The following is a 57,671-nucleotide window of genomic DNA, read 5'->3' on the forward strand; positions in this document are numbered from 1 at the left end:
TCTGAGCCAGGATCAAACTCTCCGTAAAAAATTTATTTCAAGGACCTGTCTGCTGTTTAGTTTTCAAAGATCGATTTGTTTTTAAATTCAAACAAACGGAAGACAGAATTATATCTTTTCTTTTCTTCTGTCAACTACTTTTTTCAGTTTGTTAAACTTTTCTTAAAGAACTTGCCCCTCAAAAACTTTTGTTTTACTTCCCTGAGGAACGAGACAGCTTATAGTTCTTTTTACTTTACATTGTCAAACTCTTTTTTAATAAAAATTTAAAAAAAGTCTATCTGAAAACTCAACCCCTTGATTTACAAGATAATCAGTGGCTTCTTTTATTTTAAAACCTACGTCAGCATTACTGTGTGAATCATCTCCAGGTACTATTTTAATGCCCAGATCAATTGCCTCTTCCAAAATAAATCTGCAGGGGTAAGGCTCTTTCATCTTCTTTTTTAATGCCCTTTGATTATAATCAATTATAATATCATAATCTTTAACAAGCTTAAGGTTTCTAGATATTTTTTTTCTTACACTATCCCTTTTCATATTTTTTTCATAATCTTCATCAAAAATCCTTACAAGATCAAAATGTCCTGCTATTTGGGGCCTGATATTTAAAAGCATTTCATATTGGAGATCAAAATACTGATTGTAAAAATCTATAATTGTACCGCAAGAATCAATGGTCTTTGAATAAGCTTCCGGCGATAAATCAAAACAAATATCATTTAAATGGTGAACAGAACCTATAATATAATCAGGCTTAAATCTTTTGACAAGGGCTGGAATATATCTTTTATAGCCTGAGTAGGATTCTGCTTCAAACCCCTTAAATATTTTCAACTTATTTTTGTATTTGATTTTTAATTGCTCTATCTTTAAAATATAAGCCTCAAATCTTGAAAACATAATTTCAGGACAAAGACCAGCCTCTTTTTCATCATCAAACATTAAATCTTTTGTGTAGGGAGGAATGTGCTCGGAAACTCCTACATGTGTAAACCCAAGCTCAACATATTTTTCAATCATTGCCTCAAGATTCCCTGAGGCATGATTGCAAAAATCTTTACTATGTCCTCCATGAAGGGACAAAAGCATAATTTATTCCTCTATATCTGCTATGTCTAGAGGTTCAAGATCGGTTTCGGTTTTTGGAAACTCATTGAAAGGAAAAGGCTTTTTATTTGATACAAGAAGAATATAATCAAGAACTTCCTTTAGGTATAAGGCAAAATTTCTAGAAAAATTTCTAAGTGGTTTTATATAATTTTTTGTAATTAAAAGAAAAATATACTGAAAAACAGTAATTACCCAGGCAATATTTGTTGCAATTCCCAAAACAGCAAGAAAAAGAATTGTATAAAGAAGCCTGATCACAATGTTTTTTCTGTTAACAAAAAACTCCTTAACCTTTGCTTTTAAATCTGAACTTCCGTTAATCTGATCTGTCATTTAATTGCTCCTTAAATTTTAATAATTTTATTTTTTATTTTCTTAGTTTGCCCATAAAAAAACCAAGTAAAGCCTACAAAGTAAAAGTTTTATTTAAGTTTTTCAAGTAAGAGTTTGTGTTTAATAGTTAAAACCAAAACTCAGGATACTTTCTTGTTTTTGGAATATTATTGACTAAAAGACCAATTAAAAGCAATATAAAAGCTCCAAGACCAACAGGAATAGCAGCATAAAGATATCCAAGGTTTTTAATGCTGTCTCCTCCAATCACTGCAATAAGAGCAGTTGCACCTCCAGGCGGATGAAGAGTCTTTGTAGTATGCATCAAGGCTATGGAAACTGAAACAGCCATGGCTGCAGCAAACCAGGGAGTACCCGCAAAAAACTGTTGAAAAAACACTCCTGTAACTGCTGATAAAACATGTCCTCCAAACACATTCCTTGGTTGGGCAAGAGGACTTCTTATTGCACCATAAACCAAAACAGCTGTAGCCCCAAAAGATCCTATAACTAGAGTCAAATCCATGGATTCAAGAAAATAGGAACTTAAAAGACCAATAGATGCTATTCCAAGAAAAGATCCAAACCAGGACCAAAAAACTTCTGTTTTGCTAACCTTGGGAGGACTTTGCCCCTGCCCTGACATTTTTTTAAAATAATTCATAACTATCCCTGAATACAAATTGCATTAACAAGATCTGAGCGTGTAACAATACCCACTGGAAAGCCTTTTTGATCACACACTGGAAGACGATTAATGGATTTTTCCATAAAAATTATTGAAACTTCAGAAACAGAAACCTCCTCTAAAATAGTTACAGCAGGAGAAGTTAAAATATCTTTTAAAAAAACTGTTTTAAGACCTGAAACCATACAACCTGAACTATTAAGACATCTTGAAATTACACTCATAAAAGAAGGATCTGTTTCAAGGCCCATTTTTTTTAAAAAATCCTTTTCAGAGACAACTCCAACAACTTTTCCTTCTTTATCTATAACAGGAGCCCCGCTTATTTTATGATCAGCGAGATATTTTGCAGTTTCAGCAGCACTCAAATCATGGTTTACACAAAAAACAGGTTTTGACATTATGTTTTTTACAGGCATGGAGTCAAGCATTCGCTTTATTGCGTGCTCATAGGCAAGTTCATAAATCTCCCTGAAAGTTGAAGTTGTAATATCAATAAAACCATCCATTGATTTCATAGCATCAATTATATCTTCTTCGGAAAATTCAAAATAATTGCATTTTAAGTTTTTATCCATAAAAATCCTCGAGTTTAAGTTTTGCTCTTGATTTGAGGCAAGCTAAACTATCTTTCAATCACAGCTGTAAAAACTCCTGCTGTGCAAAGAGCTACTCCCCCTGCCATATTAAATCTTTTTTGTGCTTTCAAACTTCCAAGAAAACCACCTAAGGTTCCTGAAAAAACACTATAAAGGACAACATTGAAAATTGAAACAAGAGAAAATGTGGAACAAAGAATAAGAATCTGAATAAAATAACTTTTTTCTTCAGATATAAATTGAGGGAAAAACGCAAGAAAAAAAACTATTCCTTTGGGATTAAGCGAAGTTACAAGAAAAGCTCTTTTTATTATTTTTTTATTCTCTTTTTTTACTTTTTTTAAATCGGGTAAAGTCTCAGGAGTTGGTTTTTCTAAAAAAAACTTAAGCCCTAGAAAAATAAGGTATAAGGCTCCCAGCCACTTCAAAATTATAAATACAACAGAAGATGTGTAAATAATTGCACCTAAACCCATAATAGAACAAGCCATTATAGCAAGATCACCTGGGATTATTCCTGCTAAAAGAGGAAATACAACTTTCTTACCGTTGACAGCTGACTGGGTTATTACATAAAGGATGGTGGGACCGGGGGTTGCTATAAGAACAAATACAGTTAAAAAATAAGCTAACCAGACCTGAAAGCTCAAAACTCACCTCTTGAAAATAAAAGCCTGACAACTCTCTATTGACAGGCTTTTGTATTTCTTAGCTTCTTCTGCTTTTAGACATTGAAACAGAAACCTTTTTTCCGTCAAAACTTACATTTTTCATTGAAGAAATAACAGCATCAGCACAACCTGACTCAACTTCGAAAAATGAAAATTCTCTTAAAACATCAATTTTTTTAATCCGGTTGGATTTAATTCCTGCATTATCACAAACAAGTCTTATTATGGCACCCTTATTAAGATTGTCTAGCTTGCCTGCTCCAATAAAAAGCTTAGAAGTTTTACCGTTTTTGTATTTAACTTTACCAGAATATGAATCTGTCTGACTTGAATGTTTTCTTTTCCTGGGAGAATCAAGAGCGTTTACGTCTTCAGCATTTCTGTAGTAATCAAGAAATCTATTAAACTCCATGGAAATAAATCTTTCAATTATTTCATTTTTGGTGAGTTTTTTAAGTTTTTCATAAGCAGGTTCAATAAATCTTGAAATTTCATCTTTATCAACATCTACATTCTTAAACCTATCAACAAGGGCAAAAAGCTGCTTTTCACAAATAAGATTTCCTGAAGGAACTTTTTCCTGTTTAAAACTTACCTTTGTTCTATTTTCAACAGCTGCAAGCTTTCTTTTTTCAGCAGGTGTTATAATTGCAATTGAAATCCCTGATTTTCCAGCTCTTGCAGTTCTTCCGCTTCTATGGGTGTATGCTTCAACATCATCTGGAAGATTGTAATTTATTACATGGGTGATATCATCAATATCAATTCCTCTGGCTGCAACATCAGTGGCAACAAGAAAGTCAAGACTTTTGGATCTAAAACTTTTCATCACAGCATCCCTTTGCATCTGGGATAAATCTCCGTGAAGAGCTTCTGCATTATAGCCTTCCCTGATAAGTTTTTCTGCAACCTCACCAGTTTCATTTCTTGTTCTGCAAAAAATAAGACCATAAATATCAGGATAAAAATCTATTATTCTTTTTAGAGCCTCGTACCTATTTTTTTCTCTTACACAATAAGATAGATGCTCAATATTTTGTGCAAGTGAATTCTTTTTACCGGCAACTATTTCAACAGGTGAGTCCATATAGTTTTTGGAAATTCTAGATACTTCTGCTGGCATAGTTGCTGAAAAAAGCCAGGTTCTTTTTTCCTTTGGGGTTTGTTTTAAAATAATATCAAGGTCTTCTTTAAATCCCATGCTCATCATTTCATCAGCTTCATCAAGAACAACATATCTTACATTTGAAAGGTCAATTGCTCTTCTTCTTATAAGATCATGAAGCCTTCCTGGAGTTGCAACAACAATATGTGCACCTCTTTTAAGGGATGACATCTGGCCTACAATTCCTGCTCCGCCGTAAACAGATACAGTTTTTGCACCTTTGATGAATTGGGTAAAATTGGTATAATCCTTAGAAATCTGAATACAGAGTTCTCTTGTGGGACAAATTACAAGACCCTGAATTTTTCTTGTTTCAAAGTTTGTAAGTTCAATCATTGGAAGGCCGAATGCTGCTGTTTTTCCGGTTCCTGTCTGTGCAAGACCTACAAGATCCTTGTTGCCGTTAAGTAATTCAGGAATTGTTTTTTCCTGAATCGGAGTAGGATTTTCAAAACCAATAGCTTCCACAGCACGCAAAACATCATCACTCAAACCTAAATTTTCAAAGCTCATCAATAAATTTCTCTTTTTCTTAAATTGTTTCAGTTAATGCCAAAATCGGCAAACTGTTATAATTATACTTATTTTCAATAAATTGCAAGTTTAAAAAATTGAAACCTTGGGTTTATTTTCAATTTTTTCAATTAGATCTGGTCTACAGTTTACAAAATAAGGATTAAACCCAATAAAAGAAAAGTTCCCATAATAATCAAATAAAATTATGTGTTTTAGGAATAATAATGATAAACAGAAATTAAGCTGAATCATCACACGACTTAAAAAAGAAAGGCTTTAAACCCATTTTGTATCTAAATTTGCAAACTGAGACTAACAGGGTTTTTTTAGATTGTCAAACTCAACTACAGCATTAAGTTAAACTTAACAGTTTACAAAATTAAAACACAATTGTAATAATTCTTGACAAAAATAAGAACTTTAACCATCCAGGTAAATTAAAAAATTAAAACAAACTCCAGGAGTTCCAATGAAAATAACAGTGCTAAGCGGAAGCCCAAAAGGAAAGCAAAGTGTAAGTCTTCAGTCTTTGCTTTATCTTTTTAAAAAAAACAAAAATCACGAATACAATATTTTTCATATATCCAAATCAATAAAAAAAATTGAATCGAACTTAGAAGAATTTGAAAAAATAACAAATGATATAGTTTCCTCAGATATGGTGATTTTTGTAACTCCCGTATATACATTCATCATTCCTTCTCAACTTAAAAGGTTTATTGAACTTATATTTGAAAGAAAAAAAGAAGATATTTTTAAAGGCAAATTTGCCGGTGCAATAACAACCTCAATCAACTTTTTTGACAATTGTGCCCACAACTATTTAAGAAGCATTTGCGATGATTTTGAAATGAAGTTCTGCGGAAGTTTTAGCGCAGACTCTTATGACCTTTTAGACGACCTGGGAAGAGAAAAACTTTTTAAATTTGGAAAAGTCCTTTTTAACAATGCAAAAAATAATATGCCCCTTCAAAGACTATTTACCAAATCAGAGTCTACACCCAAACCCTATAGCCCTAAAAAATCCTTTGAAAAAGTAGAAATTAAAGACAAAAATCTCTTAATAATTAAAGACAAGTCCTATGAGGGAACAAATCTTCATCAAATGATAAATTCTTTTAAAGAATGTTTAAGTTCTGAGTTTGAAGAAATAACCCTTTCAGACCTTAATATAAAAGGTGGGTGCACAGGATGTGTTCAATGCGGATTTGATCATCAATGTATTTATGAAGGAGTTGATGATTTTATTGACTTTTTCAACGACAAAGTCTCCAAGGCTGATATAATAATTATGGCTGGAGAAATAAAAGACAGATGGCTTTCTGCAAAATGGAAAGAGTTTTTTGATAGAAGTTTCTTTCAAAATCATGTCCCTACAATGATGGGAAAACAGGTGGGAATGATAATTTCAGGCAATCTTTCCCAACACTTTAATTTAACAGAAGTAATGGAAGGATTTATCCAATGGCAAAGGGCAAACCTTTGCGATATTGTTACAGATGAGTTTGTGGAGTCCATAGACGAAAACATTCAAAATCTTGCAAAAAGAATTAAACTTGAAGCAGAACTTGACTATATTGCTCCCCAGGGATTCCCAGGAAAAGGCGGACACAAAATTTTTAGAGATGATATTTGGGGAAGACATAGATTTGTATTTCAAACAGATCACAAATGGTATGAAGAAAACGACTTTTATGATTTTCCTCAATACGATGAAAAAGCAATTGAAATGAACGAAAATATGTTAAAACTCACAAGTGATCCTAAAATGCGTGAAGCAATAAGAAAAATGCTTAGAACCGAAATGGTAAAGCCACACGTAAAAATTGTTGAAGAAAGCTAAGGTTTTAGGCAGATTAATCACAAGCCAAGCAAACTTAAAACTTGCCAAAGGAGAGTTTATGAAGGAAATAAATGAAAAAGCAAGGGAGTTGATGAAAGGATACTGCAGAGTATGCCCTGTTTGTGATGGAAAAGCATGCAGAAGTGAGGTTCCTGGAATGGGGGGAATTGGAACAGGGTCTTCTTTTGAAGAAAACTATAATGCCTTGAAAAAAATAAAACTTAACATGAAACTTATCCACAAGGTCACAAGTCCAGACACTTCTATAAATCTTTTTGGAAAACATCTTGATATGCCGGTTCTTGCTGCTCCAATTGGAGGCGTTGCCTATAATATGGGTGGAAAAATTTCAGAATCTCAATATGCTGACTCAATTGTTCTTGGATGTAAGTCAAAAAACATAATGGGAACAACAGGAGACGGTGTTCCAGACGAAATTCATCTGGCAGGACTTGATGCTTTAAAAAAAGCAGGTGGACACTCTATTCCCTTTATCAAACCCTGGGAAGACAAAGAGCTTTTTGAAAAACTTGAAAAAGTACATAAATCCGGGGCAGACTATGTTGGAATGGATATTGACGCAGCAGGACTTATCACCCTTGGACTTATGGGAAGACCTGTGTCACCTAAAACTCCTGAAAAACTAAAAGAAATTATCCAATCAACTCCAATAAAATTTATTGTTAAAGGAGTAATGACTGTAGAAGATGCTGTTTTAGCAGTAGAAGCTGGAGCCTACGGGATTGTTGTTTCAAACCACGGAGGAAGAGTCCTTGATTTCAGTCCTGGAACAGCAGAGGTTCTTCCAGCTATTGCATCCAGCTTAAAAGGCAAGGCTGTTATTCTTGTTGACGGAGGAGTAAGAACAGGAACAGATGTTTTAAAAATGCTCGCTCTTGGAGCTGACGCTGTAATGCTTGGAAGACCGTTTACAATTGCAGCAATGGGTGGTCTTCAGACCGGAGTTGAAAAGCTTATAGACAAAATAAAATCTGATCTTATTCAGGCAATGATTCTCACAGGAACAGCTTCTGTATCAAATGTTTCAAACTCAGTAATTTACCATGGTTTTTCTTAAGCCGGATTTTAAATCATCCCGGTTACCTTGATTAAAATCCGGGATAAATTTATAAAATTTAAAAAAAGATCAATTGTAAATCCGGCTCACCTGAATTTTATTAAATCCGTCTTGATAAAACTCCTTCCTTAAGATGGGGGAGGATCTCAAATTAATAAGATTTGTTCAAAAAGAGTAAACAAGTTATTCTTAACTATAAACAGATGATGCAAGCCTTAAAATAAGAACTAAGAAAGGATCAATAATGAAAATTAAAGGAAAAGTTGTTCTGATAACAGGAGCCAATGGCGGAATTGGTACCGCTTTGGTCAATGAACTACTTACAAGAGGAGCAGAAAAAATTTATGCTGCTGTCCGGAGCAACCCTTCAGACTGCAAATTTGAAAAAGATGTTGATGGTAAAGTTGTTCCCATCAAGCTTGATATAACCAATGCTGAAGATGTTAAATCAGCAGCAGACCAGTGCAAAGATGTTGATATCCTTATAAACAACGCAGGAATTAATCGCCTGATGTGGCTTACCGGGCCTTCTGGAATGGAAGCTGCCAGAAATGAAATGGAAGTCAACTTCTTCGGCACTCTTGCTGTAAGTCAGGCATTTGCACCAATTCTTGCTTCAAGAGGCGGCGGAGCAATGGTAATAGTTTCTTCAATCATTGGAATAATTAGTATGCCTGCCAACAGCACTTATTGCTGTTCAAAAGCTGCAGCTCACTCAATGACCCAGGGATTGCGAGGTGAACTTTCAGCCCAGGGAACTTTAGTTGCAGGTGTTTATCCCGGTCCTGTGGAAACTCCAATGACGGACGGGCAGGAAATGCCTAAAGCAAAACCTGAGCAAGTTGCTGATGCTATTCTTACAGGACTTGAAAATGGCCAGGAAGATATTTTCCCTGATCCAATGTCCCAGGATGTCTATGCTCAGTTTACAAAGGATCCCAAGCAGGCTGAAAAAGAGCTTGGTGCAATAGTTCCTCCCCAGGAGGTTTAATAGTATTCTATTGAGTTGAAAAAAACTTTTAACTTGAATGGATAGCATAAAAAATAAGACCGGTTTTATAAACCGTAAATATTTCTAAAAAAAGAGCGGATTTTCCTATCAGGTGTCCGCTCTTTTTTCTAATTCAATTAATTCCTTATTTCTTTTTCATACTTATAAGATGACAAGACTTCTTTTGTTTTTATAAAAGCTATCATATCAAAAATTAAAAACAAATATTGCTTATCTTACAGCAGTTATTAAGGCTGAACGAACATATTTTTCCATCCCACTCCCAGGAAACCAATCGCTAATAAACTGAGCACTGTCTTCCTTGATATCAATTAAAATTTCTGAAAATCCTGAATTTTTTAGCATTTTCTCAATATCGCCTACTAAAGCTGCTCCGGCTACACATCCGCAATGGGCATCAACATTTTCACTTACTTCATTGGGAAGTTGAGCTATAGCTACAACATCGGACAAAGCAAGTCGCCCTTTTGGTCTTAATACCCTGTAAGCCTCTTGAAACACCTGATCTTTTGCAGGAGAAAGATTGATAACACAATTAGATATAATCAGATCAACTGAACTATCGGCTACAGGTAAGTGTTCAATTTCTCCCAAACGGAACTCAACATTTGCATATTTACCCTTATGGGCATTTTCTCTTGCTTTTGAAATCATTTCAGGTGTCATATCCACTCCGATAACCTTTCCCTCACTGCCAACCTGTTTTGCAGCTAAAAAACAATCAAAACCACCCCCAGCTCCAAGATCAAGAACCACTTCTCCTTGCTTAATCTGTGCTATAGCCTGAGGGTTACCGCAGCCAAGCCCCATATTTGCCCCTGGGGGTACTGATGACAAATCATCGCCTGTATAACCAAATCGAGTTGAGAATTCCGGGTTTCCTAAAGGACTACTTGAACTGTAGCAACTGCTTCCACAGCATGAGTCACCTTCATTTGCAATTCCTGAATAAAGGTTTCTCACCTGATTACGAAGATTGTCTTTATCTGAATCAATCCTAACAACCTTGTCGCTTTGATTTATCAATGACTCTGGAAGTGTTTTTACAAAGGCTTTGATTTCATCTCGAACTTTTCGGTAACAATCCAACTGCTCTTCTTTTAAAGTTCCTTTGTCAGCAAGCTCTTTAGCCATCTCAGGAGGATCATTAAAACCATAATGAACAACTTTACAATTACCCGAAAAAACTGGACAGGTTTCCTTGGCATTACTGCAGACAATTATCACCACATCCAGCTGTACATCCTTGAACTCATCAATATGTTTAGCTCTATAATCAGAAATATCCACACCTGCCTCAGACATAACCTTTACAGCATCAGGATTAAGTCCATGAGATTCAACCCCAGCAGAAAAAGCATGAATCTCGTCACTTTTGAGATGACGGGTCCACCCTTCAGCCATCTGGCTTCGGCACGAATTTCCAGTGCATAGAAATAATAAATTCACTTTTTTACCCACAATCATCTCCTTAACTTCTTAGCTTTTTATTAAATTAGAAAAGTTTTCATTTTAATTTACTTATTACAACACTTTTCACCCCGTTATTTTCTGCAAATTACTTCCGGATCCAAAGAGATGATTTCACCAAGAACTCTCATATCTAAAGCCACGCTTGAATCATGACTTAGTTGTGATTCTATCCAGGTAAACAGTGCAGCTAAATCAGTTTTTTCCCGGGAAAGCCTATAATAGACCCAACGCCCTTTTTTACGACTGTCAACCATACCTGAGGCAATAAGAACCCCCATGTGTCGGGAAACCGTAGCACCTGTAACCTGAATCAATTCTATGATATGACAGGCACACAATTCTTCATATTTCATAAGAGCTGACAAAATCCTGAGTCTATTTCGGTCAGACAATGCTTTAAAAATTGAAGTTAACTTCTTCATCCATACCTCAAATCAATAGTTACATAGTTAGCCAACAGACTAAGTCTATATGTTTAAAAATCACACCAGTCAACTTTTTTCTTAAAATTTGATTTAACTAAAAAAGTTACCTGTCAATTATTTTGTAAAAAAAACCAGGTAAAAAAAGTGAGTAAATGAAAAACACAAAAAATCATTTAGAAGACAAATAATGAAGGTCAGGGAAAATAAAACAACAGCTATAAAGTTCCTGATTAAAAAAACTATCCTTTTTCTATAGTTTTCAAAGTTTTTAAATTAATATCTCTTAATTTTAATTTTACTAAGTTCATTCTTTGCTAGAATAAGACTAAAAGCTTTTATAAAAGGATGGGCCATATCAAAATCCTGGGTTTCTAATTTTTCAAGCTCAGATTCCAAGTCAAAATCAGGTTTAAAGTTTTCAAAGACAATTCTTTTATCATTCATTGTGTTTTTAGCTGAAGATAAAATTTGTTCTTTAGAAACTGAAATATCATTTTCATTTGCCTGAACATTGCCGTTTAAAACAATCCGGCTTTTTGAAACTCTTAATTTTTCCATTATTTTTGTAATTTGATTATCTTCAATATATACAAATTCCGGGGGAACAAGAACTTTCCGTGCTGGTCTTCCTGACTGACTGAATTTCTTTTTCATTAAAACAAAATCATTTGAAGCCTGATATTTGCTTATTATTTTTTCAAAATCAGAATAATCAGAGTTTTTAAAAACTTCACAAATAAAAGGCTCATAGGTTCTTTTTGCCGTTTTTCTATGCATTAAGGCTGCAAAAAAATAAAAATCATTATCTTTTTTATAAATTCCAATATAATACATTTTTTACCTTAAATTTATTGAGTTAAAGAAAAAGATTTTTTCCTGAATTTTTAATTATATCTTTTTTGTTTGCTTCATCAAATAATTTTTTCAAAGCTTTTTCCCCTTCAGGCCCTGTATTAACTGAAAATTCATTCACATAAAGAAAAATATGCTCTTTTATAACATTATCTTCCATTTCCTGGGCATATTTTCTTATATATTTCTTTGACTCATCAGGGTTTTCAAATCCATATAAAATACTTTTAGAAAGTTTTTTTTCAATGTCTTTTATAGTTTTTTCGCCAAGACTTCTTTTTGCGGCAATTCCTCCAAGGGGAATGGGAAGTCCGGTTGTATCTTCCCACCATTTTCCAAGGTCAACTAAAGAAACAAGATTGTAGTTTTGATATGTAAATCTTCCTTCATGGATAACAACTCCAAGATCTGCTTTTTTATCTCTGACAAAAGGCATAATTTCATAAAAAGGCATGGAAACAAGATTTAGCTCATCTTCAGAATAAAGCCTTAGAAGCAAGGCTGCAGTTGTATTAATTCCAGGTATTGCAATTTTTTTATTTTTTAAATCATTAAAATCTTCAAGATTTCTTCCAACAATTAAAGGCCCGCACCCTCTTCCAAGTGCTGAACCTGATCTTAAAAGAACATAGTCATCAAGAAGGTTTCCAAGGGCTGAAAAAGAAATTTTTGTAATATCGTATTTTTTTGCAAATGCACTTTCATTCAAATCTTCAATGTCTGAAAGATAAAGTTTAAAATCATAGTCAGAAGGTAAAATTTTATTTACAAGTGCATGAAACATGAATGTATCATTTGGGCAGGTTGAAAAAGCCAGTTTTAATTTTTTTTCCATTTTTAGCCTTTTACAAATTCGAGGATAACTTTATTTTTTATAAATTTATGCTTAAATAAAAGCGAATAAAAAAGTTTAAGACCTTTTATTTTTTGCTCTGACAGGTCATATTCTATTGTTTTAAAATAGTTTGCCATAAATTCTTTTGAGGTATTTTTTTTATTGGCTGAAATTGCACTCATTTCATCTGAAAAATCAAGATTCCTTTTTTTATTTTCATGCAAAATATCTTTTATCTGATTAATTTTAATTTTGTTTTTCAGATAGGACTTTTTAGAAACTGCCCAAACTCCAAAAACAAAGGGAAGATTTGTAAATTCAAACCAGCTTTGCCCTAAATCATAAACATTTTTAAACTTCTTTTCCCAGTCAATTAAAAGGGCATTGTCCCCTATTACTAAAACTGCGTCATATTCTTTTTTATCAAGTTTATGAATATCTCCTGAATAAAATTTTGGATAAATATTTTTTTCATAAAACAAAATTTTCAGCAAGGATGCTCCGCTTGCAGACTCATTGGTTAAAAGAATTTTTTTATTGTCAAGCTCTTCAAACTTTAAATCTGCTGCTAAAAGAACACTGATAACTTTTTTTGTGCACCCAATGGAAATATCAGGAATAAGCTGCCATTTTTCATGATTAACTGCATAAGCAAAGGCAGAAACAGGACTTAAATCCAAATTTTCTTCTTCTAGAGCTAAGTTTAATTTTGCAGGAGGACCTTCTTTTATTATACAAAAATTTTGGGGCAGATATTTTTCCAGATTATAATAAACAGGAGCTACATTTATATAACTGAATTTTCCAAGCTTTATTAAATTACTCATAATACAATTCTTTTTTTAGTGTCTGAAAAAACAATAGATTCATAGATATCTTTACTTACATCCTTTATATAAATTGCCTTAATTTTATTCTCTTTTTTAAAAACCGAAGATATTTTTTTAAATCCAGGAACTTGTGCAGGATTAATACATCCCATTTTTAAAATCTCTTTTGGAGAAATGGTTTTAAATTTATTGTAAATAAATTTCATTTCATCAAAAACATCAAGGCTTTCACAGCTTGCAAGACTGTCTGTTCCAATAACAATATTAATTTTCATCTCAATCATTTTTTCTAAATCAGGAAGTTTATTATGAAGATTAACATTGCTTCTAGGACAGATACAAATGGTTGAATTTCTTTTTTTTACAATGGAAAAATCATTTTCATTGGTATCAAGAAGATGAACAAGAAGAGTTTTGTCATCAAGAACTCCAAGTTTATCAAGATATTGGACTGAAGAATCTGAAGGAATGGGCCAGTCTGAAAAATCTATATTTCTTGATTTCAAAAAATCACCCCAATTATTTGATTTATAGGAGATAAAATCAAACTCATCATCTGATTCTGCACAATGAATTGAAAATGGAGCACTTTGATTTAAAGTAAGCTTTTTTATTTTTTTTATAAGTTCAGGAGATGTTGTGTGGGGTGCATGGGCTGCAAATGAAACTTTGTCTTCTTTTTTATCATTTAAAAATTTTTCATTTGATCCAAGTTCTTCGTAAAAAAAATATCCTTCAAGTTTAGAATCTTGGAAAATATTTTTGGTGATTCCAAGTGAAGAAATATCACACACTCCGCCTATACCAGAATTTACAAGAGAATTTATTTCTAAATAGGCAGATTTAATTAATTTTTTTTGAGAAACTTTTTCTCTTTTTTCAATTAAATCAATCACCCAGGATTTAAATCCTTTTGAAAAATCCAGTTGATTTTTAAGGCATGATAATTCAAGATGGGTATGCATATTAAAAGGCTGGGGAATTAAAATCCCAGGCCCGTAATCTTTAATATATTTTTTGGAAATATTTTTTAAGGACTTTTCAATTCCTTTTACAATATTATTTTCAGTGTAAAGAGCAGCATTTTCAATAATATTCCCAAGTTCATCTAAAATATATGCTGCCCTGTGATAAATCATTTTTAATCAAGCTTTTTAATTCTATTATAGAAACAATCTCTTTGCCATGGTTCAAATCCTGCTGTCTGAACAAGCCTAATCATTTCATCCATTGGCAGTCTGAAGTCAATATCTGCAGCCTTTACAACATTTTCTTCAATCATTGTGCTTCCAAGATCATTTGCCCCAAAAAACAAAGCTGTCTGAGCAATTTTTGAGCCCTGGGTAACCCAGGAAGCCTGAATATTATCAAAATTATCAAGAAAAATTCTGGCTAAAGCCAAAACCCTTAAATATTCTGCTGAAGTTACAGTAGTTGATTTAATTTTTGTATTTGCAGGCTGAAAAGTCCATGGAATAAAAGCTGTAAACCCCTTGGTCTTATCCTGAAGCTGCCTTAATCTTTCCATATGTTCAATTATATCTTCTTTTTTTTCAATATGACCAAACATCATAGTTGCTGTGGTTTTAAGTCCAAGGCTGTGGGCATCTTCCATTACATCAAGCCATTTATCTGCATTGCATTTGTTTGGAGAAATTTTTTGTCTTATTTCATTTACTAAAATTTCAGCCCCGCCACCTGGAATTGAACCAAGACCTGAATCAATAAAAACTTTTAAAACATCTTTTACACTCATATTTTCAAGCTCAGCAATATGTGAAATTTCAGGAGGTGAAAAACCATGAATATGAATATCAAAGGATTTCATATATTTTAAAAGTTTTACATAATCATTAAGTTTTTTATCAGGATGAAGTCCGCCCTGCAAAAGAATCTGGGTTCCTCCAACTTCTTTTGTTTCATTTATTTTTTGTTCAAGTTCTTTTTCTGTTATCCAGTATCCGCCTTCTTCACCCGGATTTTTGTAAAAAGCACAAAACTTGCATCCTGAAATACAGATATTTGTATAATTAATATTTCTGTCTATTACAAAAGTAACCTGATTTTTATCTGTTTTTTTGTTTCTTATAAGATTGGCAAAGGTTCCAAGTGTTAAAAGATCTGCATTATCATAAAGAAAAAGAGCTTCCTCACCTAAAATTCTTTGACCTTCAAGAGCTTTGTTTAAAATATCTTTTGTCATTTATCCCGCCTTTACTTCATTGTAAAAAGCATCTCTTTCAACAGCAGTCATTCCTGCTTTTTCAATGAGCCTTATCATTGTTTCTTTGGCATGACCCACAGCAGATTTTGCACCGGCACTATGGGTTATTTTTTCCTTTAAAATTGTTCCATCAAGATCATCTGCTCCAAAATGAAGGGCAGTTTGAGCAAGCTTTTCTCCAAGCATTACCCAATAAGCCTTAATATGGGGAACATTGTCCAGCATAAGCCTTGAAACAATAATGTTTTTAAGGTCTTCAAAAGCTGTTGTTTCTTTTATATGGGATAACCTTGTGTTTTCAGAATGAAAAGCCAAGGGAATAAATGCTGTAAAACCGTTTGTTCTATCCTGAAGGTCTCTTAAATATACAAGATGCTGAACTTTTTCTTCAACAGTTTCAATATGGCCGTAGAGCATGGTACAATTTGTTGTAATTCCGGAGTTGTGAACTTTTTCTATTATTTCAAGCCATCTGTCCTTATTTATTTTTCTTGGAAAAAGCTTTTTGTGAACCCTGTAACTTAAAATTTCAGCACCGCCTCCAGGCATCATTTCAAGTCCGTTTTCCCTTAGCTCATTAATTACATCTTCAACTGATTTACCTGAAATATTTGAAAGATGATCTATTTCAACAGCTGTAAAAGCTTTGATTGTAACATTTGGCCTTACTTTTTTTATGGTTTTTAAAAGATCTATATAATATCCATAAGGAAGTGCTTCATTAAGACCTCCAACCATATGAATTTCATTTACAGGTTCATCAAATTTTTCAGTCAGTTCTTTTTCAACATCTTCCATTGTATATTGGTATGAACCGTTATCGCAGTAGTCTTTTGCATAAGCACAAAAAAGACAGCGGTTTCTGCAAATATTTGTATAATTAAGATGCTGATTGTAAATAAAAAAAGACTTCTTTCCGTGTAAAGATTGTCTTTTACAATTTGCAATTTGACCTGCACCCATAAGATCTTTTGTTTCATAAAGATAAAGTCCGTCATCAAAATCAAGACGAACTTTGTTTTTTACTTTTTCATAAATTTTGTTTAATTTATCATCTATAAAAATTGGTTCCATTTTAACCCTGCCCTTATTATATATAGCAAAAAAAGTATTATGACCAATTGGTCATTTGGTGTCAATAATATTTAATTATTTAAATTAATCTTTACAGTTCAAATATATTCAGTACCCAAGAATCTTGAAAATAAACAAAATTGCAAGTAACATAAAAAAACAATTAATCTGACAATTAATTTTTAAGATTTCAGGATAAAAAAGGACAATCAATGAAAAAGCAAATTGGACTTGGTACATCTTCATTTAAAATTTTACGGGAAGAAAATTATATAAAGGTAAAATCAAGACCAAATCTTCTTGAAAGTTTTGATATTGAAAATCTTCAGATAGCTCCTCTTCTTTTTCAAACTGGTTATCTTACAATAAAAAAGTATGACCATGAACTTTTACTTCTTTCATATCCAAACCAGGAAGTTAAAAAAAGTTTCAATGAAATTTTAATGCAAAGTATTGTAAATGAACATAGAGAAATTTTATTTGAAGAATAAAAACATAGGAATAAATCTTTTTAATCCCCTATCATAATTCGAATAATTTCTTTATCAGTTTCAGACATCCCTTCACGTCCAAGACGTCCAATATTATTAATTGTATTTTTTACACCTTTACTTACAATACCATCACCACCATAAAATTGCTGTTTATTTTGATACAGGTAAAAACCTAAAAGACTTGCTTCAACTGCTACTGCAATTTTTCCTGCACAAGAAGGTTTTGCACCATCACAAACAATACCGGAAACTGTTGCCAGACTGTTTACAATTGTGTGGGCAATCTCTTCAAAATGACCACCATAAAGCCAGGTGATACCAGAAGCAGCACCACTTGCGGCATTAACAACACCACAATATGCAGACAAACGTCCAATACCTGTTTTTTGATGAATTGTAATCAAATTTGAAATAAGAAGTGCACGCAGTAATTTTTCATGGCTGACACCCATTTCTCTTGCGTAAACTATTACAGGCACAGATGCTGTTATTCCTTGATTACCACTTCCCGAAACAATTATAACTGGCAAAGAACAGCCGCTCATTCTGGCATCAGAAGCTGAAGCAGCTAAGGCTTTTGCCCTGATTTTTACATCATCACCCCAGGTATCTAAAATAGTAGAACCCACATTGGCCCCCCATTTTCCCTTAATACCCTCTTCTGCTATGGCCATGTTATATTCTATCTGGCTTTCCAATAAATCTTTGACCTCTTTAAGATCAACAGTTTCTGCAAAATCGATAATATCTCTGACATTTAAAATAGAACGATCAGTAAGATTTAACTTCGCCAGACTTTAATTTCAGGTAAAACACCAAGAATCGCTCTTACCTTTGCAGCGGCATAAGCTATTGCAATAGGCTCGGTACAACCCATTGCCGGAAGAAGCTCCTCTTTTAATATCTCAATATAGCCTTTGAAACGTTTGTCTGTTGTTTCCATTTTGTTTCCGTATTCTGGTATAAATGAGAACTGCCATGGTAAATTTCTTAAGAGTCATTTTCTTTTTTAACTAAAATAGCATTAAGCCATTTTTCATCTTTACGTTCCGGCCTTGCATCATTGGTAATCCAAATTTTTTCAGGAAAAAGTCCGGTATTTTCAATAAATAAATTAAGTTTTTTTTCTGTTAAATTGGTAAAATGTCTTCCGCCCCTTTGAGTTTCATTCTCACCGTATTTAAATGAACAATAAAAATATCCCTTGTTTTTCAGATAAGCTGAAAGGTTTTTGAATGCAAGCTTGAGTTTATCCGATGAAACATGAAGAAGAGATGCACATGCCCATATTCCGTCAAATTTTATTTTAGTTTCAAATTCTTCAAATTTGCAAGCATGAACTTTAATCCCTATTCTTTTTTCAGCAATTTCAGATATTTTAAAACTGCCATCAATTGCAGTTACATCAAAACCTTTTTCAAGAAAAAATTTAATGTCTCTTCCTGAACACAGCCTGCATCAAGGATATGACTTCCTTTGGGTAAATAAGGCAAAAAAACATCATAAATTAAACTCATATCAACATTTAAAGTTGAATCTGAAAACTTTTTAGCATTTTCATTATAAAATTTTACTGACATTGATTTTGTTTTATTTATCTTCCTATAAATGAAGAAAAGAAATTTTGTTCCCAGCCAATCATTAATTAACTAACTCTAATAAATATAACCCTTAATTAATTGTTGTGCCCAGATAAAAGCATTAAAAAAATTTAAAAAATATCTTTTTTATTCGCAAAATGATCCTTAGCCCAATCTTTTACTACATTAAACGTTTCTAATTTTTCATTTTCATCAATTTTATTTCTTTTCCCTGAATGGAACCCTAAAGTAAAGGCATAAAGATACACCTCATAAAAAGGACCAAAAGTTGTATACAACTGTTTAGATTTACCATAATTAGACATTTTATCTTTTAATGCTTCCTTTATATGAAGCTAAAATTCTAAACTTCTTTTTTTTCAACTTCATCCCAAATAAAATTAACAAGTATTAATTTTCTCCTTCATGAATCAGCACAATTTCAGCTTCTCTTTCCCGCTGATTTTCAACTAAGGCTCTATTCAGATAAACTTTTGGATTTAAATATCGATCTGTAATCAACTCTTCTCCAAAAGAATGTATTTTTCATCCTAAGTATAGAGATCTTTTACTAAAACTAGTGATTGTTTAAAGCTAGTTGAAATTTGATAAAAAAAGTTATGTACTAAGACTTCACCCATTTCAGAAATTGGAGCATCAGCTATTATTGGGTAAGAACTTTGTTTGTCCATTTTTAAAATTCCCATAACAATAGCAAATTGTCATTCTTTAAAAAGCTGCACCCTGCCCTGATAACAATCCGCCTTTATTATTAAGCAACTCAGACAAAAAAATGATAATTATCATTAACATACACGGAAACAACACCTGGATTTATTTCATTACCTCTTGTCAATGATTGGTAAATATTGTTTATATTTTCTCAAATTGTTCAGAAAATTCTTCTACATTCACTTTCATATTTTTATATTCTTCAGCTTTTTTTTCTTTTAACTCTTTAATTGTTTCAGCTTTAGGAATATTTGGATGAACATTTAAACAAATCATCAATAAAAGACCTGATTACTGAAACCTTTTGTTTTTTATTTTTAATACTCAAATTATTATCGTAAAATTTTCTTATATGATTGTATTTCTGTGAGTTTTTTAACATCTCTTCCACAAACTAAACATTTATTTTTATCTAACATGAGTTTGAGTGAACTGATATCAGGGGTTCCTTGTGGCAAAATGTTTTTTACATAACTATCATCAATTATTTTTTCTTCATGAACACATTGCTGATAATCATCTCTAAGCTCATTAAAAATATTTATTTTTTCATCAAAACCTTCTAAAATCCATTTATTTGTAAAGAAATGTTATTATAGAACTTTTCAAAGTTTTTTACTTTATTAGTTACCTCTTCTAGCTTTTGCTCAACTTTAATCCTTTTTATCAAATTTTCATTTTGTTTATTGTATTCAAACAATTTAGATTCAAGAAGATTTAATTTGTTATTTTTTTCTTCTTCGTCTTCTTTATAATTTTTAACTTCTTTAGTCGATTTTTCAATTACCAATTTAAGATCATTAATCGAATTTGAAAGAATCTCAGCTTTTTCTTTGTTTTTTGCATTCTTTTTCAAATTCATATTTTTTTTATTTTATATTCTGTTGGCCCGTAATTAGGCTTATCTAAATCAGTCATAAAACAAAGCTCTAAACTTGTTTCTATGACATCCCCTAACTTTGCTTTATCTGAAATTAATCTAGAAATATCTTTATTATGTTCTAATAATTGCTAAATCCTTAAATCAGAATCAAAAATTTTATTAGAAACTGTCCAAAGAAAGGTATTATATAATTTGAATTTACCACCATTATTATCAATAACTACAATATTAATTCCTTCTTTAAAATCAAAGGCTTTCTCAACGAATTAATGATAAAAACTTTTAATTTTCACATATTTTATAAAAGACATTACTTAATTCCAATCCTTTCAAAAAAAACAAATTTTAGTTTTTCAGGTAATTCTTTAAATCGCTGGACTAACCATTCTAATTCAAGAGCATTGCATCTTTGTTCAGCTTTATTTGAAATTTGATCCACAACTTTTAATTCATCTTTCGACAAAAGAGGTGATGGCACAGAAAGTTCTTTTAAGACACGATTCGATTCTTCAACACTCATTTTTGAGATTTCTTCTTCTTTATCAAGATAATCAACTAGCCATTCTTTTGCTTTAATTTTCCTTTTTTCAGAAATAACATTTGATATAATATCAATAGTTTTTTCAAAATCCCATGGTGGAAGTTCATTATCACCATATTCTATTTCAATGTTATTTTTAATTTCACTGATTAAATCAGTATATTTATCCCATTTCAGATCAAAATTATTAAGCTGATTATAAGATTTTTTTAAAAGACCCAAAGCTTTGTTCATTAAGTAAAAATCCTCTAAATCACTATCAACGCCCTCATATATTGTGATGCATTCATTAACTAAATTTACAAGGTTATCAATATCATCAATGTTATTTATCTGAGAATCCCAGAGATTATTTGCTTTTTCAGCAAGCTCAGTTTCTCTTTGATTAATTTTTTTAATAAAACCTGACAAATCAGACCTTATATTATCCAACTTCTCAAGCTTAACTTTTTTACTTATAGACTGGAGGTTTTTATTAAATTCTTTAGCAGCACCACTGATGGTTTTTAAGTCATTTATTTTTGCAATATTTGAAATTTTTGAATTTTCAATCATAAAAGAATTTACTGAATCAATCAACCTCCTAGCTTCAGCATTGTCTCTTGAGTGTTTTAACTGCACTTCAACATGTTCTCTTAATTTTAAAGCTAAGTCATCTAATTCTAATAATTTCAGCCTTCCATATAATTTTCTGCCTAAATGGTTGTTAAATCTTGATACATCTTCAGGCTCATCTGATAAAAGTATTTGACTCGAAATCCATCTATTAAAATTTTCAATAATTATCTGTCTGCCTTTTCCAACATCTATTTCAACATTTTTTATTTCAGTATCAAGCCACATGCCATCTGAAATCATGGAATTAAGTTGTTCCTTAAGCATTCCAACTTGCCAGCAAGCATTGTCAATTTGATTTATCTTTATTGATTTTTCTATTTCAACCCATGCATAATTTATTTCATTATTAATTTTTTCAATAATTTCTTTTGATTTTTTAGCATCTTCTTTTAAACTTTTATATTGATAGACTAAAATAGATGGAGTACTTATGTTTTTTTCTAATAAAAAAGCTCTATTGTAAAAATCAATTTTTTCCTGATGTTTTTCAGCTTCTCCCCATTCCTCTAAAAGTTCTTCCCACTCAGAAGAAGTTTCACCAATCTTGATTATTTCTGTTTTACCAAGCTTATTCATGTCAAGACATTTGTTTGAAAACAAATCGTTTTCATTTTGAATCCACTGATAAATATCTACCTGGCTCCCGTTTTCTTTTATAATTCTAATTTTATCGGTTCTATTACATAAAAAAACACCTAAAAGAACTCCGGCAGAAACAATATTTGCTCCATAAGGCGGTCTGCAAATTGAAATTAATTCATCAGATACAATAAAAGGCTCTTCATCAGACTCAAGTTTGTTTTTCCAATTTTGAACTATAGTTCCGGCAGTTTTATTTTTAGGAATTATTATTTTACCATTGCTTTTACTAAAACAGTCCCAATAATTTTTTAAAAAAGGTAAAATTCTATTTTTATCTGTAGTACTTTTAGCTGAGCAATAATCAAAAGTTACTTTTCCTGCTAATAATTCCATAGTCAATTCATGACATGTTTTTGCAGCTCCCCCTCTTAAAGTAGCAAAGCCGTCAAACTTAAAAGACAGAGCTTTTGGATAAATATTTGTAAAAATTTCAGTGCATAAAGGACCAATTCTTCGAGAATTAAGTTCTTCTTTAAATCCGGTAACATATTCTCTTGATTTGATAGCTGCTTCAATTAAGTCTTTTAATTTATTTTTATTTTTTTCTTCATGCGCTCCAATTAAATGACCAAACTTTACTTTCTCATCAGGTGTAATAGAATTTGATAATACGGAAAGTTCAGCCATTATTTTACCAATTTCATCATTGTTGTCATTTAATAAAACAATTAATACTGGTAAATTTTTTTGTCCCATTTCTTTTGCATTACTTCTAATTAAACGAGTTTTTTCAATCTTTATTTTTTCAAGATCTTCATCAGAGCTAACATAATAATAAATTATGGAGCCTCTTTTATCTTCGACACCTAAAGAATTAATCCAATTATCAGCTTCTAATTTTAGCTTAATATCAATATTTGAAGTATTTGCAGTAAGAGCTTTAAAACCCCATTCTTTAGTTGTAATATTATTTGATTCTGCAAAATCACATGTAATTTCCTGAATTAAATCAGGACACCATTTTGTAATATTAGTGATGAAAAGTTCAGACTTGTCTCTTTGGTCAAAACTGCTTGAAACCCTTTGCCTTAAAAAAGAAATAAATTGTGTTTTAGGAACTGCGTCCCCTAAGATATCATAAACCTTAAAATTATTGTCCCATTCAATAATATTATACTCTTCATGCAGATCTAAAAGCACTTGTTTGACAATTTTGATGTCTAATCCAGATAGATATGAAAAAGCTTCAATGTTTTTTTCTTTATCAGAAACAGATAAGCCAACTTTAGATGCTAAAACAATGGATTGAAGAATTTTTGTATGTTCTATTTTTAGTTTATTTGCATGTTTATTAATTACAGTTGAATATGAATGAGCTATTGTACCCTGCTGTGAGCTTTGTTCGGAATTTATAAATTCATCAAGTAAATTTTGAGACCATAAATCAACTGGATTTAATTCAACAGAAATTCCTTTTGAATCTAATTCAATTTCACTGAATTTTTCAATTGTCTGAGAAAGAAGTGAAATTGCAGACCTTTCCTGCAAATGCTTACCAGCAGCAGACAGATAATATAAAACCCAGATAGAAAAAGGAGAAAAAGGCCAGCATCCTTTTCTTATAACACCATGAAATTTTTCATCATTAGACCATAAACTCTGTTTAGCTGACAAAGGAAACCAGTCATTGAGAAGATACATCAGCTGTTTTGATTTATTAATACTTTCATCATTATCAAACCAGATATCAATATCTTTAGTTTTCTTTTCAATCAAATTTGCAATAAGGGTTTCAAGATTTGTACTTAAATATGATTTTGCAGAATTTTGATATCTTGTAATAACCCTTGTAATATCATTTTTAAACTCAGGTGCTATTCTCTGAATATATGCGGTTAATTCAAATTGAATAAAACCAACAAAGGTTGTTTTTTCAGCATTGCTTTGTATTCCTTCAAATAATTGCTGCAAAACGCCGCTTCCAGCAATTTGCCTTGATAAAGTAGCAAATTCTGCATATCTTCCAAATTCATCAAAAAGGATAAGTATACTGGAAAAAGGTTTATCTGAATCCTCACCACAATAATTTTGAGCAGTAACATCAAAGATATCTTTTAATGATTCACCACCATGAATTGAAATTTTAAGGCCGCTATTATCAAATAATTCTGCTAAAATTTCATAAATTTTTTCATTTTGATTTTGAAGAGCTTCAATAACAGCATCATAATTTGAAAGCTGAGTTCTTTCCAATATCTCGTCTAAATGTTCTTTATCAAGGGACATCAACTCAACTCTTTTAACTGCTTCTTTAAAACGGGGTCTTAAAGTTTCCAAAGGGGTTGGATCTGCATTTGATTTTTTGACTTGATTCATTACCTGCCTGCTTATTTCAGCAGTTAAATCATAATTTTCCATACCATTTAGAGATAAAACAAGAGCAGGTTTCATCATATTTTTTAAGTAATTTTCTATTTCCTTACCTAAAAATTCATCTGCCTGAATCAGAGATGCTAAAATAGATTTATATGAGTCACTTCCAAAATTTACAAATAATTCAGCCAGGGTAATTGCAAGATGAGATTTTCCTGTTCCATATCCTGCAATTGCAAGATTAAAGGGAGTATCAGAAAGGCCAGAACAATTTTTAACAATAGAGTGAGTAAAAGAAACTGTATCCTGAAGACTGTGACCGTCAGAAAAGCCTACGCTGTCTTTTAAAACACCATGATAATCAGGACCATGAAAAACAAAAGATACAGCCGCTTTGTTTGCAAGTTCAGGATTTTTTATTAACCAATCAAGACTTACTGCACCTTCAAAAATTTTTTCATTTTTAAATCTTACAACATCAGATAATTTAAAAGACATAAACTAACTCCTTTATATTAAATCAAATCATCATAAGTTTTTTTCCATAAATTTTGGCTTGATTCTATCGGTTGAATAACCCAGGGTTCCATATGACGATCAACATTTAAAATTTTTTTCTGCTCAAAAAAAAACAAAATTTTATGAAAGTCGCTGATATCCCAGCCTGGTATGGTTTTACATCCAATAGCTCGTTCTAGTTCTGTTAAAGTAATTTGATTGTTATCAGGATAAAAAATTTCAATTAAATTCAAAATCCATGCACCATATCCCCAAATATTTTCATCTGTTACTGGTGCAGATTTTCTCTCGTAGTTTTCGCCTCTTGCAACTAATGCTGAACAAGCTGAAAAAGATGCAGGATCATTATACATTCTCACTAAAGGTCCAATAATTGATGTGTTTTGAACCTCATAAATATTTTCAAGGTAATTAAGAAGAATTTTTCTATTAAAAGACATTCCAAGGGTAAAAAAACCTTTAAAAAAAACCTGATACCATACATCAGCCCCAATATTTGGACTGCATAAATTAAAATGGCAAATCCATTGAGTAATATTTTCTTTTAAAAAAGGGTCTTCAAATAAAACAACTCTTCCAAAATCTGTTAAAACAGGTTGTTTTACAGAATTATTTTTTGATTCATCCGAAAGTTCAATCAAACCCATTCCTCTGCAATAATCAAGAGTAGGTACTACCTTACCACTGGATTTACCTGTTGGTATCCCTGTATCTTGCCCTATTTCAACAAAACTCCCTTTTTTACCTATTGAAGCATATTTAAGCATTGCGTTTATATGCGTTCTTTCAGGCACAAAAGTTTTATGAAAATTTCTTGAAAGCCTTGTGTTTATATTTTTTGAACTAACCATTAAAATCCTCTTTGCTTCATAGAAGTAACAGATATTTTGAATACTTTTGATACTAGCTGGTTATCATCATTTAAAGATGGCCCAAGTGAATAACACTCTCCTTTTTTCAGTTGCGATAATTTGCTAGTCCAAAATTTTGCAGGCTCACTTGTGGCATTTTCCAAAAGTTTAGAATATTCACTAATCTCTGTATCAGCAGGTTTAAAAAACAATTTATGTCCAGCCTGAAAAAGCCTGCTTCTTTCTTCAGCAGAAAGATTGCTTAAAGTTTGAGTTGCCAAGATAAGAGAAATTCCAAATTTTCTTCCTTCAGTTAAATATTTTGCAAGGGGGAATTCTTCACGATGGTTTAAATTTTGAACTTCATCCAGCACAATAACTTTTGGATTATTTTTATTTCCTGTACCACGTACAAATGCATAAAAATCCCATAGCAAAAATTCTGTAACAAGCTTCCACGAATGAAGATCCATCCCGGCAAGCTGAAAAATATTACATAGCTGGTTTTTCTTTTCAAACAAATGATCCCAGCTGATTCCAGAAAATTCAGACGAAAAAGGATTGTCAAGAATAAATGGTTTTATTTTACTTATTAAACTTAATACAGAATTTTTTTGCTTAATTTTATCTTCTAAATAATCCTTTAAAATTTCTAAAAGATTGTCTAAATTAAAACTATTTCCATATGTTAAAATCCCATCACTTATTGCATCAAGTAAAACACTGTACTGCTGATCTCCAAAATTATAAACAGAATCAAAAATTGAAGTTATTCTTTTAGATGCTGTACCTATTTTTTCAGGCATAGCCTCACCATCAAGAATGGGAGCATGAATTTTAAAAGGACTAATTGGCAAAGGTTCCTTCATTATATAATGCTGTTTTGGTTCTAAAAATTTTTTTGTTTCTTTTTCTAAATGCTCTGGCAAAAACCCATTTGTATAATCTATAACCAATGAATTTTGATTGTTTTTCCCAAATTCATTTAAAAAACATTGGATAGCATATGTTTTACCCATACCCGAACTGCCAAAAATAAGCATATGCCTATTACTTAAATCTTCATTACCATACTCCCAATACACATCCCTGCTGCCATTTACCGAAGTACCAAGAAATATTCGCTCTGGTATTTTGGGTTCAAAAACATTAGAATTATTTTTTCCTTCAAACTCTCTATAATTTACTAATGAATCTATGTTTTTATTAGTTTCTCTTCGAACTCTTTCCAACTTTCCGGAACTTTCAATATCAGGAATGTTTTCTTCTTCAATATTGAGTTCATGCTTTTCATCATTCCCATAAGATTCAAATTCCTCTGATTCTGATTCCTGTCTGATAAATTTTGTAAAATCAAAATTAAACTCAAAGCTCATATTATTATCAAAACATAATTTTCTTAATGCATAACTTCCTGCATTAATTTCACTAATTTTTATTGTTTTTCCTTCAAAATAATAATTCCAGCTTTCCTTTTCGCAAATAACATCAGTTTTATTTCCTGATGAACAAGTAAGAATTGAACCCCCCCATGATATTTCGAACTCACCTTCAGCTAATTTTTCAAAAGCTTCTAAAACATTTTTTCTTTTCTTTTTTTTAACCTGAGTTTTACTTGCAATAAGTCTGTGAAGCTGAAGCCACCAATATCTTGCATCTGGTCTTTGTAATAAATAATTATTTTCATTATTTTTTACAAAAGGCATAAAAGCAGGAATTAGAGTATCAAGGCCGTTTATAATTTGTTCAAAGGCTTTATCTAAGTAACCATCTGTATTTTCAGCAAATTTACATTCAATAATCATTGCAGAAATTGAAAACAAACCAGATTCATTAATATCTGCATTTAACAGCAAAATATCAGGCCTTATATTTGACTCTGCTGCTTCAAACCAATGCCTGTAAGCATCTAAAGAAATAAATTTGCTGCATAAAATGTTTTCTGAAAAATTATAAATTTTACATGCATATGCATAGGCCAGTAAATTTCTGATTTCCTGGCTTAAACCTGTTGATTTTATTAAGGATAAACCAGAAAAATTTTCAGATTGCTTTATTGCAAACTCAGCTGCTTTTTCATAATCATCATGTTCCCAGCCAGACATTATATTTGAAATTGAAGCTCTTAATTTTTTTTTTAAGTCAGTTAATTTAAACTGCTCTGTAGATATTGTGTAATTTGCTTCTCCATGTGAGCCAACGCCTGAACCAAAACCAATTATTTTTCGAGAATTTTTTTCAAGATCATCTTGAAGAAGTCTTTCATCAATATTTGAATCTATACATACAACCCATTCTGCTTTTTTGTGTAAAGCATTTACAACTTCATTCCACGGTGAAAAATCTCCGCTTCCAATAGCAATATATGAAGTTTTTTTCATATTTTTCATACTTGCCATAATTCCAAGATGTTTTGTTGAAATTGTGAATTGTCTGTTGCTGATTACTCTTTCTCTTGTATCAGAGTTTCTTTTTTCAGTTGAAGAGCAAAATATTTTTTCAAGGATAGGATATTTCAAAGGTCTTGATGTTACATCAAAACTATCAACTTCTTCAAATCTGTTCTCATTTGATGTGCCTATAAAATTTGATAGAATTATGATATCACAATCAAAATTTTCATTTATAATTTTTTTGAATTGTTCATAATTATTATCTGATTTCACAATTCTGTGCGATAATTTTAAATTACAATTTCTATAATGTGCCAGACTTTCTTCTACTTCAGATACTTCCCACCTCTCTCTCCACTCTTCAATCCAGTTTGAAAGAGCTCTATCATCTGCAGTTTCAGAAAAAATTGTGATATTTAAATTATAATTCAAAGAAATATTGTTACTTTTTTCTTTCATAAACTTATCAATTGCAGCAATTAAAGGCTGAATATCTAAATTTTGAAATACAGAAATATTTAAACCATCGTTTGCATGGGGATAAAGCTCTAAAAAATCAGTAATAATTCTATATATAAGCTTTGATTCTCTTGTTTCTTTAAATAATACATAATCTTTAATATCCTCATCAAAATTATCATATTTAAGAATTATTCTTGTAGATAATGAGGACTCTGTTCCATCTATTGAACCTAATATATGAATCAGATCTTCACCTCTTACTGAAGAATCAAAAACATCCTGACTTTTAATTAAACCGCATAAAGGCATTTTTATTGTTGATAAATCAAGATAGTAATCCCATGCCTTAATTTGGAAACTGTTTCTTTTAGGTGAATTTAAATTTTTATTGGATTCATAATTAAAACATTCAAATAAATAAATTATTTTTGCCTGAAACATTTCTAAAACTGACGGATGCAAAATAGTTGCAACAGCAGAATTTTCAAATTTATCCCAAACCCATGATTCTATCTGATTTTCCTGTTTTTCTTTAACTATAAAAAATAACCTGTGTAATATTGTGCCAAAATCATTATCTATATTGTTTTTTTCATCAAGAAAACAGTCAAACAAATCAATAAATGTCTGCCGTAAACTTGACCAGGATGATTTATTGGAAACAGCATAATATAAACCATTTTCGCAAACATTTTGTACAAACTCACAAAATTCAAAACCAAGTTTTCTAACAAAATTGGAAAAATTGCTATCCTCATTTTTAAGTTCATCTGAAATAGGTTTTAATAAATCAATTGTAATTTTTTCACTGTTTCTTATTGCCTGCATTAAAACACGATTTGCTTCTAAACTGTCTTTTGAAAGCATTAACTCATCATAAAAAGGCACAAAAAACACAGGTAAAACAGCACTGTTTTTTGCTTGTTTTAAATCATCAAAAACTTTATCAAATAATTCCTTTGATATTTTATATGGAGAAATATCCGGGATCCTGATTAAATATTTTTTTTCAACAAATATTTCTTCATCAAAGGAATTGATTTTAACTGAAAAAACCAAATTAGGCTCTTTGTTAGCCTTATATTGGCAATGAATATTATCATTGAAAATGTTTGAATCAATTTTAACCTTATTATCTTCCAAGCTATCGTTTTTTATAAAAATTCGTTCAGGTTCATTAAACCAAACATCTAATCCGCCTAAAAAAACCTTTAAAAAACTTTTGGCTTCTGTTTCACTGTCTAAAGCACTGCCACCTTCAAAATCATGCTCAAAAATTTCAGAATTAATTTTTATTTCTTTTATCTGATCCTTTGCAATCAAACTGTTTTTTTCAGCATCTTTTTTAAATTTAGATAAAGTTATCCAGATACCAGACAAAATACTTTCAAGAGGATCCATGTCCAGTTTTTTTATTGTTTCTTTTTTAGTTGCAGTGTCTGATTTTTTTGTAGCTGGTTTAAACTTTAAAATTTTGTCTTTAATTGTAATAAAATCGCAGGCAATCAAATCTTTTTTTACAGACTGATCATCTTTTTCTACATAAGAGTATAAAGCATCTAAAAACTTATTATCAGATGAATATGAGCCTGTTTTATTTTCATCAGATAAAAAATTTTCTAAACCTTTTTCATCCTTATAGTCTTTAATTTTTTTACAGAATTTTTTTCTATTTGTTTCATCAATAAACATTGAATAGGATACAAAAGAAGATGCAGAATCTATATAAGGGCCAATGTTTTTTTTCTTAATATTAATAAAACCTGAAAGATCAGGAAGATTAAAAAACTCAAGACTTGATAAAGCTCTTTGTAAAAAATCCTTACCATCTTGAACTCCTGATAAATTAATTGCTTCTAAAAAAGAGCTTATCTGAACAATATCTGTTGGCAGTCTTTCAACAAGAGCTTTTAAAATTTTGTCAAATTCTTTTATTGTATCCAATTCATAGGCAATTGAATTTTCATCCAACAAAATTTCTATCCAGGCTGAAAAACTTCTGTTTAAACCCTCTTCAGAATTCCAGATTATAGTTGAAGAACAAGAATGAAAATCTGCAAGACTTGCAGAATCATTAATAAGATCCACACCTCCCAAAATAATTAAACATTTATCATATTTATTTCTATCAAATTCCTGATTTCTGTATCTTGTTAGATTTCCGTCATTATCCAGCCAGTTATTATCAAATGCTTTTTTTATTTTATCTTTAGAAATATTTTGGTTTTCCCATAACGGCCTGGCTATTTTATATATTAATTCAACATTTTTACCAATTAACCTGGAGTCAAGACTTTCCCCCAAAGCTTCCATAATTTGATAATTGTAAGAAGGAAGAGTAATTATTAATTTCTCATTGCTGTCTTTAAAATGTTCTATCTGCTTAAAAATATAGTTACTTACAGTATTCACAAAAAAATTCATCAGCTATCTACCCTTTTTGATTTAAATGGATTTTCTATCATAGAGCAGGAATCAGACAATGAAACAAGCATTCCCGAAGCATTGAGCATTTCTATTACCCAGCTGTCAATATCATCGCCTAAAGAATCAATTTTATGCAAATTGCACCATTGAATAGCTTTTGATAAATATTTTTTCCCAATTGCTATTCCATATTTTAAAAACACCTGATCTATAAAAGAATCATATGTCATTCGTTCTCCAGGTCTTACAATTGTAAGAACAAGAAATCTTAATAAATGATCATTTAAAACAAATCTTGCTCCTGTCCCACGTCTTGGAACCATAAAACCCATATTTCTTGCTATTTTCCCAAAATATTTATATCCATATTTAACATCAGCATTTTTTAATTTTGGCTCAATTTTTTTTTGTTTCAATTGATTTAAAATATTTTCATTTCTTACTGCATTTTGAATTATCAAACTGTTTGTTTCAGCAGAACGCCTGGAAATTCTTTTTAGATTTTCATTTTTCCCCTCAATATCTGAAACTGCCCAGACATAACCAAGTGGACTTGCAAATTTTTTATCAAACTTATCAGAGGAATAATATCTTGAACTTTGAGCAGATAAAGTTCTTAAAACCTGAAACGCACAAGCTGTTTCCAAAAGCAAAATTCTTTCTATTATGTCAATTTCTGTTTGACAGAGCCTTAACATTTCTATGCAAAACAAAAACCCCTCTTTCCATGTTTCCTTGGGACACCACCCTGATTTAAAATAACCTTTTCCTTCATTTTCTTTTTTTACATAAGTTTGTTTATCAGTTTCTGGATCAATTTTTTCATCAATAAATATTGCCAAATCTCCAAATGCTTCAGGAATATCTGTGATTGATTCTTTTAAATATAAATTTAAGTTTTTAATTAATTTTTCTAAATCTTTTTCTTCCGAATTAAAATTTATTCCTGAAGATTCAAGCCAGTTATTTACTTCATTTAAAGGCTGTCGTAACGCATTGCAAATTTGGAGGAATAAGACTTCTCCTCCTCTCGCTAAAAAGAGCTTTTGATTATGATCAAAAAAATTTTTGTAGCTTGCATCGTGCCAAGTTGAGCTGTCTTTAGCCTTTTTATATGCAACTGACCTCCAAATCGATTCACCTGCTATCAATTGTGAAGAAATTGGAAAAAAATTTTGAGCACACCAGGTTCTATCGCCGCCAATATTTTGAAACCCAAAAAAAAGATTTTTTAAAAGAAAAATAACTTTTTCTTTAGACTCAACTCCAGATATATTTAAACTTCCCTTAATTTTATTTTCAAGCTCACGGTAATGTTCAATATGAGATTCATGTCTTGTTTCAAGCTTTGAGCCACTTAAAAAAGAAAACAATTTCAGGTTTAATCTATGTTTTGGCAAATATTCCAAATAAGATTTTTCAGGCCAGCCATTTAAAGAATCTAAATCAGGAAATTCCATTTTTTTTATTTCTGTATCAGAAATTCTTTTTTTAGAAATAAACACAAGTAAAAGTTCAATTAATAATTCAGGTATAGTCTGATCACTGAAAAATCTTCTGCCAAAAAGTAAAATTGCAGGGTTGTTATCTTCTTTAGAATCACTTAATATATTTGGGAAAGGTTCAGGCATTATTTATTACCTCCAGCTTTTCTTTATTAAAATGAATTTTATATTCTTTAAAATTATGATCTGTTTTCAAATTAAGAAGTATTAATTGTTTTTGATTTTTATTTTTTTTCAGTGAAATGAGCTGAGATTTAAAACTTTCAAGCCTATCATTGTATCCAAGATCAAGTGTCTGTCCAATATCTCCATAATGCCTGTTCATTACATAATCTAAGAAAGGCAGTTCAAGGTTAAGCAAAATATCTTCTTTTTCACTAAACCTAAAAAACAATTTTTCATTTTCTATTGCTAAATCAAAGTCTTTGGCTCTAAAATCTGCAAGAACAATTTGAGAGGACTGTCTTATATTTCTGGTTTGTCTTGAAAGTGTTATATAAAGATTTCCTGTAAATGATTTTTTTTCAGGCAACCTGTTCCCTGTAAAAAATTCCTGAAGAACATGCAAAATTTTATTTTTTAAACTTTCTTTTTCAATATTTTCTAATGTTCTATTCTTTTTCCATTTTAAAAAACTTAAAAGCATAGGGGACTTTAAAAAGTTTGAGACAAAAGGGTTTTCATCTTTGTTTTTAGTATATTCAGGGAAGTGATAAAAAAAGTATAAAATCCTTCTTATTTGTTTTCTTGCAAAAACAGGCTCAAGTTCATTCTTGTTATTTGATTTACCAATTGATCTTAAATAATTAAACTGAATAGATTCCTTGTCAAAATCGCTGTCAAATTTAATTTCATCTTCTCGAACCCAGAGTTTTCTATCCCAAAATGAATTAATTTCTTCGCCGATGTCTGAATTTTTTAAGCATTTTATTACCTTTATCTGCTGAGCTTTTTCATCTTCTTTAGCACCATTGTCACCAAAAAATCTGTTAAAAAACAGCAACTCACTTATCAAAACATGATTTTTGGAAGAATAATTCACTATATCAAGATAATTCATTCCTGATGTTATAATATAGCTCAAATGGCTTACAATTTGCCTTAAGGTAAATCTATAACCATATTCAAACATTCTCTGATAAATATAAAAAATTCTTTCTACAGCTAAACTGCTGTTTTTAATTAAAGAATAATTTTTAAAAACAGGACATTTTTTATTGTCATTACAATCTTCACATTTTTTCCATAAAGGACAATTTATTGTTTTTTCAAAAATTTTTTTTGCTACAGGCAGGTTGTCATACATAGCAAGATTTATTACACAATATTCAGTATTATCATGAATAAAAGTATAAGGTTCAGATTTTGAGAATGATTCCAGCAGTTTATTCTCATAACATAACCAATCATTGTTTTTTTCTTTATTCAAAAATTTAAAGGCATTAAGTAAAGTTCCAGTATTTGAAATTAAAAGCATTTTAGGTGAATTTTTATCTGAAGCTGAATTTAAAATTTCAACCCAGTCCTCAGCTTTCCATTCACTGAAATCCTTTATTATTTTAATATTTTTATCTTTTATATATTCAATTCTTTTCATTTCTTCAAAAAGATGCTCGTCTAAAGGAATTCCTCTTAAATCTTTAAAAAGTTCAAGTGCTATTGTTGTTTTTCCATCTCCAGCATGTCCTGTTAAAATAACATGCCTTTTATTTTCAAAAAGTTCTTTTTTAATTATCGCTTTAAGATCATGTTCTACATGAATATATTTAAAATACTCATTGCATGCCTGACTTTCTGCAAGCATATTTGAACTATTTGAGTTTATATTATTTAAAGTATTTAAATATGCTACAAAAGGATTTGGAGACTTATCTTCAAAGTCATCAGTTTTTATTTTTTCTAAATTTATATTATTGGTTTCTTTTGCAATGATATTTGTATCATTTGTATGTTGTTCGACTTTATTTACCTGGATTTCATTTTTTGAAAAACAACTTGTCAGTTCATTTTTCATTTCAAAACATGATAAAAATCTGTTTTCAGCTTTTGTATCAACAGACTTTAAAAACCATATTTTTAATTTTGGGTTCAAATTAGGAATTATAAAATCAATATCAGCTATTTTTTCTCCTACTACAAAATTTTTATAAGGCTTTATACCAAAAAACCATTCAAACAAAGTAACTCCTAATGCAAACAAATCTCCGCTAACACAATATTCCCTTTGCGAATCAATAACTAAATCTGGTGCTATATATCCTTCAGTCCCTGAATATATATCAATTTTATTTCTTGAAGAAATACCAAAATCTATAATTTTTGGCCGTTTATCATTTGTAATAATGATATTTTCAGGTTTTATATCATTATGTAAAATTTCAAATTCTTCGTAAGTATGGAGAGCTTCTATTCCGCTGATTAAAGAAAATGCAGTTTTTTTAAAAAAATCTAGTTCAGGAAGGCCGAATTTCATAATTTCTCTTAAATTTGAACCTTCAATCCATTTAAAAGCCAATACTGGACGTTTATCAGACCACTTAAAAAAATTTTCACATTTTACAAGGGTATTATGGGTAACATATGTTGAAAAATCTTTTTCACTCTGTATTTTTTTTAAATCAGTGTCAAAGTTGAAAATTTTTAACAAATAATCTTCACCAAGTGCTCCCTTTGATTTATAAAGCTGAGCTTCCCCTTTTTCTTTTTTTAAATTTTCAACTATGCAATAAAGATCATGGTTTTCATCTGGCTTTAATAACTTGTTTTCAAAACTGATTGTTTTGTTTTTATAATTTTCCAAAATTTCAATTATTTCATCAACAGTTTGAGGCCTTTTATTAAAATCATACTTTAATAGTTTTAGTAAAAGATTTTTTATTTCTTTTGCTAAATTAAGTGAATTGATTTTTTTTATGCATGAATCACTTAAATTCCCATTATTAAGCTTAAGATCTTTATATGAATTAAAGGGATACTCTTTTGTAAGCATATAATATAAGATAACTCCAACACTAAAAAAATCTGAACTTTCGGCTGATTCCCCTTCATATATTTCCGGTGCTATAAACGGACTCTTTTTCAATTTAGAAGGCTCTGGGATAACTGTAAATTCAGAACTAGCTATTTGATAGGAAAGATCAAAATTCATAAGTTTTGGTATATCATCATTTATTATAAGAATATTATCTGGCGATAAATTTCTATGAACAACGCCTTTATCATGAACTGCTTTTAAACCAGACAAAATGCCATATGTTATTTTAAGAGCTTTATTTGTTTTAATAGGTGTTTTTTTTTCAATATAAGACTGTAAGTCGCCTTGGTTTGACCAATCACTGCTTTCAATAAGATAACCATAATCATTTGGGATATCAGTAACTTTTAAAATATTAGGATGATCACCTATTTCTTCTACTGTTTTTAAAGTTCTCTCAGGATCTCTAAACCTTGATTTGTCGTATATAACTCTTAATTTTCTTAAGTTTTTACTATTTTCTCTTTTTGCAATTAATTCTTCATAATTTTCATCCTGATAAATTTTCTCAACAATTTTTAAACCATTAAACTTAATTGATTCAGGTTTTTTAGGTTCATTTAAGGAATTAATGTAATCGCATATTTTTTTTGCTTGAGCTTTTTCAATTATATTTCCATTTATTTCTGACTGATTTTCTAAATAGGAGATAAAATCTTTTATATTTCTAAAACTAGGCTGACTTTTTGTTGTTTTTGGATCAGATGCTCCTTCAATTTCACATTCATCATGAGTAAAAACAACTACTGATTCAACAAAAGGAAGATTTAAATAAGGAAATTTTTTTTCGCATTCTCCTTTTATCAATTTAGCTTTAAAGCTGTTTGGCTGATGAACATCTTTTCTATAGCCCCCATTAAAAACCCAATCGTAGGGCTTGATTTCCACCTTACCTTTCCAATGCTTAAGTTCAACAACATAAAGCCCATATGGGGCTACAATTAAAAGATCAATTTCAAAATATCTATTAGAATGATAATTATAAATATTAATATTTGTGGAGACATAGCCTAAGTTTTTAGGTTTAATAATTAACTCAATTTTATCTAAAGCTTTTTGTTCATGTGGGAATAAAGATGAGTTTAAAAACTGTTTATTCGCATCATATAAAAAATCACTGCTACTTATTTCCTTTATTTTTTTTTCTAAATAATTCTTTATTCTAACTCTGCAAAAATCATCAGAAAATCCTTTGTGCACAATATCTTCCAAATATGCGAACTTTACTGTTTCCAGCAATTTTTTTTTGGTTAATCTTTTACCTGATTTAGAATAATTTTTATATTTAATTTCTTTCCCTTCATTAATTTTAAAACTCCAAATATTAGAGTTTTTCAGATAAAAAAAAGGATATTCTATAACTATTTTATCAACTGATGTTTCAGGCATAAATTTAAGCCAAATTTTAACAAAAAAATCTTCCAATTCTTTATTTAAATAAAATTTATTATCTCTATTGTTTTTGATATTATAAAGTTCTACTAGAGTTAATAAAAAAAAATATTTATGTGGCGAGATATCTGGCCCTTTTTTATTAACATTAATTTTTTTAATATTTTCTATAATCTGATCACATAAACTTTTAAGTAAACTCATTCAAACCTCACCTAAATATAATGTTATTGATATCTTGTGAATTATCTAATATAGAGGATAACGTCTCAGAAAGTAGATTTTTGTTTTTTCCGTTAAAACAGCTTTCATGCTCGTAATTATTTAAATCAGTTTTTTTTAATTTTTTTAGAAACCCTTTTTCTCTCCATGTATACTTTCTGTTATCAGAATGATTTTCTTCATATTCACAAGCTTTATTAAAAAGGGTTCTGTGTTTCTTTTTTAAACCAAGCCATTCGCTATCTTTTTGATAAAAACAAAAAAAACAGCCGGATCTTTTTCTCCACGAATAATAACCTGGTAAACCTAATCCACTATCTCCTAGAATTTTTATAATTTCTTCTAGTCCATGACCGTCTTCTACAAATGGGTATTTTGGGAAAAAATTACTTTGCTCTCTAAAACCTTCTCTGTCTTCATCAGCTCTTATTCCTACATAATTATATACAATTTGATCTTTACAATTATTTTTTAGCCATTTGTCATAAGGCTTAAGCTTAAGCAACCTTGTACACCACCTATTATTGGGTGAAGGTAAAACTCCATTAAAATATTTAAGCCAATAATCAAAATCTTTTTCAGGCCTAATTGTAATAATTTTTATATTTAACAACGCTCTTATTTTTTTTAAATACAAATAAGTTTCAGGAAGTTCATGTCCACTATCAGTGAAAACATACTCCAAATCAAGCTCAGGATGTTTTTCTTTCATATAAACTGCTAAAGCAGCACTATCCTTTCCCCCTGATAATCCAAGAATGTGGCGTTCTTTTTTTTTATTCATTTTTCAAAATCCTGTCTTCTATTAAAAATGCAATAAGCTTTTCAATATCAGAAAGTTCAAGCTTATTTATTCCAGAAAAATTTTCTTGAACTTTTAATTTGTCTTTTTCGCTGAGATGAAAAACTTTTCTTATATTAGAACCGTTTTTTTGAGTTAAATTTAAAAGAAATTTATTTTCATCTTTTTTAAATTCAGATAAAAATGTATTAGACAAAAGCACTTCAAAATCTTTTATTCTATTAGAAATTTCTTCAAGATAAGCATAATAAACATCAACATCTCCGTCCCTCCAGGAATCAACAGGCTTTTCTACTATTAAACCAGAAACTCCCATTATCCATTTGTTAATATCGCCTTTGTCAGTGCAAATGGCTTTTAAAATTTGCTTAAGTTCTAAGTCTTTACATGGAGAAACAAGTTTTATGTATTTTTTATAAATATTATTCCTAAACTCATCAAAAGTTTCGCTGTCTTTTTTATCAAAACATTTACAAAAATGTTCCTTGATTTTGACTAATAAATTTTCAAAAGAAGTATTTAGTTCTAAAAGGCATGTTTGAAGATTTTCAAATATTTTTGTTTTAAAATCGTCGTTAATTTTTTCATTCTCAATTATTTCTATATTCAAAGCTTGAGGTATTTCTTTAAAAAGAAGTTCTAGAGGCTCTTTTGAATTCAAAAGAACAGACCTAAGCTTTTGAGCTTTTGTCGAAATTTTTCTTGTGTAAAGAGTGTAGTCAGGAAGTCTTTTTACAAACTCGACTAAAGGTGCAACAATTTTTAGCAAAGATTTATTTCTTGTTGATGAGTTTAAATTTACCAAATCTGTATTTAAAACACTCATGTATGCCTGAACAATTTCCTTTTTAAAGCCAGTATTTGTAATTTTTTTTATTGAAAAAAGATCAGGTCTTTTTAAAAGCAATGCAGCTTCAGCTTTATTAAATACAGGCTTAAAAATTCCTTCTTGATATAAAGCGATTTCGTCATTATTTACTAAAATATAATGACACAAAAACAAAGGAATAACCCCTTTTCTCAGACCATAAGGTCTTTTCTGAAAAACTTTTATTAATTCAGAAATTAAAACCGGTGAATTGTTTTTTTCTGCCTTTTCCATTGTTGAATTGATTTTATCCCAAACACAGGCTAATTTTTTTTGTTTTTCATCTTTTTTCTCAGGTTTTACAAATTGCCAAAAACTTTGTTCTTTTTTAATTTTTTTATGAAGTCCAAGGGATTTAAACATTGCCCTGTAAAATGCAACTTCAGGACCAAAGCCTTCCATATCCAAATTATCAATATGCTCTTTTGTCACCATTGCTTCTATCAGCTCTCTTTGTGCTCTTGCTGCAGAAGGTGATAATTTATTATGATTTATCATTTCCATATGAACTTCAGGACAAATGGAATAAACTTCATCGCAAACTTCAGAAACAAATGAAGATATTTTAAATCTCGAATTGTTTAACTTTTCTTCCCCCAAAGCAAACCATTGTACTTTTTTATTACCTGAATTTAAAAGTTCATTTATAAGTTTTTGTAAATTATTATGGGAAGTTTCAACCCTAAACCGAACTTCTCTTCTTGCCACACCATCATTAAAAAGCTGTGGGTTTGTTTCAAGAACTTTTTTAGAAGCTGCTGCTTCTAATGCAAGTTCTTTTATTAAAGCTTCAAAAGGGAGAAAACCTATTATAATGGGATGTTCTTTTGTTATTTTCTTTAAATAATCTTTTTCATCATTATCTTTTCCAACAACTAAAAAAATATGACCATCAAACTTTAAGTTATCAAAATTTGATTCTTCAAGTTTTTTTATATCTCCAATTTCTGACCATGACTGTGAAAATTCCCTGATTATTCCTTTTTGATAAGAATGCCTTGAAGCTATAATGTTTTGTCTTTTTAAATTTAAATTTAATAACTCCGATAAATTTAAAACTGCAAGCCTACTTTTCTCAGCAATAACAGCTTTTTCAATATCAAAATCTGTGCCTTCCCAAAGCCTAAATTCATCAGAATAACTTCTATATAAAAGTGCTCCACTTGAAATAAGGTTATCAAGAGATTTGTCTATCTTTATTTTTAGTTGTCTGTCTTCTGATTCAAAACAAGCATAAATTAAATTTTTAGATGCTTTAATTCCTAAATAACCAAGTAAATTTAAAACTCCAATTGTTTTTAATAATTTTATTTCCAAAGGACTACTAGCATTAAAGGAGTTTATAATATTTTTAATTTCTATCCATTTTTGAGTTGTAGCTCTGTTATTATGAAACTGAGTTGTTTCCTCACAGAAATAGTTGTAGAGCCAATCAAGGCCTAAGGGCTCAAACTTTTTTTTTTCATCCAGTTTAGATATCTCAAGGTATTTTTTTAAAGCTCTTGGATTCCCGCTGGAAATAAAAGAAAAAATTGTTCTTTGATTTTGAGCAAAAGTTTTACTTAATTCGCCTAAAACTATGCCAAAAATAGGGTTTATAGGAAAAATTTTCCATAAATCTTTATGATTTAACTCAGGAATATTTGGAATATTTAAATCATTTATTAAATTAGCGTTTTTCTTACACCAACTATCAATTAATTTAGAAATTTTACTATCTATCTTCTCCTCATCTATATTTACTGATTTAGATATTAAGCTTAATACCCTTCCAGGAGGTTCTACATAAGAAATGTCTTCAAAACGACCTTGAACTTTCCCCCATTCATTTAACTGAATATTAGATAAATTTGATGCATAGTCATTAAAGGATTGATGAAGACACACAAAGACATAACAATTTTGACTTTCTGCTAAGCATTGTAACGCAAAAACATCCCCTTTACCTGGATTATGGGACATAAACTCAAGATTTTTACCAAACTCATCAATCACAATAAGAAAAGGCCGTTTCAGAGCAGATGATATTTTATCAATAGAATCTACAATTAATGAAGTTTCAAAAGAATCTTGATTTAATAAGTTTTCAATCTCAGTTGTTAATTCTTCTAATTTTTTATCGTTTATATTTTTTAAAGTTGACAATAAAGCTCTTAATAAAGATTTATTCAAAGGTTCATATTGTGATAAAGCTCTGACATTAATAAAATTTTCAATATTTATTTTATCCAGGCTCTTTTCCAATCTGACTTTAAATTTTTTATCAGTTTTATTAAGGCTATTCCAAGCAGTTGATTTGACTTTTTTATCTTCTGAAAATAAAGAAAAGAGGTAATTGCAAAAAGCTGATTTACCGCTTCCATAAGGCCCGGTTAAAGACCAAGCTGAAATTGGTTCCCCCTCTAACGAATCAGCAAATCTGCTAAGAACATCTAGAACAACAGGAGTTAACTGAAATCTTTTTATCTGGTCTAAATCAGAAGCATCTCTTTCAATATTGACTGATCTTGCAACCTTAGAGTCTATTTTTATAAATTCATTTAAAAACAATTCTTTATTCCCTATTATAATACTTTTCTAAAATTTCCCAATACAACTCAATAGGCTCTTGAGAAAAATGTAATTGTTGAGTTCCTGATGATTCAACAAAATTTATATTATCAATTTTTGAGACCGCATCTTCTATTAATGTACCGCATTCTGTTTCGGTTAATTTAAAAGCAATACCAGGTGAATCTTGGCCATATACAATTTTGTTTAAACTAAATGTTTTCTCTTTTAACCCTAATTTGTTGGCATACGAGCAGCATGTAGCTAGAAAGATTAAAGGATGCAATGAGTTTTTTTTCTCGAAATTAAATTTAAAATGTGAGCTTTCTGTTGTCTTTTCTATCAAGTTCAAATTAGTAAATGGACATTTGATTCCAAAGTCAGAGTTAATATTAGGCACATACATTTGAATTATGCAATTTGCATCTTTTTCAAAAGATTTTGAAGAAATTTTACTTAACTTTTCATTACCTTTCGCAAAATTGACAATGTTTTTTGACAAATCCTGTCTTGTAAATTTTTGAAGTGAACAATAGTTAAAAAACAAAACCCATGAAACAGCTGATAGTGGATTTAAAAAAATTTGCCAATGAAGAAGCCAGAGGCTTGCATCATCTTCTAAAAAAGGGTCAAATCCGCTGCTCCAATCGAACTCAGAATTATTTGGATTAATTTTGCCAATAAGCATTTCTCCAAATTTTGTCGAAATAAGCTCAGTTTTATTTTTTTCTAAAAGACCAAACAGTATGCACCAATATCTAATGGATCTTACCATATTTTTACCTACTCCAAGTACTTCAACAGCGTTTTCTACCTTAAAGACATCAGGGTCTTCTAAAGCTTTTACATATCCTTTTGTAAGCCAACCATATCTTGGAACAAAAGTTTCATGCCTTCCAGCCGAGCCATTGGAATACTGTTCTAAATTTATTAACATATTTATTTGTCTTTCACACGATGTGATGTTTATTAAAATTAATGACCTTTAATTTATTTTACTTTTGTAAAGTAAGATATCTCTAACTATTAATAGCGATCTTTAAAGTCAAGATGAAATAAAAGATAAAGCTTTGTTGTTAAAATAATTAACACTACTTTATCTTTATAATATTTTTTTATTATAGAATACAAACTCTGTCAAAAACTGACAGACCTTTAAAATAATTCTTATAAAAAAATAGAGTTTAGTTTGTATTGATAAAAAAGTTCCCCAAAACTAAAAGGGAACTTTTAAGAGGTTTAGATTGGTCACCTGACCAATAAACATTAAATTCCTCAGCCGCCTCCACTGCTGCATGCTTTTGGAGGAGGATTAAAACCGCCCTTTCCCCCAGGAATTCCATTTGGCCTTATTGCTCCTGTAGAAAGAAGTTTTTTTACATTGATACTTTTACAATTTTTACATTCTATTTTTTCCTCATCTTCTCCCGGGAGCACAAGATATTCAAATATCTTGTTACAGTCTTGACACTGATATTCATAAATAGGCATAGTTAAACTCCTTAAAATTTTATATTTAACTTTAATAATAATCATATATTTAATTATGCGTTTTAAATTTACAACTCAAAACTTAAAAACATGGAAATATAAATTGATGAAATGCTTAAATATATAGTATCTTCATTTTTTTGACCTAAATTTTAAAATGGAAATTTCAATAATGGCAGTATTTGAGTATCAAGCACTTACAAAAAATGGTAAAAACAAAAAAGGAATTATAGATGCTGACAGCCCTGAAACAGCAAAAGTAAAAATAAAAGAAAAAAATCTTTATCCTGTTTCCTTAAAAGAAGTTAAATCGGAAAGCGAGTTAAAAGGTTCTTCTTCTATCTTAACCTCTTTTTTTCGCCCAAAAATCAAAACAAAGGAAATTGCTCTTGCAACAAGACAAATTTCCACCCTTCTTTCAGCAAGATTTGATCTTGTTGGTGCACTTAAAGCAGTTTCAGACCAAATAAGGTCTGAATCTCTTAAAAAAATACTTACAAAAGTAAAAGATGAGGTTGAAGCGGGAAAAAGCTTTGCTGAAGCCCTTTCTGATTATCCAGAAACATTTACCTCAGTTTATATAAATATGATTAAAGCTGCTGAAGCCGCAGGAACTCTTGAAATTGTAATGGAAAGGGTGGCGGATTTAATGGAAACAACAGAAAAAAGAAAATCAAAAATAAGAGCCGCCCTGGCTTACCCTGTTCTTATGATGTTTTTTGGAATCATTGTTTTGGTTATTCTTATGACAATGATTGTTCCAAAAATTGTTTCCATATTTTCTGATATGAATCAGCAACTGCCGGCTATTACAATTTTACTTATATCTTCAAGCGACTTTCTTAAAAAATTTTGGTGGTTTCTTATGCTTTTGATTGTACTTTTCCCGGGCTTGATAAGGTATTTGTTTAAAAATGAAAAAACCGGCTATTTTATGGATCAGCTTGTGATTAAAATTCCGCTTTTTGGGGAACTTAACAAAAAACTTATAGCAGCAAGGTTTTCAAGAATTTTATCCTCACTTGTTAAATATGACGTTCCAATTTTAAAATCCCTGGATATAGTAATTAATATAGTTGAAAACAGAATTTTTAAAGATGCTCTTTTGAAAGCTAAAAATGGAGTTGAAAGAGGCGACGGGCTTGCCTATTCCCTTGAAAGAGAAAAGATTTTTCCTGAAATCACGACGCAAATGATTGCTGTTGGAGAAAAAAGTGGAAATCTTGAAGACATGCTTTCTAAGGTTGCTGATATTTATGAATCTGAAACAGAAGATTTAATTGTTACACTTACATCAATGCTTGAGCCGCTTATTATTGTGTTTATGGCGGTTGTTATAGGGTTTATTGTTTTTGCTATCTGTGTTCCTATTTTTACAATGAACCAGCTTATTGGGTAAAACTAAAGATTGACTTATTTTAAGAAATATTAAAGTTTAAAGATTTAACTTAATTGTCTGACTGGAGTTTTATGAAAGAAGTAATGGAAAATATCTATTGTATCACCCAAAAATCTCGGTGGTCAATGTTCAAACCGCCTGCAAACATTTATATAATTGCAGGTAAAAAGGGTATTATTTTTGACAGTGGATTCGGCACTTATTTTGATTTGAGATTTTTCAGAAAAGAATATTTAAAAGTTCTTGAAGATTTAAGAAAAAAAACCATTGATTTCAAAGCAACATATATAATCCCAAGCCACTCCCATGGCGACCATTTTTCAGGGCTTGAAGGAATAAGAAAATTTACAGGAGCAAAAGTATGCCTTACCCCCCAGATGGCAGAAGTAATTTCCTCCAAAGAAAACCTGATAAAAAAACACAGGGTTTCAAGCTCTCCTGTAAGAGTTTTATGGAAAGAGGAAAAAAGCAAGGCCACAGGACGATGGGATCTTATTCTTCCTTATGTTTTCGGTCTTAAATTCTTAAATGACCCTGATTGTATAATTAAAGAAAACAATACAATCAACGATGGAGAAAGAGACTGGAAAATAATTCCTGCAAAAGGTCATTGCGATGATCATATTGCTCTTTTTAATGAAGAAACAGGGATAATGTTTTCCGGCGACAATATTTTAGAAAAGGTTATAACCTGGCTTGGTCCTCCAAGATCAGATCTTGAAGATTATTGTAAAAGTCTTCAAACAATTTATAATCTTAAAAATTTAAAAGTTCTTCTTCCAGGTCATGGAAGACCCATAACAGATCCCAAAAGAAGAATTACTGAAATCCTTACACACAGAAAAAACAGAACAAAAGATGTAGTTGATATTGTTTTAAAAAACAATAAAGGAATAAGATTTAAAGAAATAAGGGATATAATTTATCCTCCTGGAACAAAATTCTGGGTTAAAAGTAGCGGTGAGGGCTGGATTTTATCAACAATAGAATTTTTAATTAAAAAAAGACTTGTTCGTTTATCAAGAAAAAACCGCAAAACATGGATTGTTCCAAGAAAAAAAATATATGACAAAACTGAGGTTCAAAAAGTTTTTTCCCTCCTTTTAAATGAAAAATTTATTTAAAAGGAAAATATTTCAAAAGCTAAAAATTTGCTCTATATACAAAACTCTATTCAGACAAATATACTTTTATTCGTTATTGCAATAATTTGTAGGATTCCAGTCAAGACAAAGTCTTTTTGATATTCTTGCTGTTACCAACGAGCTTTTTAATTAAGCCCGATTAAAAAAATCTACAATAAAAATTCGGGATATTTATTCACCTTGTTTTTATTATAAAAAACTTACCCATTTCCCCAAATTTATAACCTATATTTTTGTATGTCTTAAAAATCTCAGCTAATATTTTAAATAAAAAAAATTTACTAAAATCCTCTTATAGCATGATGAAGTATTCCACTAAAAAAACTTCCTAAAACAACAAAAATCAATGTAGCTATTATTAGAGCCGGAATTGAGGCAAGAGCAAGCTTTACCATAAAAATCACCATGGAAATAAAAGGCATTTTTACATCAACTACTATTATTTCTTGTTTTTTTTCATTAGCTTTCCTATCTAAATTTTCCATTCTTAACCTCCTTTTTGTTTTTACAGTTTTTTATTCCCCGGTAGAATAGAACACTATCAAACTTTTATTCTCCAGGAAACAACTATCAACACATCACGAATGTTTGGCTAAAAAACCTCCAAAAAACAACTCTTGGTTGTTATTTGTATTCCAATTCTCAACAAAACACTGTATTCTGTAAACAAAAAATCTCTTTGTCTTAAGCTTTAGTAGTTTATAATTTTTCAAATTGTGATTTGCATTAAAACAAGTATTTTAACTTTGTTCAAATCAAAACTTACCAAAGTGTAAAATCAGTTTTTGCTCATCACTTGGCGATTAAAAGCCGGATAAAAATCAAACAAAAAAGGGGGCTTAAAGTTTATGAAGAAAAATATGAGTTTACATTTTTTTGTGGCAGCTATTTTAGCACTTTTTTTTGGCTTTTACCTTCTCAGCCTGCAGTAGCAGCAGTGATTCTGACACTCCAGCTGGAAAACCAACTGGAGAGCGAAAAATCACAATAGCTGATATTTCAGCATCAGCACCTAAGGAAGTAAACTTGAGTTCAAAAACTATCACAGCTTCAGGAGGAACTATAACAAGCACTGATATTAAAGAATTTAAAATTGAAATCCCACCTGGAGCAGTAAGCGATTCTATTGATTTTTCAGTAGAAACTGCTGATGTATCAGGGCAAACTGGATTACCTGAAAACCTTGAGCTGGGAAGCAAATTGTTTATTATCTCAGCCACTGGCTCTGATGAATGGAATAAATACAAATTATTCAACAAGCCAGTTAAAGTAACTCTTCCGGTCTCTGATTCAGATAGTTTGGATGGATGGTTTTTTTTCTCCTACAATTCAGACGGTACTTTAGAAGCACTTGGGTATGAATCATTGGATAAAATCAATAAAACAATTACTTTTGAAACAAGAACTTTTGGCGACACCAGGTCAGGTGAAAAAATACCAGCAGCCTTCAAAACAACACAAAGTACAGGTAATATAATAAAAAATGTCTATATTGCCATTGGTACCGCAAAGGTATGGCAAGCTTTTTTAACTGGGGATTTAAATATTGACACCGGCTTCAGGCCCTCAAAAAATGGATGGTATATTCCAAATTACGGAGCTTACTACAAAGCCTCAAGAGGTGGAAACTGTATGGGAATGTGCACATGGGCAAACTACTGGTTCAAAAAACACGGAAGCGGGTTTTACTCAAAATATCGTGATCCCCAGCAGACCCAAACCTGGGTTGATGACTCAACTGCAATTGAACTTGCAAGCAGGGCTCATGCAGCAGAAGTTGCAATCTGGGATGACTATGCAAGCCGTGAACTTGCTTCCCAAAAACCTTCTTCAACAGATGTTGCAAGGGCATATATAGGATCAATTTATGTAACAGGTGTTCCAGCCCTTGTTGGAATGTATCAGGCTGTAGAAGTTGGTAGCAGTTATCAGCTCACCGGTGCCCATGCAATTTCAGTTTACAAAGCCTCTATAGACCAGTCAGGTGAATGTAAACTATATGTTTATGATCCAAATTACCCCAATAAAGACACAAGATATATAAAATATGTTGATGGAAAAGGTTTTTATATTTACCAGGGAGGTCCAAGTGCAAGTGACCCCGGGTACAGATATAATTATTTTAAACAATTTGGATACAGCTTTGGAATAAATGATTCTGTATTTGATGATTTAAAAACTTCAGCAGACAATAATTTTTCAGACAATAGCGTTTTCCCTCAAATAACAATAACATCAATTGAAGCAAAAAACATTGATGAAAATGTTCTTGAAACAGAAGATAAAACTGAAAATGGAGAAACACTTTTCACAACTAAAGATAATGCCGTTGTAATCAAAGGAACTGTGCTTGGAGGTAATGCACAGGTTGAAGGCTCAGTTGTAAACAATATAAATCTAATTGTAACAGACGATCTTTACTCAACTTCGGTAAATAATGAAGCAGACAAAGGAGACGGTTCATTTGAAATAACTCTTCCCCTTAAAAAAGGGGATAATGAAGTTATATTTCTTGGCAGCAGCCCAAACAGTTTTTCCCATTGGGCAGCATTCAAAAGGGTTATTATCAACTCCGATGCAAGTCCTTCAAGTATGACAATAACACTTAGCTGGAGTCAAAATAACAGTGATGTTGACCTTTATGTAAAAGAACCTGCTTTTGAAGGTGATACAGGTGATACAGTTTATTACGGAAACAGAACAGGTGCAGACTCATCCAATCCTTATCTTGATTTTGATAATACAGAAGGATACGGACCTGAACATTATATTGGTAAATGGGGAATGTCCACCCTTTCATCCAACGAAGTTTCAAATCCAAACGGACTTTATGGAGACTATACTGTTGCTGTACATTATTATAGTGATGACGATGATGACTATGATAAAGATCAGGTCATTTCATGGAATGTAAGCTGGAGGTATCTTGCAGGAGCTCCATATGGTTCAGAAAATCCTGAAAAAAACGGTATCTGGATAGAAGGAAACAGGAACGGAGTTTTAACAAAGGCAAACTCAGGCACATCCGGAAGCATTAATTCAGGACCTGAATGGTCTGAAGCCTGGACTATTTCATACGACAATCCAGATGATTTTCAAATAACTATACCCGAAGCTCATACAGTAATGCTTCCATAAACTAACCTTTTAACTATACCTCCTTTACATAAAAGCAAAGGAGGTTTTTATGGTAAAAAATGAAAATTTTAAAAAAACAAAAAGTGATTTTATTTCTTATTATCCTATCTGGTGTTTCCGGGTGTAACAAACCTTCAAAGCCTGATTCCCAAACTAATAAAAACACAAACCCTGTTTCATATATTTATTATCACGAAAACAAACCCCTTGAATCTGATTTGATTGTCAAGATTCAAAGCAGCGGAAAAGTAAGTTCAATAATAAAAAAACTTAAACCTTTTTCCCAAAACCCCCACAGCTTTTCTTCATGGGAAAAATTCGAAGAAACAATTTTCATTGATAATAAAACTTTTTTTGAACTTACAGAGCTTTTAAAAAAAATTGGAGATAATGGTAAGATGGAAAAACCACCATTCCCGGGACAGCCAATTATTGATCTAAAAATTTGCTTTAATAATTTAAAATGTAAAAACTTTAGATTTTTTGAAGAAAATAAAACGAAAAACTTTAATCTGTTCAGGGAAAAACTAAATGAAGATGTTTTAAAAAAGTTTTCATTTTTTTAAATTCAGCGGGTTGAGCTTACCTAGGACAACGGATAAACTCAATTTTTTGGGGAACAATTCTAATCAATTTTCCCAGCCAACAAAAGCTATTGGTTAGTGTTTAGCTCAAAAGATAAAATCTCATAATTTATAATCTTTAAAAAAACCAACTCATCAGCTGCCCCTTGAATTATCCAAGTCAGTGGTCTTCTTAGAGTATAAAGAAAATAGCCCCTGTCTTTGTTTGCATTAACCAACGGTCTTGTTGTTAAATTTCTTTTCTTCTTTAATTAAAACAAATTTCCAGTTTTTCACCAAAGATTATATAGTTTGCAAAACATAATCTATAATGTTAAAAAATCTGTTTTGATATTTATATACAAAAAAATTTACAATAAACTAAATTAAGAGTTTCAGGAATATATTATGAAAAAACTTATTACTTCAGCCCTTCCCTATGTAAATAATGTTCCCCATCTTGGAAATATAATAGGATGTGTTCTTTCAGCAGATGTTTATGCAAGATTTTGCAGGCTAAGGGGATATGAAACACTTTATGTATGTGGAACAGATGAATACGGCACAGCAACTGAAAATAAGGCAAGGGAAGAAGGACTCACTCCAAAACAAGTTTGCGATAAATACCATGAAATACACAAAAATATTTACAAAAATTTTAATATTTCATTTGATATTTTTGGAAGAACCTCCTCTCCTGAACAAACAAAAATAGCCCAGGAAATATTTTTTGACCTTGAAAAAAACAATCTGATTAAAGAACAAACAACCAAAAGATCTTTTTGCCAAAATGATACAATCTTCCTTGCAGACAGATATATTGAAGGAGTCTGCCCTTTTTGCAATTATGAAGATGCAAGAGGAGATCAATGTGACAAATGCGGTAAACTCCTGGAACCGGAACTTTTAAAAGAACCAAGATGTAAAATCTGCCAAAACACTCCGATTTTAAAAGAAACTTCCCATCTTTACCTTAAACTTGATAAACTTCAGGAAAGCCTTGAAACCTGGTATAAAGAATCTTCTATCAAAGGCAAATGGACAAACAATGCCGTAAAAACAACAAAGGCCTGGTTTGATCTTGGTCTTTTACCAAGACCAATTACAAGAGACTTGTCATGGGGAATTCCTGTTCCCAAAAAAGGGTATGAAAACAAAGTCTTTTATGTATGGTTTGACGCTCCAATTGGATATATTTCCATGACGGCAAAAAAGAGAAGCGACTGGAAAGATTGGTGGCAAAACCCTGAAAATGTAGAACTTTATCAGTTTATGGCCAAAGACAATATTCCTTTTCATACAGTAATTTTTCCTGCTTCCTTAATTGGAACAGGCAAAAAATGGACTCTTTTACACCATATAAATGCAACAGAATATCTTAATTATGAAGATACAAAATTTTCCAAATCAAACAATATTGGAGTTTTTGGAACAGATGTAAAAGAAACTGGAATTGATATTGATTTGTGGAGATTTTACCTTCTTGCAAACAGACCTGAAAGAACAGATTCGGATTTTACCTGGAGTGATTTCATTGAAAAAGTAAACTCTGAATTTATTGATAATATTGGAAACCTTGTAAACAGAACCCTTACTTATCTTAAAAAGAATTTTGACGGTGAAATTAAAGATATTGATTCTTTTGAAGAACACAATGAATTTACAAAAACCTGTGCAAAGGAAGCAGATAAAATAACAGAATATCTTGAAAAAGTTAAAATAAGGGAAGCCATAAGGCAAGTTCTTTTAATTGGAAACAAGGGAAATAAGTTTTTCCAGGACATGGTTCCCTGGGAAAAAATTAAAACTGATAAAGAACATGCCCATGCAACTGTTTCTGCTCTTGCATATCTTGTAAGAAATATTGCCATAGCAATTTCTCCTTATATGCCTGATACTTCCAATAAAATTCTTGATATTTTAAACATTAAGAATGCTTCCTGGGAAGATATAAATAAATTCAAGGGACTTGATTCTCATAAAATTAACACCCCTGAAATTATCCACAAAAAACTTGAATCTTCCTTGGCTGAAAAATTCAAGAAAAAGTTCTCGGGTAATAGCCCTGAATTTGGGAAACTTCAGTTAAAAGCTGCAAAAATTATAGAAGTAAAAAATCATCCAAACGCTGAACATCTTTATCATTTAACAATTGATGCTGGCGAAGATAAAACAAGAAGTATAGCTGCAGCACTTGTAAAGCACTATTCAAAAGAAGAGCTCAAAGGTAAAAAAGTTATAATTCTTGCAAATCTAAAATCTGCTGAACTTAAGGGAATAATCTCAGAGGGAATGGTTCTTGTTTGTAAGAAAAAGAAAAAAATGGAACTTCTTGACAGTTCAAAGTTTGAAATTGGAGATTTGGTTGAAGTTGAAAATCAAAAAACTGATCATAGTGAAATAACAATTGAAGAATTTAAAAACGTTCCACTTCAGATCAAAGACTCTAAAATGATTTTTGATGAGGACAAAATTTGTTTTATAAAAGGAGTTGAGATTGAAACACAAAATCTCAAATCTGGCAAAATTTGCTGATGAAATAAACAAAGAAAAATTCAAAAATCTTTCTTCAAAAAAACAACATGAAATTATAGCGTCTTTTGCTTGTTTATGTTTTAAAAAAAATAAACCCTTAGATTTTTATAAAAAATATGAAACTTTTCATTCCTGGGTGGAACTTGACAGGTTCTACCCGGGAAACTGGTTAAATGATAAAGAAAAACTCCAGGGGTTTTTTGAATTTCATATTTCTTTTTCCTTAAATCCCCCAATTAATGATCTGGAAAAAAACCTTGAACTTAATACAAAATGGAATCCTTTATATAATCTTTCAATTTATTTAGATGAAATAAGAAGCCCTTATAATATTGGTTCAATTTTAAGAATTGCAGATAATTTTGGATTAAAAGGAGTTTTTCACTCATCTTCACATATAAACATTTCAAACTCTAAACTTAAAAAATCTTCAATGGGAACATCTAGATGGATTCCTTTAACTTTTATTGAAGACCCTGTTTCCTGGTTTTTAAATTCAGGTAAAGAAGTTGTTGCACTTGAAACAGGAAAAGACTCCCAAAATATTTCAGATTGGAATCCTTCAAAAAACTGCATAATTGTTGCAGGAAATGAGGAAAACGGAATTAGCAAAAAAATTTTATCATCCTGTACACAAAAAGTTCATATTCCAATGTTTGGATTTAAAAAATCAATGAATGTAAGCAATGCTGTTTCTGTTATCTGTTACAAATATATTGAAAAGATAAATAACCTGGCCGGCTAAGTTTTTTTAAATATCTAATCATAAATAACTTCTTTTAAATAAAGCCCATGAGGAGGTGCTGTCATTCCTGCACTTGCCCTGTCTTTTTTTTCAAGAATGGCTGGGATTTCATCTGGTGAGATTTTTCCAAGTCCAATCTGAACAAGGGTTCCTGTAATATTTCTAACCATATATCTTAAAAAACCGTCACCACTTACAATAATTTTTATTTTCCCGTTGGAAAAGGGTTTTACATCAAGATTAAAAATTGTTCTTATACTATGAGCTCTTAAACTTCCAGCAGCTTCAAATGATTTAAAATCATGTTTGCCAATTAAATAAGAAGCTGCCTTTTTCATTTTTTCAATATCCAGGGTCTGGCGTATATGCCAGATATAATTTCTTCCTATGGCTGGCCTTTGACTCTGGTTTAAAATTACATATTCATAGATTTTTGATTTTGCAGAAAATCTTGAATGAAAATCAAGGGGAACTTCAATACATTCTTTAATTGCTATTCCTTTGGGAACAAGGTGATCCAAGCCTTTTTCAAAAGATTTTTCAACAATTTTTGTATTACAGGTGAAATTTGCAACCTGGTTTAAGGCATGGACTCCTGCATCTGTTCTTCCTGATCCATGAACTTCAACATAAGAATTTGTCATAATTGAAACTGCTTTTTCAATTTCTCCTTGAATTGTTCTCACACTAGGCTGAATCTGCCAACCATGAAAATTGGTACCATCATATTCTATAGTTATCTTAAAATTTCTTTTCAATTTAAATCTACCTAAAGCCTGTCAACTGGAAGAAATGCCAAAAACTCTTCTGTATAATCGTTTAAGAAATATTTCATTTTGTCTTTATCAAACTTTGTCTTGCAATCCTTGCAATAAAAAAAAGCCTTTGTTCAGCTTCTTTTTAAAACTACCCTTCCATTACAATTTGGGCATCTTTCTTTAAGTTTTTTCATCTAACCTCCTAAAATTGTCTTGCCATTACTTAAATTAAAAGTAAAATAAGTTCTTTCAAAAAAACTGTATTTATACCAGAATAAGATAAAAAATTAAAGATGGAAAATATCATGGAAAAACTTCAATGCAAAGGTTTTAAAGCAGCTGGAATAAGCTGTGGAATAAAAAAGAACAATTTATTTGACCTTGGTCTTATTGTATCTGAAATTCCATCAAACGCAGCTGCTGTCTTTACAAAAAACAAAGCTGTGGCAGCTCCTGTAGTTGTATCCAAAGAAAACATTAATTCAAAAAAATGCTCTGCCGTTATTGTAAACAGCGGGAATGCAAATTGTGCAACTGGAAAACAGGGAATTGAAAACTCAAGAATAACTGTAGAAGAAACTGCCAAAATCCTTGGAATCGACTTTTCACATATTCAAGTTGGGTCAACAGGTGTTATTGGTCAGCAGCTCCCCGTTGAAAAAATCATTTCAAATTTAAAAACGCTTAAATCAAATTTAAAAAATGATTTTGATGATTTCAACTCTGCAATAATGACAACAGACAAGTTTAAAAAAAATATTGTTTTAAAAGAAAAAATCAATGGAAAAGAAGTAACACTTCTTGCCATAGCCAAAGGTGCTGGAATGATAAGACCTGATATGGCAACAATGCTTTGTTATGCATTAACAGATGCTGAAATTGATGAAAATGATATAAAAAACTTTCTTTTAAGAGCTGTAAATAAAAGCTTCAATAAAATAACAGTTGATGGAGACACAAGTACAAACGATACTGTTCTTTTAATGGCTAACGGTTTAAGCAAAGTAAAAATAGATTCCCACGAAAAATCTTTTGCCTTTCAAAATATGCTTGATAAAGCTCTTATTTATCTTTCAAGAGAAATCGTAAGAGATGGTGAAGGTGCAACAAAAGTTGTTAAAATTAATGCTGTAAATGCAAAATCTTATGAGGATGCTTTTAAAATTGTAGATTCAATTGCACATTCTAATCTTTTTAAAACAGCTCTTTTTGGTGAAGATCCAAACTGGGGAAGAATAATTGCGGCTGCAGGAAGATCTGGAGCTGAAATTGACCCTTATGAAACTGATATTTACTTTGAAGATGTGTGTATGATGGAAAAAGGATTCGGACTTGGCCATTTAAATGAAGAAAAAGCATTGGAAATAATGAAAAGAGATTCTTTTGAAATTACTATTGATTTAAATTCAGGGACATTTTCAGATTATATAATAACAAATGATCTTTCCTATGAATACATTAAAATAAATGCTGATTATAGAACATGACAGAAAAAATAAGACTTCAGAAATTTATTGGAAATTCAGGGTATTGCTCCAGAAGAAAAGCTGAAGAACTGATTTTGGAAAATAAGGTCAAGGTAAACAATGAAACTGCCACCCTTGGAACAAAAATTGATCCAAAAAAGGACAAAGTATATATAAACGGAAAAAAAATTGAGCTTAATGAAAAAACTGTTTATATTATGCTTAACAAGCCTCCTGGGTTTATTTCAAGCTGCAGCCATAAAGGGAAAAAAACTGTAATTGACCTGGTTGATGTAAAAGAAAGAGTTTATCCTGTTGGAAGACTTGATATGAACTCAAGGGGACTGATTCTTCTCATAAATGACGGAGAACTTCACAACAGACTTTCACATCCATCTTTTGATCATGAAAAGGAGTATCTTGTTAAAACAAATATCCCTTTGACCAACAAAGAGATTAAGCTTCTTTCTGAAGGTGTTGTAATAGACGGAAGAAAAACAAGGAAAGCTTTTATAAAAAGAAAAAAAAACGATTATTTAAGCATTACTCTTAAAGAAGGAAGAAATAGACAAATAAGAAAAATGGTTGAAACATTAAACAAAAAAGTTGTGGATCTTTTTAGAATAAGAATGTCTGAAATTTTACTTGGTAGTCTTCCTGAAGGTAAATGGAGATATCTCAGTAAAAATGAAATTAATAATTTGAAAAAATAATTTGACAATTAATTTTATAATGAGGCAGGTAAATAAGTTAATACTACCTGCCACAAAATTATCTACCTAATAAAAGTTCTTGGAAAAAGTTTAAGCATTCTATAAAGACCTGAAAACCTTTTTTTTATCCCTTTTCCATACAAGAAATCAACAATTCCTTTTAGTCCAAAATAAACATTTTTGCTATGGGGATGCCACCACATATTTCTTTTTACAAATGGTAAAATATCATTAACTATCACCTGGGGCTCTGTCATTTCAGCAAATCCTAATTCCCCATGTGCTCTTCCTATTCCTGACTCCTTAAATCCTCCCCAAGGGGTTTCTGCAAGCCCATGACTCATGAGATGATCATTTATAGTAACAGCACCGGCTTTGATTTTAGATGCTATCTTTATTGCATTTCTCCTATTAGAAGACCAGACTGAGGCTGTAAGGCCAAGATTGGAATCATTTGCTAAATCAATACCTTCATCCATATTTTTTATTTTCATCACACCAATTAACGGACCAAAAGTCTCTTCTTTCATTACAATCATTTCATGATTAACATTTGAAAGAACACAGGGACAAACAAGGTTATTCCACTTATTTTCATCGGTAGTAATTGATTTTGCATAAATTTCAGCTCCTTTTTCCAGAGCATCTTTTAGATGGCTTTTAACGGTTTCAACCTGTTTTTTTGTTGTCATCAAGCCAATGTCAACATTAAAATCTTCGTCATAGCCAATTCTTAAATTCTCTACTCTTATTTTAAGCTCCTTCATAAAAGGATCATAAATGTCCTCATGAACATAAACTCGCTCAACTCCTCCGCAGGATTGTCCTGCATTTTGAAATCCTGCCCAGATAATTCCATCCACGGTCCTTCCTATGTCTGCATCTTTGCATACAAGAGCAGCATCATTACCTCCAAGTTCAAGGCTTACAGGAGTAAGGGTTTCTGAAGCTTTGCCCATGAGATATTTTCCCACAGGAACAGAACCTGTGAAAAAAAGCTTGTCAATTCCATTTTCAAGAAAAGCATCTCCAGCTATTCTGCCGGGAATATTTACATAATTAAAAACATTTTCAGGCAACCCTGCTTCTTCAAACACTTCTTTTAAAATTTTTCCAACCATCTGGGTTTCTGAAGCAACTTTTAAAACAACGGTATTTCCTGCAAGAAGTCCCATTACAATTTCAGAAAAAGGAATTGCAAAGGGATAATTCCAGGGAGAAATAATTCCAATCACCCCAAATGGAACTTTTTTTATCCTGCTTATTTTATTTGAAAGAAGAAAGTTCCCGGGCATTATATATCTTGTTTTTAAATATTTTTTTGCCTTTTTTGTATAAAAAGCAGTAGCCATGGCAGCTGGTAAAATTTCAGAAAGCATTGCATCAATCTTGGTTTTACCATTATCTTCTACGATTGTTTTTGCAATTTCATCGGATTTCTCGCAAACAATAGAACTTAATTTCTTTATATAAAAAGTCCTTTTCTTAATAGGAAGCTCTTTCCATTCTTTTTGGGCTTTTCTTGAGTTTTCAATGATCGTTTTCAAAGAATCAACCGAATCAATCTTTGTTGACCCAGTTTTTTCACCGGTCGCCTTATTAAATGAAATTGTAACTTCATTGCTTGATTCATTTTCCTGAAGCATAAAGCCTCCTTTGTTTATAATGTTTGCCAAAAATTAACTTAACTTGATCTCATTTAACTCCAACACACTTAATACGATAAACTTAAAACACCACCGGAATTTTATATTTTTTTAAGAATCTAAATGACCCTAAGTCACCTAACCATAATAAAATTTTATTTTCAACAAATAACACAAGTTGTTAAAAATTAATTTTATGACTTTTTAAAGTCGTTTAAATATCACTAAAACTCTTTTAAAAACCGCTCTTTTTCGCCTTTTTTTCAAGCCAATTTAAAAATTTTATTCATCAACAATCAAGTATTGATCTGGTTTCATCTATATTTTTAAAACTCAAAACCCCTGATTTTACTCAGGTTTACTTAGACAATAAAAACAACTCCAAATAAAAATATATAATTAAATTATTTTCTTGATAGATTTTTTAAAAATTATACAATGAGTAATTAAATAAACAGACCTACAAAAAGATTTTTTATAATTATAATATAGTAATCAGTTTAAATTTAATCC

44 protein-coding genes are annotated in these 57,671 nt (G+C 30.9%); 12 read left to right on the top strand and 32 right to left on the bottom strand.

Annotated features, from left to right (window positions below; all coding sequences use genetic code 11):
• Window positions 1–255: 255 nt before the first annotated feature.
• The 6 genes from RBR53_07960 to RBR53_07985 form a co-directional block, all read right to left on the bottom strand.
• Complete coding sequence (locus RBR53_07960; GenBank protein ID MDY0132588.1) at window positions 256–1,092, bottom strand: histidinol-phosphatase; 837 nt, start codon at window positions 1,090–1,092, stop codon at window positions 256–258.
• A 3-nt stretch (window positions 1,093–1,095) separates the two neighbouring features.
• Entirely contained in the window at window positions 1,096–1,446 is a 351-nt protein-coding gene (locus RBR53_07965; GenBank protein ID MDY0132589.1) for a DUF4389 domain-containing protein, read from the bottom strand.
• 127 nt (window positions 1,447–1,573) lie between these two features.
• Window positions 1,574–2,110, bottom strand: a complete 537-nt coding sequence (locus RBR53_07970) for an HPP family protein (GenBank protein MDY0132590.1) — start codon at window positions 2,108–2,110, stop codon at window positions 1,574–1,576.
• 2 nt (window positions 2,111–2,112) lie between these two features.
• The gene (locus RBR53_07975) at window positions 2,113–2,712 is read right to left on the bottom strand and encodes a CBS domain-containing protein (GenBank protein MDY0132591.1); all 600 of its coding nucleotides are present in this window, start codon (window positions 2,710–2,712) and stop codon (window positions 2,113–2,115) included.
• A gap of 47 nt (window positions 2,713–2,759) precedes the next feature.
• Complete coding sequence (locus RBR53_07980; GenBank protein ID MDY0132592.1) at window positions 2,760–3,383, bottom strand: LysE family translocator; 624 nt, start codon at window positions 3,381–3,383, stop codon at window positions 2,760–2,762.
• A 58-nt stretch (window positions 3,384–3,441) separates the two neighbouring features.
• On the bottom strand, window positions 3,442–5,082 hold the full coding sequence (locus tag RBR53_07985) for a DEAD/DEAH box helicase (protein ID MDY0132593.1): 1,641 nt from the start codon (window positions 5,080–5,082) through the stop codon (window positions 3,442–3,444).
• A gap of 472 nt (window positions 5,083–5,554) precedes the next feature.
• Between RBR53_07985 and RBR53_07990 the strand changes: the two genes are divergently transcribed.
• The 3 genes from RBR53_07990 (at window position 5,555) to RBR53_08000 (ending at window position 8,997) form a co-directional block, all read left to right on the top strand.
• On the top strand, window positions 5,555–6,928 hold the full coding sequence (locus RBR53_07990) for an NAD(P)H-dependent oxidoreductase (protein ID MDY0132594.1): 1,374 nt from the start codon (window positions 5,555–5,557) through the stop codon (window positions 6,926–6,928).
• Between the two features lie 58 nt (window positions 6,929–6,986).
• Entirely contained in the window at window positions 6,987–8,006 is a 1,020-nt protein-coding gene (locus RBR53_07995; protein MDY0132595.1) for an alpha-hydroxy-acid oxidizing protein, read from the top strand.
• A 244-nt stretch (window positions 8,007–8,250) separates the two neighbouring features.
• Complete coding sequence (locus RBR53_08000; protein ID MDY0132596.1) at window positions 8,251–8,997, top strand: SDR family oxidoreductase; 747 nt, start codon at window positions 8,251–8,253, stop codon at window positions 8,995–8,997.
• 231 nt (window positions 8,998–9,228) lie between these two features.
• On the opposite strand, the gene arsM is transcribed toward RBR53_08000, so the two are convergent.
• From arsM to mqnE, 8 genes are all read right to left on the bottom strand, one after another.
• Entirely contained in the window at window positions 9,229–10,479 is a 1,251-nt protein-coding gene (gene arsM, locus RBR53_08005) for an arsenite methyltransferase (protein MDY0132597.1), read from the bottom strand.
• 83 nt (window positions 10,480–10,562) lie between these two features.
• Window positions 10,563–10,913, bottom strand: a complete 351-nt coding sequence (locus tag RBR53_08010; GenBank protein MDY0132598.1) for a metalloregulator ArsR/SmtB family transcription factor — start codon at window positions 10,911–10,913, stop codon at window positions 10,563–10,565.
• A gap of 276 nt (window positions 10,914–11,189) precedes the next feature.
• Window positions 11,190–11,750: a hypothetical protein gene (locus RBR53_08015; GenBank protein ID MDY0132599.1), complete on the bottom strand. Its 561-nt coding sequence runs from the start codon at window positions 11,748–11,750 to the stop codon at window positions 11,190–11,192.
• 22 nt (window positions 11,751–11,772) lie between these two features.
• Complete coding sequence (locus RBR53_08020; protein MDY0132600.1) at window positions 11,773–12,603, bottom strand: 1,4-dihydroxy-6-naphthoate synthase; 831 nt, start codon at window positions 12,601–12,603, stop codon at window positions 11,773–11,775.
• 2 nt (window positions 12,604–12,605) lie between these two features.
• Window positions 12,606–13,430, bottom strand: coding sequence for a menaquinone biosynthesis protein (locus RBR53_08025; protein ID MDY0132601.1), 825 nt, complete (start codon window positions 13,428–13,430; stop codon window positions 12,606–12,608).
• Window positions 13,427–14,572, bottom strand: coding sequence for an amidohydrolase family protein (locus RBR53_08030; protein ID MDY0132602.1), 1,146 nt, complete (start codon window positions 14,570–14,572; stop codon window positions 13,427–13,429). Before RBR53_08030 ends, RBR53_08025 begins: the two co-directional genes overlap by 4 nt.
• Before the next feature lie 2 nt (window positions 14,573–14,574).
• Window positions 14,575–15,636: a cyclic dehypoxanthinyl futalosine synthase gene (gene mqnC / locus RBR53_08035; GenBank protein ID MDY0132603.1), complete on the bottom strand. Its 1,062-nt coding sequence runs from the start codon at window positions 15,634–15,636 to the stop codon at window positions 14,575–14,577.
• Complete coding sequence (gene mqnE / locus RBR53_08040; GenBank protein ID MDY0132604.1) at window positions 15,637–16,731, bottom strand: aminofutalosine synthase MqnE; 1,095 nt, start codon at window positions 16,729–16,731, stop codon at window positions 15,637–15,639.
• 212 nt (window positions 16,732–16,943) lie between these two features.
• Between mqnE and RBR53_08045 the strand changes: the two genes are divergently transcribed.
• On the top strand, window positions 16,944–17,222 hold the full coding sequence (locus RBR53_08045; protein MDY0132605.1) for a hypothetical protein: 279 nt from the start codon (window positions 16,944–16,946) through the stop codon (window positions 17,220–17,222).
• A 20-nt stretch (window positions 17,223–17,242) separates the two neighbouring features.
• On the opposite strand, the gene RBR53_08050 is transcribed toward RBR53_08045, so the two are convergent.
• The 15 genes from RBR53_08050 to RBR53_08120 all read right to left on the bottom strand — a co-directional run bounded on the left by RBR53_08050 (window position 17,243) and on the right by RBR53_08120 (window position 43,050).
• The gene (locus RBR53_08050) at window positions 17,243–17,923 is read right to left on the bottom strand and encodes an L-serine ammonia-lyase, iron-sulfur-dependent, subunit alpha (protein MDY0132606.1); all 681 of its coding nucleotides are present in this window, start codon (window positions 17,921–17,923) and stop codon (window positions 17,243–17,245) included.
• Between the two features lie 83 nt (window positions 17,924–18,006).
• The gene (locus RBR53_08055) at window positions 18,007–18,168 is read right to left on the bottom strand and encodes a hypothetical protein (protein ID MDY0132607.1); all 162 of its coding nucleotides are present in this window, start codon (window positions 18,166–18,168) and stop codon (window positions 18,007–18,009) included.
• A 457-nt stretch (window positions 18,169–18,625) separates the two neighbouring features.
• Window positions 18,626–18,805, bottom strand: a complete 180-nt coding sequence (locus RBR53_08060; protein MDY0132608.1) for a hypothetical protein — start codon at window positions 18,803–18,805, stop codon at window positions 18,626–18,628.
• 131 nt (window positions 18,806–18,936) lie between these two features.
• Window positions 18,937–19,131, bottom strand: coding sequence for a hypothetical protein (locus RBR53_08065; protein ID MDY0132609.1), 195 nt, complete (start codon window positions 19,129–19,131; stop codon window positions 18,937–18,939).
• Between the two features lie 547 nt (window positions 19,132–19,678).
• On the bottom strand, window positions 19,679–19,813 hold the full coding sequence (locus RBR53_08070) for a hypothetical protein (protein MDY0132610.1): 135 nt from the start codon (window positions 19,811–19,813) through the stop codon (window positions 19,679–19,681).
• Between the two features lie 286 nt (window positions 19,814–20,099).
• Window positions 20,100–20,393 carry a hypothetical protein gene (locus RBR53_08075; GenBank protein MDY0132611.1) on the bottom strand — a complete coding sequence of 98 codons (294 nt, stop codon included), beginning with the start codon at window positions 20,391–20,393 and terminating at the stop codon, window positions 20,100–20,102.
• 337 nt (window positions 20,394–20,730) lie between these two features.
• Entirely contained in the window at window positions 20,731–25,032 is a 4,302-nt protein-coding gene (locus RBR53_08080) for a hypothetical protein (protein ID MDY0132612.1), read from the bottom strand.
• Between the two features lie 17 nt (window positions 25,033–25,049).
• Window positions 25,050–25,904, bottom strand: a complete 855-nt coding sequence (locus RBR53_08085) for a DUF4007 family protein (GenBank protein ID MDY0132613.1) — start codon at window positions 25,902–25,904, stop codon at window positions 25,050–25,052.
• Window positions 25,904–31,183 (bottom strand): type IV secretion system DNA-binding domain-containing protein, encoded by a 5,280-nt coding sequence (locus tag RBR53_08090; GenBank protein MDY0132614.1) that lies wholly within the window; start codon window positions 31,181–31,183, stop codon window positions 25,904–25,906. The genes RBR53_08085 and RBR53_08090 overlap by 1 nt, the downstream gene beginning before the upstream one ends.
• Window positions 31,183–32,817, bottom strand: coding sequence for a hypothetical protein (locus tag RBR53_08095; GenBank protein ID MDY0132615.1), 1,635 nt, complete (start codon window positions 32,815–32,817; stop codon window positions 31,183–31,185). The genes RBR53_08090 and RBR53_08095 overlap by 1 nt, the downstream gene beginning before the upstream one ends.
• The gene (locus RBR53_08100) at window positions 32,810–37,321 is read right to left on the bottom strand and encodes an NERD domain-containing protein kinase family protein (GenBank protein MDY0132616.1); all 4,512 of its coding nucleotides are present in this window, start codon (window positions 37,319–37,321) and stop codon (window positions 32,810–32,812) included. Before RBR53_08100 ends, RBR53_08095 begins: the two co-directional genes overlap by 8 nt.
• Window positions 37,322–37,328: 7 nt before the next feature.
• Window positions 37,329–38,123 (bottom strand): phosphoadenosine phosphosulfate reductase family protein, encoded by a 795-nt coding sequence (locus RBR53_08105; protein ID MDY0132617.1) that lies wholly within the window; start codon window positions 38,121–38,123, stop codon window positions 37,329–37,331.
• Window positions 38,116–41,559, bottom strand: coding sequence for a hypothetical protein (locus RBR53_08110; protein MDY0132618.1), 3,444 nt, complete (start codon window positions 41,557–41,559; stop codon window positions 38,116–38,118). The genes RBR53_08105 and RBR53_08110 overlap by 8 nt, the downstream gene beginning before the upstream one ends.
• Window positions 41,560–41,563: 4 nt before the next feature.
• Window positions 41,564–42,496 carry a DUF4007 family protein gene (locus RBR53_08115; GenBank protein ID MDY0132619.1) on the bottom strand — a complete coding sequence of 311 codons (933 nt, stop codon included), beginning with the start codon at window positions 42,494–42,496 and terminating at the stop codon, window positions 41,564–41,566.
• A 338-nt stretch (window positions 42,497–42,834) separates the two neighbouring features.
• Complete coding sequence (locus tag RBR53_08120; GenBank protein ID MDY0132620.1) at window positions 42,835–43,050, bottom strand: zinc ribbon domain-containing protein; 216 nt, start codon at window positions 43,048–43,050, stop codon at window positions 42,835–42,837.
• A 172-nt stretch (window positions 43,051–43,222) separates the two neighbouring features.
• On the opposite strand from RBR53_08120, the gene RBR53_08125 reads away from it, so the two are divergent.
• Window positions 43,223–44,449, top strand: a complete 1,227-nt coding sequence (locus RBR53_08125; protein MDY0132621.1) for a type II secretion system F family protein — start codon at window positions 43,223–43,225, stop codon at window positions 44,447–44,449.
• 71 nt (window positions 44,450–44,520) lie between these two features.
• Window positions 44,521–45,573, top strand: a complete 1,053-nt coding sequence (locus tag RBR53_08130; protein ID MDY0132622.1) for an MBL fold metallo-hydrolase — start codon at window positions 44,521–44,523, stop codon at window positions 45,571–45,573.
• A gap of 302 nt (window positions 45,574–45,875) precedes the next feature.
• Here RBR53_08130 and RBR53_08135 read toward each other — a convergent pair whose 3' ends face one another.
• Window positions 45,876–46,079 (bottom strand): hypothetical protein, encoded by a 204-nt coding sequence (locus tag RBR53_08135; protein ID MDY0132623.1) that lies wholly within the window; start codon window positions 46,077–46,079, stop codon window positions 45,876–45,878.
• Between the two features lie 418 nt (window positions 46,080–46,497).
• Between RBR53_08135 and RBR53_08140 the strand changes: the two genes are divergently transcribed.
• The 4 genes from RBR53_08140 to RBR53_08155 all read left to right on the top strand — a co-directional run bounded on the left by RBR53_08140 (window position 46,498) and on the right by RBR53_08155 (window position 52,575).
• Window positions 46,498–48,732: a hypothetical protein gene (locus RBR53_08140; protein ID MDY0132624.1), complete on the top strand. Its 2,235-nt coding sequence runs from the start codon at window positions 46,498–46,500 to the stop codon at window positions 48,730–48,732.
• A gap of 59 nt (window positions 48,733–48,791) precedes the next feature.
• Window positions 48,792–49,298, top strand: a complete 507-nt coding sequence (locus tag RBR53_08145) for a hypothetical protein (GenBank protein MDY0132625.1) — start codon at window positions 48,792–48,794, stop codon at window positions 49,296–49,298.
• A gap of 405 nt (window positions 49,299–49,703) precedes the next feature.
• A complete protein-coding gene (gene metG, locus RBR53_08150; GenBank protein ID MDY0132626.1) occupies window positions 49,704–51,830 on the top strand; it encodes a methionine--tRNA ligase in 2,127 nt (708 codons plus the stop codon).
• A complete protein-coding gene (locus tag RBR53_08155) occupies window positions 51,793–52,575 on the top strand; it encodes a TrmH family RNA methyltransferase (GenBank protein ID MDY0132627.1) in 783 nt (260 codons plus the stop codon). The genes metG and RBR53_08155 overlap by 38 nt, the downstream gene beginning before the upstream one ends.
• Window positions 52,576–52,589: 14 nt before the next feature.
• Here RBR53_08155 and truA read toward each other — a convergent pair whose 3' ends face one another.
• Complete coding sequence (truA, locus tag RBR53_08160) at window positions 52,590–53,333, bottom strand: tRNA pseudouridine(38-40) synthase TruA (GenBank protein ID MDY0132628.1); 744 nt, start codon at window positions 53,331–53,333, stop codon at window positions 52,590–52,592.
• Between the two features lie 305 nt (window positions 53,334–53,638).
• On the opposite strand from truA, the gene argJ reads away from it, so the two are divergent.
• A complete protein-coding gene (gene argJ / locus RBR53_08165) occupies window positions 53,639–54,820 on the top strand; it encodes a bifunctional glutamate N-acetyltransferase/amino-acid acetyltransferase ArgJ (protein MDY0132629.1) in 1,182 nt (393 codons plus the stop codon).
• The gene (locus tag RBR53_08170; GenBank protein ID MDY0132630.1) at window positions 54,817–55,512 is read left to right on the top strand and encodes a pseudouridine synthase; all 696 of its coding nucleotides are present in this window, start codon (window positions 54,817–54,819) and stop codon (window positions 55,510–55,512) included. Before argJ ends, RBR53_08170 begins: the two co-directional genes overlap by 4 nt.
• Window positions 55,513–55,574: 62 nt before the next feature.
• Here the strand turns inward: RBR53_08170 and RBR53_08175 are convergent, their stop codons facing one another.
• Window positions 55,575–57,158, bottom strand: coding sequence for an aldehyde dehydrogenase family protein (locus RBR53_08175; GenBank protein MDY0132631.1), 1,584 nt, complete (start codon window positions 57,156–57,158; stop codon window positions 55,575–55,577).
• Window positions 57,159–57,671: the final 513 nt, after the last annotated feature.

It is taken from the genome of Desulforegulaceae bacterium (genome assembly GCA_034006035.1).
Lineage (GTDB): Bacteria > Desulfobacterota > Desulfobacteria > Desulfobacterales > JACKCP01 > JACKCP01.

Excerpts from the sequence above, each read along its gene's own strand:
- RBR53_07960 (MDY0132588.1), bottom strand. The coding sequence starts at position 1,092 with ATGCTTTTGTCCCTTCATGGAGGACATAGTAAAGATTTTTGCAATCAT.
- RBR53_07965 (MDY0132589.1), bottom strand. The coding sequence starts at position 1,446 with ATGACAGATCAGATTAACGGAAGTTCAGATTTAAAAGCAAAGGTTAAG.
- RBR53_07970 (MDY0132590.1), bottom strand. The coding sequence starts at position 2,110 with ATGAATTATTTTAAAAAAATGTCAGGGCAGGGGCAAAGTCCTCCCAAG.
- RBR53_07975 (MDY0132591.1), bottom strand. The coding sequence starts at position 2,712 with ATGGATAAAAACTTAAAATGCAATTATTTTGAATTTTCCGAAGAAGAT.
- RBR53_07985 (MDY0132593.1), bottom strand. The coding sequence starts at position 5,082 with ATGAGCTTTGAAAATTTAGGTTTGAGTGATGATGTTTTGCGTGCTGTG.
- RBR53_07990 (MDY0132594.1), top strand. The coding sequence starts at position 5,555 with ATGAAAATAACAGTGCTAAGCGGAAGCCCAAAAGGAAAGCAAAGTGTA.
- RBR53_07995 (MDY0132595.1), top strand. The coding sequence starts at position 6,987 with ATGAAGGAAATAAATGAAAAAGCAAGGGAGTTGATGAAAGGATACTGC.
- RBR53_08000 (MDY0132596.1), top strand. The coding sequence starts at position 8,251 with ATGAAAATTAAAGGAAAAGTTGTTCTGATAACAGGAGCCAATGGCGGA.
- RBR53_08010 (MDY0132598.1), bottom strand. The coding sequence starts at position 10,913 with ATGAAGAAGTTAACTTCAATTTTTAAAGCATTGTCTGACCGAAATAGA.
- RBR53_08015 (MDY0132599.1), bottom strand. The coding sequence starts at position 11,750 with ATGTATTATATTGGAATTTATAAAAAAGATAATGATTTTTATTTTTTT.
- RBR53_08020 (MDY0132600.1), bottom strand. The coding sequence starts at position 12,603 with ATGGAAAAAAAATTAAAACTGGCTTTTTCAACCTGCCCAAATGATACA.
- RBR53_08025 (MDY0132601.1), bottom strand. The coding sequence starts at position 13,430 with ATGAGTAATTTAATAAAGCTTGGAAAATTCAGTTATATAAATGTAGCT.
- RBR53_08030 (MDY0132602.1), bottom strand. The coding sequence starts at position 14,572 with ATGATTTATCACAGGGCAGCATATATTTTAGATGAACTTGGGAATATT.
- mqnC (MDY0132603.1), bottom strand. The coding sequence starts at position 15,636 with ATGACAAAAGATATTTTAAACAAAGCTCTTGAAGGTCAAAGAATTTTA.
- mqnE (MDY0132604.1), bottom strand. The coding sequence starts at position 16,731 with ATGGAACCAATTTTTATAGATGATAAATTAAACAAAATTTATGAAAAA.
- RBR53_08045 (MDY0132605.1), top strand. The coding sequence starts at position 16,944 with ATGAAAAAGCAAATTGGACTTGGTACATCTTCATTTAAAATTTTACGG.
- RBR53_08055 (MDY0132607.1), bottom strand. The coding sequence starts at position 18,168 with ATGGAAACAACAGACAAACGTTTCAAAGGCTATATTGAGATATTAAAA.
- RBR53_08060 (MDY0132608.1), bottom strand. The coding sequence starts at position 18,805 with ATGTCAGTAAAATTTTATAATGAAAATGCTAAAAAGTTTTCAGATTCA.
- RBR53_08065 (MDY0132609.1), bottom strand. The coding sequence starts at position 19,131 with ATGTCTAATTATGGTAAATCTAAACAGTTGTATACAACTTTTGGTCCT.
- RBR53_08070 (MDY0132610.1), bottom strand. The coding sequence starts at position 19,813 with ATGATTTGTTTAAATGTTCATCCAAATATTCCTAAAGCTGAAACAATT.
- RBR53_08080 (MDY0132612.1), bottom strand. The coding sequence starts at position 25,032 with ATGTCTTTTAAATTATCTGATGTTGTAAGATTTAAAAATGAAAAAATT.
- RBR53_08085 (MDY0132613.1), bottom strand. The coding sequence starts at position 25,904 with ATGGTTAGTTCAAAAAATATAAACACAAGGCTTTCAAGAAATTTTCAT.
- RBR53_08090 (MDY0132614.1), bottom strand. The coding sequence starts at position 31,183 with ATGAATTTTTTTGTGAATACTGTAAGTAACTATATTTTTAAGCAGATA.
- RBR53_08095 (MDY0132615.1), bottom strand. The coding sequence starts at position 32,817 with ATGCCTGAACCTTTCCCAAATATATTAAGTGATTCTAAAGAAGATAAC.
- RBR53_08100 (MDY0132616.1), bottom strand. The coding sequence starts at position 37,321 with ATGAGTTTACTTAAAAGTTTATGTGATCAGATTATAGAAAATATTAAA.
- RBR53_08105 (MDY0132617.1), bottom strand. The coding sequence starts at position 38,123 with ATGAATAAAAAAAAAGAACGCCACATTCTTGGATTATCAGGGGGAAAG.
- RBR53_08115 (MDY0132619.1), bottom strand. The coding sequence starts at position 42,496 with ATGTTAATAAATTTAGAACAGTATTCCAATGGCTCGGCTGGAAGGCAT.
- RBR53_08120 (MDY0132620.1), bottom strand. The coding sequence starts at position 43,050 with ATGCCTATTTATGAATATCAGTGTCAAGACTGTAACAAGATATTTGAA.
- RBR53_08125 (MDY0132621.1), top strand. The coding sequence starts at position 43,223 with ATGGCAGTATTTGAGTATCAAGCACTTACAAAAAATGGTAAAAACAAA.
- RBR53_08130 (MDY0132622.1), top strand. The coding sequence starts at position 44,521 with ATGAAAGAAGTAATGGAAAATATCTATTGTATCACCCAAAAATCTCGG.
- RBR53_08135 (MDY0132623.1), bottom strand. The coding sequence starts at position 46,079 with ATGGAAAATTTAGATAGGAAAGCTAATGAAAAAAAACAAGAAATAATA.
- RBR53_08145 (MDY0132625.1), top strand. The coding sequence starts at position 48,792 with ATGAAAATTTTAAAAAAACAAAAAGTGATTTTATTTCTTATTATCCTA.
- metG (MDY0132626.1), top strand. The coding sequence starts at position 49,704 with ATGAAAAAACTTATTACTTCAGCCCTTCCCTATGTAAATAATGTTCCC.
- argJ (MDY0132629.1), top strand. The coding sequence starts at position 53,639 with ATGGAAAAACTTCAATGCAAAGGTTTTAAAGCAGCTGGAATAAGCTGT.
- RBR53_08170 (MDY0132630.1), top strand. The coding sequence starts at position 54,817 with ATGACAGAAAAAATAAGACTTCAGAAATTTATTGGAAATTCAGGGTAT.
- RBR53_08175 (MDY0132631.1), bottom strand. The coding sequence starts at position 57,158 with ATGCTTCAGGAAAATGAATCAAGCAATGAAGTTACAATTTCATTTAAT.